The organism is Burkholderia sp. LS-044 (assembly GCF_004803625.1).
In the GTDB taxonomy this organism is placed as follows: Bacteria; Pseudomonadota; Gammaproteobacteria; order Burkholderiales; family Burkholderiaceae; genus Burkholderia; species Burkholderia cepacia.
The window spans coordinates 1-55,954 of the sequence record NZ_SSWO01000022.1; the positions used below are offsets into that span (position 1 = coordinate 1).

A 55,954-nucleotide genomic window follows, 5' to 3' on the forward strand; every position below is an offset into this window, starting at 1 on the left:
ATAGCGAGTCGGTCCCACCCCTTCCCATCCCGAACAGGACCGTGAAACGACTCTACGCCGATGATAGTGCGGATTCCCGTGTGAAAGTAGGTAATCGTCAGGCTCCCTAAGCCAGAAACCCCCGCCCAAAAGGCGGGGGTTTTTGCATTCCAGCGACGGAAATGCGCGAGTGATCGGGATCTGTGGCCAGGCCGCTGCTCGAGCTGGGGCCGGGGGTGCCGATTCTCCAGGATTGCCTCTGCGAGACTGACGCAAAAGGCGATCAGACCGACCGATCGGGTTGGCCTTGCACCGCTAGCTGGCGCCGGCCAAGACCTACCATCCAAACATCCCTCCACTTGCTGTTCACAGAGAGGAGATCGGATCGAGTCGCGACTCCGCCGCATTTCTGACCACTTCTCGCCGCAGATTCGTGCGTTGCTGGTTACGACCTGGAGTAGCATGGCGCTGCTGCGCGAACGCCGGTTATTGTGCGCGGTTCCTCGGCGTATTGAGCACTTCTCCGCCCACAATCGTCGTTGCCATTTCGTATCAGAGGGTCGCGCCTGGCGGTTCCCGACATGAGCCATCAGGGTGACCTGGGCAACGAGTGGCGCAAATCCGCCGTTTGGCGTCCTTTTGCCGAAAGCTCCAGGCGACTGCTGCCAATCGAGCGCACAAAGTCGGATTTTGCCAAAAATGACATCTCGTAGTGATCTTGGATTGTTTGTTTCTCAACTCGTCGCATCTTCTCTCAAATCGACCCGTTCAAAAAATTGACGCTTCCGGCGTGCCACACGGAAGTCGTTGACGCATAGCGCGAACCGGACATACGCAAATTCCTCAACCAGATGCCATCAGAAATTCGCGCCGGTTCTTTTGATGAGCACTGGCTGCCCGTCCCGAAACACGTAGACTTCTTCGATGAGCGAATAGGCGGCGCCGCCAAAGCAGTCCCGCCTTTCACCTATCGACGTGAAGGGCGTGCCCCCGCATCGACGTCAGTCGATCACGCCCTGCATGCGGTATCCGGATCGGTGCGGAGCTATTGCCCGGCGTAAACCGGCGCGTCGTATTCAGGCCTTGATCCCCGGTCGACGCGAGAAATGCCGGGCAGCTCGCAGCGGTCGTGGAAGTGTGGAGGTCGTGGGCCTGCTTTCCCGCGTCTTCGGATGAATGCGATGCGGAAAACGCGCCGGCGCCGAATCCTGCCCAGGTATCGGTGTTCAGCTGCACGAGGCGAACATCGTACGTGCATGGGGGGGCTCGTGTATTTGCCGCGATAGGTCGGCCAGATGCCGACGTTGGTCGGTTCGCACGGCGGCGAAGTGCAGTTGGCCGTGCACTGCAGAACGTCCGCAGAGATTGCAGGGACAAACCAGCGTGGCAGCTCCCGGCACGGCCGTATGTCGTCGCCAAGAAATGGCTGCAATGTGTCGATGCGGGCTGGGCTGCAGGATTCGCCTGTCGACGCGTCATCACCGGCGCCGGCGGCCATGGCGTGCATGGTGCATCGTTGATCAGCCATGCATGGGCGACCGCATCCTGACTCCACGAGGGTCCCCGGCCTACCCGACGTATACCGTACTTAGGCCCCCGGCATTGCGCGCGGGCTTCAACCTGTCGTATGCAACGAGCGGCGCGGCTGCTGCCGGGCATCCGGGGCATGGCTATCAGCTAGCGCCTTCTAACGGATCCAGGTGATCGTGCTCGGGCGACACGGGCGTCTGCCGGCCCGGCGGCATGTGCGATCAAAACCATGAAGGCCGGAAAAGAGCAAGCAGACGCATGAAGATACGAATCAGGGCGGGCAGGTGGCCCGGGACGCCATTGCTCCTGTCGCTGATGTTGGCAAAGTCTAGCGCCGCCATCACGATTTCTCGTTGGAAGCGTTGCTCAAGCTCATGATGCGATTGCTGGAAAGCGTTCGAAAGTCGTGTCACGTCAATCGCTGGCCGGTCGGGCCAGGCAACCCGAGAAACCAGCTATGGACTCCCAGGAGGTATCTAAAACAGATCATGGCATCCGCCCGGCACGAAATTTGCGGAAATTTTGCATCTACCCGCTTGGCAGAGTGCTCAAGAGATCGTATGATGGCGGTCTTTCGTTTTCGGCGCAGATGCAGATCGACGCTGAAAGCGGAGTCTGACGAAGATGTGGCACTGATCGGTAGCACCCATGCTTGCCTTAGCCGGGCAAGGGCGGGAGATCGGTGGTCAGGCAGGTATCGGGAAGGGAGTAAAAATAATCTTCCGGATGTGCTTGACAGGGGTGCGATGTACCCCCATAATCGTCAGTTCTCTACGGAGGGGTGCCCGAGTGGCTAAAGGGGGCAGACTGTAAATCTGTTGGCTTACGCCTACGTTGGTTCGAATCCAACCTCCTCCACCAAGATATCAGCGCAGTGAGCGGTAAGGAATCGTTTGTGGCCCGTGCGGGTGTAGCTCAATGGTAGAGCAGAAGCCTTCCAAGCTTACGACGAGGGTTCGATTCCCTTCACCCGCTCCAGACCGCGAAGTTGAAGCGTAAAGCGCCCATGTGGCTCAGTGGTAGAGCACTCCCTTGGTAAGGGAGAGGTCGGCAGTTCGATCCTGCCCATGGGCACCAGCAGTAAAAAGTCAGTGTCTTGTTGTTTGCGCGCGGCGCAACCTGTGAAATTCCTTTTGGGAGTTGAAAATGGCCAAGGAAAAGTTTGAGCGGACCAAGCCGCACGTGAACGTTGGTACGATTGGTCACGTTGACCACGGCAAGACGACGCTGACGGCAGCGATCACGACGGTTCTGACGAAGAAGTTCGGCGGCGAAGCGAAGGCGTACGACCAGATCGACGCGGCACCGGAAGAAAAGGCGCGCGGCATCACGATCAACACGGCACACGTCGAGTACGAAACGGCTAACCGCCACTACGCACACGTCGACTGCCCGGGCCACGCTGACTATGTGAAGAACATGATCACGGGCGCAGCGCAGATGGACGGCGCGATCCTGGTTTGCTCGGCAGCAGACGGCCCGATGCCGCAAACGCGTGAGCACATCCTGCTGGCGCGTCAGGTTGGCGTTCCGTACATCATCGTGTTCCTGAACAAGTGCGACATGGTGGACGACGCTGAACTGCTCGAGCTGGTCGAGATGGAAGTTCGCGAACTCCTGTCGAAGTACGACTTCCCGGGTGACGACACGCCGATCGTGAAGGGTTCGGCAAAGCTGGCGCTGGAAGGCGACACGGGCGAGCTGGGCGAAGTGGCGATCATGAGCCTGGCAGACGCGCTGGACACGTACATCCCGACGCCGGAGCGTGCAGTTGACGGCGCGTTCCTGATGCCGGTGGAAGACGTGTTCTCGATCTCGGGCCGTGGTACGGTGGTGACGGGTCGTGTCGAGCGCGGCATCGTGAAGGTCGGCGAAGAAATCGAAATCGTCGGTATCAAGCCGACGGTGAAGACGACCTGCACGGGCGTTGAAATGTTCCGCAAGCTGCTGGACCAAGGTCAGGCAGGCGACAACGTCGGTATCCTGCTGCGCGGCACGAAGCGTGAAGACGTGGAGCGTGGCCAGGTTCTGGCGAAGCCGGGTTCGATCACGCCGCACACGCACTTCACGGCTGAAGTGTACGTGCTGAGCAAGGACGAAGGCGGCCGTCACACGCCGTTCTTCAACAACTACCGTCCGCAGTTCTACTTCCGTACGACGGACGTGACGGGCTCGATCGAGCTGCCGAAGGACAAGGAAATGGTGATGCCGGGCGACAACGTGTCGATCACGGTGAAGCTGATTGCACCGATCGCGATGGAAGAAGGTCTGCGCTTCGCAATCCGCGAAGGTGGCCGTACGGTCGGCGCCGGCGTCGTTGCCAAGATCATCGAGTAAGCCAGTTATTCGTTGATCGACAGTTTTGGGGCTGGCAACAGCCAGCCCCAGTATGGTTTAGGGGTATAGCTCAACTGGCAGAGCGTCGGTCTCCAAAACCGAAGGTTGGGGGTTCGATTCCCTCTGCCCCTGCCAAAAAATAGCCACGTGTTCTACGTGGCATTTGTTTTAAGGTGTTATGGCGAATCCATCCGTCGAAACTGTAAATACCTCCGGCGATAAGCTGATGCTGGCCCTGGGCGTATTGTTGGTCTTGGCCGGATTCGTGGGCTTCTTCTGGCTGGCCAATCAGCAGTGGTATGTCCGCGGTGCCGCGTTGGCGGTAGGGATCATCGCCGGCGTGGCCGTCGGGCTGATGTCCGCCCCTGGCAAGAGCCTCATCGCCTTTGCCAAGGATTCGTACAAGGAAGTCCGGAAGGTCGTTTGGCCCACCCGCAAAGAAGCAACGCAAACCACACTCGTCGTGTTCGGTTTCGTGCTCGTGATGGCGATTTTCCTCTGGTTGAGTGACAAATCGATCGAATGGGTGATTTTCTCGGCGATTCTGGGTTGGAAATGATATGAGCGATACTCCGGCATCCCCGAGCGGAAAGCGTTGGTACGTCGTGCACGCCTACTCCGGTATGGAGAAGAGCGTGCAACGTGCGCTTCAGGAGCGCATCGAACGTGCTGGCATGCAGGACAAATTCGGTCAGATCCTGGTTCCGACCGAAGAAGTGGTCGAAGTCAAAGGCGGCCACAAGGCAGTAACCGAGCGTCGATTTTTCCCCGGCTACGTGCTGGTGGAGATGGAGATGACGGACGAAACGTGGCACCTCGTGAAGAACACTGCGAAGGTTACCGGTTTCGTCGGCGGTGCACGTAACCGCCCGACCCCGATTTCCCCGAAGGAAGTCGAGAAGATCATGTCGCAGATGCAGGAAGGCGTCGAGAAGCCGCGCCCGAAGACCCTGTTCGAAGTCGGCGAGATGGTGCGTGTCAAGGAAGGCCCATTCACGGACTTCAACGGCACCGTCGAAGAAGTCAACTACGAAAAATCGCGCGTGCGTGTGTCGGTCACCATCTTTGGCCGATCCACTCCGGTCGAACTCGAGTTCGGCCAGGTCGAAAAAGTTTGATCCCGATTCGGTGGGCAGCCTCGGCTGCCCACCTTCGCGCTTACGGCCCGCGTCATGGCCGTTGAGGAGCGTCAGTAGCCAGAGGCGAAAGCGCGTTATCACTCACCGAACGCCCTTCCGGCGTTCCAATGAGGTTCACAAATGGCAAAGAAGATTATCGGCTTTATCAAGCTGCAGATCCCTGCAGGTAAAGCCAACCCGTCGCCGCCGGTCGGTCCGGCACTGGGCCAGCGCGGCCTGAACATCATGGAGTTCTGCAAGGCGTTCAACGCGCAGACTCAAGGCATGGAGCCGGGTCTGCCGGTGCCGGTGGTCATCACGGCATTCGCTGACAAGAGCTTCACGTTCGTGATGAAGACGCCGCCGGCGACCGTCCTGATCAAGAAGGCGGCGAAGGTGGACAAGGGCTCGAGCAAGCCGCACACCGACAAGGTCGGTTCGATCACGCGCGCTCAAGCCGAAGAAATCGCGAAGACCAAGATGCCGGACCTTACGGCAGCTGATCTGGACGCAGCCGTTCGCACCATCGCTGGTAGCGCACGCTCGATGGGCATCACTGTGGAGGGCGTGTAAATGGCTAAGATCTCCAAGCGCCGTCAGGCATTTGCCGCCAAGGTTGATCGTCAGAAGCTGTACGCGATCGAAGACGCACTGAGCCTCGTGAAGGAATGCGCGAGCGCGAAGTTCGACGAGTCGATCGACGTCGCAGTCCAGCTCGGCATCGATGCGAAGAAGTCGGACCAGGTCGTTCGCGGTTCGGTCGTTCTGCCGGCAGGTACGGGCAAGTCGGTTCGCGTTGCAGTGTTCGCGCAAGGCGAGAAGGCTGAGCAAGCTCGTGCAGCAGGCGCGGAAATCGTCGGTATGGAAGACCTGGCTGAGCAGATCAAGGCTGGCCAGATGGACTTCGACATCGTGATCGCTTCGCCGGACACGATGCGTATCGTCGGTACGCTGGGTCAGATCCTCGGCCCGCGCGGCCTGATGCCGAACCCGAAGGTCGGTACGGTCACGCCGGACGTGGCAACCGCCGTCAAGAACGCGAAGGCTGGTCAGGTGCAATTCCGTGTCGACAAGGCCGGTATCATCCACGCGACCATCGGCCGTGCATCGTTCGAGCCGACCGCACTGCGTTCGAACCTGTCGGCGCTGATCGAAGCGCTGCAGAAGGCAAAGCCGGCAACGAGCAAGGGCGTCTACCTGCGCAAGATCGCACTGTCGAGCACGATGGGCGTCGGCGTGCGTGTCGACCAGGCTACGCTGGCAGCACAGTAAGCAAGATTTCGGGCCGCTTCGTTCGCGAAGCGGCCTACATGGGCTTTGGGCGGTTGTTCGTGCAGGCAGGGCGGGCAACCGGTTATCAAAGACCGTTGGTGGGGCGCAGCAGTCAGGTGATCCCTTAATTCAAGCCAACGCAGATGGCGAACCCGAAAAAGTTTTGCAGTGGTGAAGCCGCAGGCCGTGAAGCGATTCGCGGCATGAGGTGGAAATACTCCTAACGAGGTCGGACGCCGTTGTTGAACGAGGTACGTGAGGTTTCGTGCCGAACGTATCGTTTCTGGAGGCTAACCGTGCCGCTTAATAGAGAAGACAAGCAAGCCGTCGTCGCTGAGGTTTCCGCGCAAGTCGCGAAGGCCCAGACCGTTGTGCTGGCTGAGTATCGTGGAATTGCGGTTGGCGATCTGACCAAGCTGCGCGCGCAAGCGCGTGAGCAACAGGTTTACCTGCGCGTGTTGAAGAACACGCTGGCGCGCCGCGCCGTTGAAGGTACGCCGTTTGCTCCGCTGGCAGAGCAGATGACTGGCCCGTTGATCTACGGCATCTCGGAAGATGCAATTGCTGCTGCTAAGGTCGTCAACGACTTCAGCAAGAGCAATGACAAGTTGGTCATCAAGGCTGGTTCGTTCGATGGCAAGGTGATGGACAAGGCTGGCGTGCAAGCGCTGGCAAGCATCCCGAGCCGCGAAGAACTGCTCTCGAAGCTGCTGTTCGTTATGCAATCGCCTGTTTCGGGCTTCGCGCGTGCCCTGGCCGCGCTGGCAGAGAAGAAGCAAGCGGAAGCTGCGTAATCGAACGTGCATCAGCGTCATTGATCGCTGGCTGTATCCGAATTCAATTTAGGAGTATTTCAAATGGCAATCGCAAAAGAAGACATCCTGGCAGCAGTCGAAGGGATGACCGTTCTGGAACTGAACGAACTGGTCAAGGCATTCGAAGAGAAGTTTGGCGTGTCGGCAGCTGCAGTGGCAGTCGCTGGCCCGGCAGGCGGCGGCGCTGCTGCTGCTGCAGAAGAGAAGACCGAATTCACGGTCGTTCTGGCTGAAGCAGGCAGCAACAAGGTTGCAGTCATCAAGGCAGTTCGCGAACTGACGGGCCTGGGCCTGAAGGAAGCGAAGGACGTCGTTGACGGCGCACCGAAGGCTGTCAAGGAAGGCGTCGACAAGGCTGCTGCTGAAGAAGCCAAGAAGAAGCTGGAAGAAGCTGGCGCGAAGGTCGAAGTCAAGTAAGTTTCGGCGCGCTGTGCGAAGGCTGGCGGTATTTTCACCGCCGGCCTTTTTGTGCTTTGTGGGGACGTTATTCTGGCACTCATTCGGGAGCCCGAATAATCGGCCCCAGAAGCCAAAGAAAACCGCCTGATCGTTGTGATTGGTCACGAATGGCGGTTCTCTTTGTCTTCTGAAGCGACTGCAGAAGGCAAGTTTGGTCGGGTAGCGGGCAACACAGGCATCCGCTGCCGTCAGCCAGCGGTTGGTAGCGGCCAACCACCAAGCTTCTCGGCTCGTTCAAGCCGTCGGACGGCCATCGGGTCTCAGTCGGTGAACACTCGGGTTTGAAACGTCCAGGTATTCCGCCTCGATAGCACCCGCCGTGATTCGGAGATCGTATGCAATATTCCTTCACCGAGAAGAAGCGCATTCGCAAGAGTTTCGCGAAGCGCCCCATCGTTCACCAAGTTCCTTTCTTGCTGGCTACCCAGCTTGAATCATTCAGCACGTTTCTGCAAGCCGATGTGCCGGCCACGCAACGCAAGCCTGAAGGTTTGCAGGCCGCGTTCACATCGGTATTTCCCATTGTTTCGCACAACGGCTTCGCGCGCCTCGAGTTCGTGAGCTACGCGTTGTCCGCGCCGGCATTCAACATCAAGGAATGCCAGCAGCGCGGCCTGACGTACTGCTCCGCGCTGCGCGCGAAGGTCCGCCTTGTCATCCTCGACAAGGAATCGCCGAACAAGCCGGTCGTCAAGGAAGTGAAAGAGCAGGAAGTGTACATGGGCGAAATTCCGCTCATGACGCCGACGGGCTCGTTCGTCATCAACGGCACCGAGCGTGTCATCGTCTCGCAGCTGCACCGTTCGCCGGGCGTGTTCTTCGAACACGACAAGGGCAAGACGCACAGCTCGGGCAAGCTGCTGTTCTCGGCACGGATCATTCCGTACCGCGGCTCGTGGCTCGACTTCGAATTCGATCCGAAGGACATCCTGTACTTCCGCGTCGACCGTCGCCGCAAGATGCCGGTCACGATCCTGCTGAAGGCCATCGGCCTGACGCCGGAACAGATCCTCGCGAACTTCTTCGTGTTCGACAACTTCACGCTGATGGACGAAGGCGCACAACTCGAGTTCGTGCCCGAGCGCCTGCGTGGTGAAGTCGCGCGTTTCGACATCACGGATCGTGATGGCAAGGTCATCGTCCAGAAGGACAAGCGGATCAACGCGAAGCACATTCGCGATCTTGAAGCCGCGAAGACCAAGTTCATCTCGGTGCCGGAAGACTATCTGCTCGGCCGCGTGCTGGCGAAGAACGTCGTCGACGGCGACACCGGCGAAGTGATCGCGAGCGCGAACGACGAAGTCACGGAAAGCGTGCTCGAGAAGCTGCGCGAAGCGGGCATCAAAGACATCCAGACGCTCTACACGAACGACCTGGACCAGGGCCCGTACATTTCGTCGACGCTGCGTGTCGACGAAACGACCGACAAGACGGCCGCGCGCATCGCGATCTACCGCATGATGCGTCCGGGCGAGCCGCCGACCGAAGAAGCGGTCGAGGCCCTGTTCAATCGTCTGTTCTACAGCGAAGAAGCGTACGACCTGTCGAAGGTCGGCCGCATGAAGTTCAACCGCCGCGTCAGCCGTGACGAGATCACCGGCCCGATGACGCTGCAGGACGACGACATCCTCGCGACGATCAAGATCCTCGTCGAACTGCGCAACGGCAAGGGCGAAGTGGACGACATCGACCACCTCGGCAACCGTCGCGTGCGTTGCGTCGGCGAACTGGCGGAAAACCAGTTCCGCGCCGGTCTCGTGCGTGTCGAGCGCGCGGTCAAGGAACGCCTCGGCCAGGCCGAAAGCGAAAACCTGATGCCGCACGACCTGATCAACTCGAAGCCGATTTCGTCGGCGATCCGCGAGTTCTTCGGTTCGTCGCAGCTGTCGCAGTTCATGGACCAGACCAACCCGCTGTCGGAAATCACGCACAAGCGCCGTGTTTCCGCACTGGGCCCGGGCGGTCTGACGCGCGAACGCGCAGGCTTCGAAGTTCGTGACGTGCACCCGACCCACTATGGCCGCGTGTGCCCGATCGAAACGCCGGAAGGTCCGAACATCGGTCTGATCAACTCGCTCGCACTGTACGCGCACCTGAACGAGTACGGCTTCCTCGAGACGCCGTACCGCAAGGTCGTGGACAGCAAGGTGACCGACCAGATCGACTACCTGTCGGCGATCGAGGAAGGCCGCTACATGATCGCTCAGGCGAACGCCGCGATCGACGAGAACGGTACGCTGATCGACGAACTCGTGTCGTCGCGTGAAGCCGGCGAAACGATGATGGTCACGCCGGACCGTATCCAGTACATGGACGTCGCGCCGTCGCAGATCGTGTCGGTTGCAGCCTCGCTGATTCCGTTCCTCGAGCACGACGATGCGAACCGTGCACTGATGGGTTCGAACATGCAGCGTCAGGCCGTGCCGTGTCTGCGTCCGGAAAAGCCGGTCGTCGGGACGGGTATCGAGCGCACCTGCGCGGTCGACTCGGGTACGACGGTTCAGGCGTTCCGCGGCGGCGTCGTCGACTATGTCGACGCAGGCCGTATCGTGATTCGCGTGAACGACGACGAAGCGGTCGCAGGTGAAGTCGGTGTCGACATCTACAACCTGATCAAGTACACGCGTTCGAACCAGAACACGAACATCAACCAGCGTCCGATCGTGAAGATGGGCGACAAGGTCTCGCGCGGCGACGTGCTGGCCGACGGCGCCTCGACGGACCTGGGCGAGCTCGCGCTCGGCCAGAACATGCTGATCGCGTTCATGCCGTGGAACGGCTACAACTTCGAAGACTCGATCCTGATCTCGGAGAAGGTGGTTGCGGACGATCGCTACACGTCGATCCACATCGAAGAGCTGAACGTCGTTGCACGCGACACGAAGCTCGGGCCGGAAGAAATCACGCGCGACATCTCGAACCTGGCGGAAGTCCAGCTCGGCCGTCTCGACGAATCGGGCATCGTGTACATCGGTGCTGAAGTCGAAGCAGGCGACGTGCTGGTCGGCAAGGTCACGCCGAAGGGCGAGACCCAGCTGACGCCGGAAGAGAAGCTGCTGCGCGCGATCTTCGGCGAGAAGGCTTCGGACGTGAAGGACACGTCGCTGCGTGTGCCGTCGGGCATGAGCGGTACCGTGATCGACGTCCAGGTGTTCACGCGTGAAGGCATCCAGCGCGACAAGCGTGCGCAACAGATCATCGACGACGAACTGAAGCGCTACCGTCTCGACCTGAACGACCAGCTGCGCATCGTGGAAGGCGACGCGTTCCAGCGTCTCGCACGCATGCTGGTGGGCAAGGTCGCGAACGGCGGTCCGAAGAAGCTCGCGAAGGGCACGAAGATCGACCAGGCTTACCTGGAAGACCTCGACCACTACCACTGGTTCGACATCCGCCTCGCGGACGACGAAGCAGCGGCATCGCTCGAAGCGATCAAGAACTCGATCGAAGAGAAGCGTCACCAGTTCGACCTCGCGTTCGAAGAGAAGCGCAAGAAGCTCACGCAAGGCGACGAACTGCCGCCGGGCGTGCTGAAGATGGTCAAGGTGTACCTCGCGGTGAAGCGCCGTCTGCAGCCTGGCGACAAGATGGCAGGCCGTCACGGTAACAAGGGTGTCGTGTCGAAGATCGTCCCGATCGAAGACATGCCGTACATGGCCGACGGCCGTCCGGCAGACGTCGTGCTGAACCCGCTGGGCGTTCCGTCGCGGATGAACGTGGGTCAGGTTCTGGAAGTGCACCTCGGCTGGGCTGCGAAGGGCCTCGGCTGGCGTATCGGCGAAATGCTGCAGCGTCAGGCGAAGATCGAGGAACTGCGCGTGTTCCTGACGAAGATCTACAACGAGTCGGGCCGCCAGGAAGACCTGGAAAGCTTCACCGACGACGAGATCCTCGAACTCGCGAAGAACCTGCGCGAAGGCGTGCCGTTCGCGACGCCGGTGTTCGACGGTGCGACCGAGGAAGAAATGGGCAAGATGCTCGACCTCGCGTTCCCGGACGACATCGCTGAACAGCTCGGCATGAACCCGTCGAAGAACCAGGTCCGTCTGTACGACGGCCGCACGGGTGAAATGTTCGAACGTCGCGTGACGCTGGGCTACATGCACTACCTGAAGCTGCACCACTTGGTCGACGACAAGATGCACGCGCGTTCGACCGGCCCGTACTCGCTCGTCACGCAGCAGCCGCTGGGTGGTAAGGCGCAGTTCGGTGGCCAGCGTTTCGGTGAAATGGAAGTGTGGGCGCTCGAAGCGTACGGCGCGTCCTACGTGCTGCAGGAAATGCTGACGGTGAAGTCGGACGACGTGACCGGCCGGACGAAGGTGTACGAAAACCTCGTCAAGGGCGACCACGTGATCGATGCAGGCATGCCGGAATCCTTCAACGTGCTCGTGAAGGAAATCCGCTCGCTCGGTATCGATATCGATCTCGACCGCAATTAATCGGACTACGGAGAGAAAGCAATGAAAGCTCTGCTCGATCTATTCAAGCAAGTCCAACAGGAAGAAGTTTTCGACGCGATCAAGATCGGTCTGGCTTCGCCTGACAAGATCCGTTCGTGGTCGTTCGGCGAAGTGAAGAAGCCGGAGACCATCAACTACCGTACGTTCAAGCCGGAACGCGATGGTCTCTTCTGCGCGAAGATCTTCGGGCCGATCAAGGACTACGAGTGCCTGTGCGGCAAGTACAAGCGCCTGAAGCACCGCGGCGTGATCTGCGAGAAGTGCGGCGTCGAAGTGACGCTGGCGAAGGTGCGTCGCGAACGGATGGGCCACATCGAACTGGCCTCGCCGGTCGCGCACATCTGGTTCCTGAAGTCGCTGCCGTCGCGTCTGGGCATGGTGCTCGACATGACGCTGCGCGACATCGAACGCGTGCTGTACTTCGAAGCGTACGTGGTGATCGAACCGGGCATGACGCCGCTGAAGGCGCGGCAGATCATGACCGAAGAGGATTACTACAACAAGGTCGAGGAATACGGCGACGAATTCCGTGCCGAAATGGGCGCGGAAGGCGTGCGTGAACTGCTGCGCGCGATCAACATCGACGAGCAGGTCGAGACGCTGCGCACCGAGCTGAAGAACACCGGCTCGGAAGCGAAGATCAAGAAGTATGCGAAGCGCCTGAAGGTCCTCGAGGCATTCCAGCGCTCGGGCATCAAGCCCGAGTGGATGATCCTCGAAGTGCTGCCGGTGCTGCCGCCGGAACTGCGTCCGCTCGTGCCGCTGGACGGCGGCCGTTTCGCGACGTCGGACCTGAACGACCTGTACCGCCGCGTGATCAACCGTAACAACCGGTTGAAGCGCCTGCTCGAGCTGAAGGCACCTGAAATCATCGTCCGCAACGAAAAGCGGATGCTGCAGGAAGCCGTCGACTCGCTGCTCGACAACGGCCGTCGCGGCAAGGCGATGACGGGTGCGAACAAGCGTCCGCTGAAGTCGCTCGCCGACATGATCAAGGGTAAGGGCGGTCGTTTCCGTCAGAACCTGCTGGGCAAGCGCGTCGACTACTCGGGCCGTTCGGTCATCGTGGTCGGCCCGACGCTGAAGCTGCACCAGTGCGGTCTGCCGAAGCTGATGGCGCTCGAGCTGTTCAAGCCGTTCATCTTCAACAAGCTGGAAGTGATGGGCGTCGCGACGACCATCAAGGCTGCGAAGAAGGAAGTCGAGAACCAGACGCCGGTGGTGTGGGACATCCTCGAAGAGGTGATCCGCGAGCACCCGGTGATGCTGAACCGTGCGCCGACGCTGCACCGTCTCGGTATCCAGGCGTTCGAGCCGGTGCTGATCGAAGGCAAGGCAATTCAGCTGCACCCGCTCGTCTGCGCGGCGTTCAACGCCGACTTCGACGGTGACCAGATGGCCGTTCACGTGCCGCTGTCGCTCGAAGCGCAGATGGAAGCGCGTACGCTGATGCTGGCGTCGAACAACGTGCTGTTCCCGGCCAACGGCGATCCGTCGATCGTGCCGTCGCAGGATATCGTGCTGGGTCTGTACTACGCGACCCGCGAAGCGGTCAACGGCAAGGGCGAAGGCCTGTCGTTCACGGGCGTGTCGGAAGTGATCCGCGCGTACGAGAACAAGGAAGTCGAGCTCGCATCGCGCGTCAACGTGCGGATCACCGAAATGGTCCACAACGAGGACACGTCGGAAGGCGCGCCGCCGTTCGTGCCGAAGATCTCGCTGTACGCGACGACCGTCGGCCGCGCGATCCTGTCGGAGATCCTGCCGCACGGTCTGCCGTTCTCGGTGCTGAACAAGCCGCTGAAGAAGAAGGAAATCTCGCGCCTGATCAACACGGCGTTCCGCAAGTGCGGTCTGCGCGCGACGGTGGTGTTTGCCGACCAGCTGATGCAGTCGGGTTTCCGTCTCGCGACGCGCGCCGGCATTTCGATCTGCGTGGACGACATGCTCGTGCCGCCGCAGAAGGAAACGATCGTCGGCGACGCCGCGAAGAAGGTGAAGGAGTACGACCGCCAGTACATGTCGGGTCTCGTCACCGCGCAGGAACGCTACAACAACGTGGTCGACATCTGGTCGGCAACGTCGGAAGCGGTCGGCAAGGCGATGATGGAGCAGCTGTCGACGGAGCCGGTGACGGACCGCGACGGCAACGAGACGCGCCAGGAGTCGTTCAACTCGATCTACATGATGGCCGACTCGGGCGCCCGGGGTTCGGCGGTTCAGATTCGTCAGCTGGCCGGTATGCGTGGCCTGATGGCGAAGCCGGACGGCTCGATTATCGAGACGCCGATTACCGCGAACTTCCGCGAAGGTCTGAACGTGTTGCAGTACTTCATCTCGACCCACGGTGCACGTAAGGGTCTGGCTGATACGGCACTGAAGACCGCGAACTCGGGTTACCTGACGCGTCGTCTCGTCGACGTCACGCAGGATCTGGTCGTCGTGGAAGACGATTGCGGCACGTCGAACGGCGTGGCGATGAAGGCACTCGTCGAAGGCGGTGAAGTCGTCGAGGCGCTGCGCGACCGTATCCTCGGCCGCGTTGCGGTTGCGGACGTCGTGAACCCGGAAACGCAGGAAACGGTGTACGAATCGGGCACGCTGCTCGATGAAACGGCGGTCGAGGAAATCGAACGCCTCGGCATCGACGAAGTGCGCGTGCGCACGCCGCTGACCTGCGAAACGCGCTACGGTCTGTGTGCGTCGTGTTACGGCCGTGACCTCGGCCGCGGCTCGCTCGTGAACGTCGGCGAAGCAGTCGGTGTGATCGCGGCACAGTCGATCGGTGAACCGGGCACGCAGCTGACGATGCGTACGTTCCACATCGGTGGTGCGGCATCGCGTGCGGCAGTGGCTTCGTCGGTCGAAGCGAAGAGCAACGGTATCGTCCGCTTCACGGCGACGATGCGTTACGTCACGAACGCGAAGGGCGAGCAGATCGTCATTTCCCGTTCGGGCGAAGCGATGATCACCGACGATTTCGGTCGCGAGCGCGAGCGTCACAAAGTGCCGTACGGCGCGACGCTGCTGCAGCTCGACGGCGCGACGATCAAGGCAGGCACGCAGCTCGCCACGTGGGATCCGCTGACGCGTCCGATCATCACCGAGTACGGTGGTACGGTGAAGTTCGAGAACGTCGAGGAAGGCGTGACCGTCGCGAAGCAGATCGACGACGTGACCGGCCTGTCGACGCTGGTGGTGATCGACGTGAAGCGCCGTGGTTCGCAGGCTTCGAAGAGCGTGCGTCCGCAGGTCAAGCTGCTCGATGCGAACGGCGACGAAGTGAAGATTCCGGGCACGGAGCACGCGGTGCAGATCGGCTTCCAGGTCGGCGCACTGATCACCGTGAAGGATGGTCAGCAAGTGCAGGTCGGTGAAGTGCTCGCACGTATCCCGACGGAAGCGCAGAAGACGCGTGACATTACCGGCGGTCTGCCGCGGGTGGCGGAACTGTTCGAAGCGCGTTCGCCGAAGGATGCCGGCATTCTCGCGGAAGTCACCGGTACGACGTCGTTCGGTAAGGACACGAAGGGCAAGCAGCGTCTCGTCATCACGGATCTCGAGGGCAACCAGCACGAGTTCCTGATCGCGAAGGAAAAGCAGGTTCTGGTTCACGATGCCCAGGTCGTCAACAAGGGCGAAATGATCGTGGACGGTCCGGCCGATCCGCACGACATCCTGCGTCTGCAGGGTATCGAGGCGCTGTCGCGCTACATCGTCGACGAAGTGCAGGACGTGTATCGTCTGCAGGGCGTGAAGATCAACGACAAGCACATCGAGGTGATCGTTCGCCAGATGCTGCGTCGTGTGCAGATCACCGACAACGGCGATACGCGCTTCATCCCGGGCGAACAGGTCGAGCGTTCCGACATGCTGGACGAGAACGATCGCATGATCGCCGAGGACAAGCGTCCGGCTTCGTACGACAACGTGCTGCTCGGTATCACGAAGGCATCGCTGTCGACCGACTCGTTCATCTCCGCGGCATCGTTCCAGGAAACGACCCGCGTGCTGACCGAAGCGGCGATCATGGGCAAGCGCGACGATCTGCGCGGCCTGAAGGAAAACGTGATCGTCGGCCGCCTGATTCCGGCCGGTACGGGTCTCGCGTTCCACAAGGCACGCAAGGCGAAGGAATCGTCGGATCGCGAGCGTTTCGACCAGATCGCAGCGGAAGAGGCGTTCGATTTCGGCACGCCGAGCACGCCTGCTGCGGAAGAGCCGCAACAGCACCCGGCAGCCGAGTAAGCGCGGGCGGCGCGAGCCGCCTTGCCTCACCACGCTGTCACCGAGACCGCCCGGTTTTGCCGGGCGGTTTTTTTTCATCTGTCGTTCGCGTGCATGACGCGCCTGTGCCGTGCCGGCCTCGCTTGCTCGCGACGGACGTGCGGCCTGACTGCAAGCGCCACCGAAGCCGTTGCAATCACTTGCGGCGCGGTCGTGGCAGGCTCGTCATGCACGCGAACGAACCCTGGCCGATCGGCCAAAACCGCACGATTCGCCACGCGTCCCGCGAGCGGGTTGTTAAAATTGCGGTCATCGTCCAGCCGTCCCCGTCCTCTTTCATGTCCCGCGCCCTCGAAATCCTCGACGAAGTATTTGGTTATCCCGCTTTTCGCGGCCAGCAGGGCGAAATCGTCGAACACGTCGCCGGCGGCGGCGATTGTCTCGTGCTGATGCCGACCGGCGGCGGCAAGTCGCTGTGCTACCAGATTCCGGCGCTGCTGCGTCGCGAGGCCGGGCAGGGTGCCGGTATCGTCGTGTCGCCGCTGATCGCGCTGATGCAGGACCAGGTCGCCGCACTGAGCGAAGTGGGCGTGCGCGCGGCGTACCTGAACTCGACACTGTCGGGCGCCGAGGCCGCGGCGACCGAGCGGGCGCTGCGCGAAGGCGAAATCGACCTGCTGTATGTCGCGCCCGAGCGGCTGATGACAGGGCGCTTCCTCGACCTGCTCGAGCGCGCGAAGATCGGCCTGTTCGCGATCGACGAAGCGCACTGCGTGTCGCAATGGGGGCACGATTTCCGCCCGGAATACATCCAGCTGTCGGTGCTGCACGAGCGATTTCCGTCGGTGCCGCGCATCGCATTGACCGCGACGGCCGATGCGATCACGCGCGACGAGATCATCCACCGTCTCGCGCTCGACGACGCACGCGTGTTCGTGTCGAGCTTCGACCGCCCGAACATCCGCTACCGGATCGTCGAAAAGGACAACGCGCGATCGCAGCTGCTCGATTTCATCCGCGCCGAACACACGAATGCCGACGGCACGACGGATGCGGGTGTCGTTTATTGCCTGTCGCGCCGCAAGGTCGAGGAAACGGCCGAATGGCTGAAGGCGCAAGGCGTGCGCGCTCTGCCGTATCACGCGGGGATGGAGTTCGAGGTGCGGCAGAAGCACCAGGAAATGTTCCAGCGCGAGGAAGGCATCGTGATGTGCGCGACGATCGCGTTCGGCATGGGCATCGACAAGCCGGACGTGCGCTTCGTCGCGCACCTGGATCTGCCGAAGAGCGTCGAAGGCTACTACCAGGAAACGGGCCGCGCCGGCCGCGACGGGATGCCCGCGAATGCGTGGATGGCGTACGGGCTCGGCGACGTCGTCCAGCAGCGCAAGATGATCGACGAATCGGATGCCGACGACGCACACAAGCGCGTCCAGACGTCGAAGCTCGACGCGCTGCTCGGGCTGTGCGAGACGATCTCGTGCCGCCGCGTGCGGCTGCTGAACTACTTCGGCGAGGAGAGCAAGCCGTGCGGCAACTGCGATACGTGCCTCGAGCCGCCCGCTTCATGGGACGCGACGCGTGAGGCGCAGATGGCGCTGTCGTGCGTGTTCCGCGCGCAGCGCGCGAGCGGCTTCAATTTCGGCTCGAGCCACCTGATCGAGATCCTGCGCGGCGGGCGCACCGAGAAGGTGTTGCAGCGGGGCCACGACCAGCTGACGACGTTCGGGATCGGCGCGTCGCTGTCGGAGCCCGAGTGGCGCGCGATATTTCGGCAGCTCGTCGCGTACGGCTACCTCGCCGTCGATCACGGCGGCTTCGGCGCACTCGTGCTGACCGAGGCCGCGAAGCCGGTGTTGAAGAACGAGGAGAAGGTCACGCTGCGCCGCTACGTGAAGCCGCAGCGCACGCGCCAGTCGTCGAGCCGCAGCGGCACGCGCGTCGATCCGACGGCCGGCATGGGCACACGCGAGCGCGCAAGGTGGGATGCGCTGCGCGCGTGGCGCGCGGAAACGGCGAAGACGGACGGCGTGCCGGCCTACGTGATTTTCCACGACGCGACGCTCGCCGAGATCGCACGCAACGCGCCGGAGACGATCGACGACCTGCGCCATATCCCCGGCATGGGGGTGCGCAAGCTGGAGCGCTTCGGCGACGAGATCATCGACGTCGTCGAGTCTGCCTGATACAGGCGTTCCGACCCTTCCGGTAAACCACGCGTCCGGCCGGCGAATCACGCAAGCCGTTGACTTAGTTGGTATTTCCGGAATATGATGTTGGGTTCCGGTATTCGGTGGGCCGAGTTGCGTTCGAAAGCTCGCACCCGTTTCGCCGGTTCGGAAGTCAACTGTGCGCCGATTCTCGCTTTGCCCGAAATCGATGTGCAGATTTTGTTCAATTTCAGGAATAAACAATGCCAACCATCAACCAACTGGTTCGCAAAGGCCGTCAGTCGGAAACGACGAAGAGCAAGAGCCCGGCCCTGCAGGACTGCCCCCAGCGTCGCGGCGTGTGCACCCGTGTGTACACGACGACGCCGAAGAAGCCGAACTCGGCACTCCGTAAGGTCGCCAAGGTTCGTCTGACGAACGGCTTCGAAGTGATTTCGTACATCGGCGGTGAAGGCCACAACCTGCAGGAACACTCGGTTGTGCTGATCCGCGGCGGCCGTGTGAAGGACTTGCCGGGTGTGCGTTACCACATGGTTCGCGGCTCGCTGGATACCCAGGGCGTCAAGGACCGTAAGCAAGCGCGCTCGAAGTACGGCGCGAAGCGTGCAAAGGCTGCCAAGTAAGCAGTTTTTGATCAGGGATCGCCACAGGGCGGTCAAGGCGGGAGTGCCGGATTGCCGGTGCTGTCGAGTAAGTGGTCACCCGGCCAAGCTGGTTAGTCGTGAAGATGTGATCGGGTTTGTTGGTGGCCGCGGAGCTGGAACCAGCTCCAACTGAACAAGTAAAGGAAGAATCATGCCGCGTCGTCGCGAAGTCCCCAAGCGGGAAGTGTTGCCGGATCCGAAGTTCGGTAACGTTGATGTAGCCAAGTTCATGAACATGCTGATGCTGTCCGGCAAGAAGTCGGTCGCGGAGCGCATCGTTTATGGCGCATTCGAACAGATCCAGACCAAGGGTGGCAAGGACCCGCTGGAAGTGTTCACGGTTGCGCTCAACAACGTCAAGCCGGTGGTCGAAGTGAAGAGCCGTCGCGTTGGTGGTGCCAACTATCAAGTTCCGGTCGAAGTGCGCCCGTCGCGTCGTATGGCATTGGCGATGCGCTGGCTGCGTGAGGCTGCGAAGAAGCGCAGCGAGAAGTCGATGGCTCTGCGCCTGGCAGGTGAACTCTCCGAAGCGGCCGAAGGCCGTGGCGGCGCGATGAAGAAGCGCGATGAAGTTCACCGCATGGCAGAAGCCAACCGCGCGTTCTCGCATTTCCGTTTCTAAGCGCCTGGCTGGGCTGTTTGCGGAAATAAATTCCGGGCGGGTGCGCTTTTCAGGCGCCTCGCCCGTTTGTGTTGAAGCATGATGCAGCAGGGCTGCATCGTGTCATCCCAGTAGAGGATCAAAGTGGCTCGCAAGACTCCTATCGAGCGCTACCGCAATATCGGTATTAGCGCTCACATCGACGCCGGCAAAACGACGACGACCGAGCGCATTCTGTTTTACACCGGTGTGAACCACAAGATCGGTGAAGTCCACGACGGCGCAGCCACGATGGACTGGATGGAGCAGGAACAGGAGCGTGGCATCACGATCACGTCCGCTGCTACCACGGCCTTCTGGAAGGGCATGGGCGGCAACTATCCGGAACACCGCATCAACATCATCGACACCCCGGGCCACGTCGACTTCACGATCGAAGTGGAGCGTTCGATGCGCGTGCTCGACGGCGCGTGCATGGTGTACTGCGCAGTGGGCGGCGTGCAGCCGCAGTCGGAAACGGTGTGGCGCCAGGCTAACAAGTACAAGGTGCCGCGTCTCGCGTTCGTCAACAAGATGGACCGTACCGGCGCGAACTTCTTCAAGGTCTACGACCAGCTCCGTCTGCGCCTGAAGGCGAACCCGGTTCCGGTCGTGGTGCCGATCGGCGCGGAAGAAAACTTCAAGGGCGTCGTCGACCTGATCAAGATGAAGGCGATCATTTGGGACGAAGCGTCGCAAGGCACGAAGTTCGACTACGTCGACATCCCGGCCGAGCTCGCAGAGACCTGCAAGGAATGGCGCGAAAAGATGGTCGAAGTGGCTGCTGAGGCCAGCGAAGACCTGATGAACAAGTACCTGGAAGAAGGCGATCTGCCGGAAGCCGACATCGTCAAGGCGCTGCGTGATCGTACGATCGCGTGCGAAATCCAGCCGATGCTGTGCGGTACCGCGTTCAAGAACAAGGGCGTGCAGCGTATGCTCGACGCCGTGATCGACTTCCTGCCGTCGCCGGTCGACATCCCGCCGGTCAAGGGCGAGCTCGAAAACGGTGAAGAAGCGGAGCGCAAGGCGTCGGACGACGAGAAGTTCTCGTCGCTCGCGTTCAAGATCATGACCGACCCGTTCGTCGGCCAGCTGATCTTCTTCCGTGTGTACTCGGGCGTCGTCAACTCGGGCGACACGCTGCTGAACTCGACCAAGGGCAAGAAGGAACGCCTCGGCCGTATTCTGCAGATGCACGCGAACCAGCGTGAAGAAATCAAGGAAGTCCGTGCAGGCGACATCGCTGCTGCAGTCGGCCTGAAGGAAGCGACCACCGGCGACACGCTGTGCGATCCGGCAAACCCGATCGTGCTCGAGCGCATGGTGTTCCCGGAGCCGGTGATTTCGCAGGCTGTCGAGCCGAAGACCAAGGCTGACCAGGAAAAGATGGGCCTGGCGCTGAACCGTCTGGCACAGGAAGATCCGTCGTTCCGCGTGCAGACCGACGAAGAGTCGGGCCAGACCATCATTTCGGGCATGGGCGAGCTCCACCTCGAAATTCTGGTCGACCGGATGAAGCGTGAATTCGGCGTGGAAGCAACCGTCGGCAAGCCGCAGGTTGCATACCGCGAAACGATCCGTTCGACGGCGAAGGACGTCGACGGCAAGTTCGTCAAGCAGTCGGGTGGTCGCGGCCAGTACGGTCACGCGGTCATCACGCTCGAGCCGAACGAACAAGGCAAGGGCTACGAGTTCTTCGACGAGATCAAGGGTGGTGTGATTCCGCGTGAATACATCCCGGCGGTCGACAAGGGTATCCAGGACACGCTGAAGTCGGGCGTGCTGGCTGGCTTCCCGGTCGTCGACGTGAAGGTTCACCTGACGTTCGGTTCGTACCACGACGTTGACTCGAACGAAAACGCGTTCCGCATGGCCGGTTCGATGGCGTTCAAGGAAGCAATGCGCAAGGCGAACCCGGTCGTCCTCGAGCCGATGATGGCTGTCGAAGTCGAGACGCCGGAAGACTACATGGGCAACGTGATGGGCGACCTGTCGGGCCGTCGCGGTATCGTCCAGGGCATGGAAGACATGGTTGGCGGCGGCAAGATCGTGCGCGCCGAAGTGCCGCTGTCGGAAATGTTCGGCTATTCGACGTCGCTGCGCTCGCTGACGCAAGGTCGTGCAACGTACACGATGGAGTTCAAGCACTACGCTGAAGCTCCGCGCAACGTTGCTGATGCGATCATCAGCGCGAAGTCGAAGTAATTCGCTATCTCAATCGATAATTTTTGAAAGAAGAGAATCATGGCAAAAGGTAAATTCGAGCGGACCAAGCCGCACGTGAACGTTGGTACGATTGGTCACGTTGACCACGGCAAGACGACGCTGACGGCAGCGATCACGACGGTTCTGACGAAGAAGTTCGGCGGCGAAGCGAAGGCGTACGACCAGATCGACGCGGCACCGGAAGAAAAGGCGCGCGGCATCACGATCAACACGGCACACGTCGAGTACGAAACGGCTAACCGCCACTACGCACACGTCGACTGCCCGGGCCACGCTGACTATGTGAAGAACATGATCACGGGCGCAGCGCAGATGGACGGCGCGATCCTGGTTTGCTCGGCAGCAGACGGCCCGATGCCGCAAACGCGTGAGCACATCCTGCTGGCGCGTCAGGTTGGCGTTCCGTACATCATCGTGTTCCTGAACAAGTGCGACATGGTGGACGACGCTGAACTGCTCGAGCTGGTCGAGATGGAAGTTCGCGAACTCCTGTCGAAGTACGACTTCCCGGGTGACGACACGCCGATCGTGAAGGGTTCGGCAAAGCTGGCGCTGGAAGGCGACACGGGCGAGCTGGGCGAAGTGGCGATCATGAGCCTGGCAGACGCGCTGGACACGTACATCCCGACGCCGGAGCGTGCAGTTGACGGCGCGTTCCTGATGCCGGTGGAAGACGTGTTCTCGATCTCGGGCCGTGGTACGGTGGTGACGGGTCGTGTCGAGCGCGGCATCGTGAAGGTCGGCGAAGAAATCGAAATCGTCGGTATCAAGCCGACGGTGAAGACGACCTGCACGGGCGTTGAAATGTTCCGCAAGCTGCTGGACCAAGGTCAGGCAGGCGACAACGTCGGTATCCTGCTGCGCGGCACGAAGCGTGAAGACGTGGAGCGTGGCCAGGTTCTGGCGAAGCCGGGTTCGATCACGCCGCACACGCACTTCACGGCTGAAGTGTACGTGCTGAGCAAGGACGAAGGCGGCCGTCACACGCCGTTCTTCAACAACTACCGTCCGCAGTTCTACTTCCGTACGACGGACGTGACGGGCTCGATCGAGCTGCCGAAGGACAAGGAAATGGTGATGCCGGGCGACAACGTGTCGATCACGGTGAAGCTGATTGCACCGATCGCGATGGAAGAAGGTCTGCGCTTCGCAATCCGCGAAGGTGGCCGTACGGTCGGCGCCGGCGTCGTTGCCAAGATCCTCGACTAAGGTCGACGATCCGCGGATCCTTCCGGGATCCGCGTTCCCACGGTATGCAGTTGTACCGTCGAAACCGGGTGTTCAGCTTGCGCTGGCACCCGGTTTTTCTTTATGGCGTGCCGTCACGCACATTGACAAACCCGCACCACCTCTCCGATTTTTCGTGTAGAATCGCGGGCTTAGCAGTGGAAGTACCGTTCGGAACCTGTCGCTTCGCTCCCCGCAGGCAGCAGGTTTCGCGTTCTTTTGGTGTCCGGCGGTGCAACATCGCCTCGCTCTTTTCAAGGAATCGTCATGCAGCAACAGAAAATCCGCATTCGCCTGAAGGCTTTCGACTATCGTCTGATCGATCAATCGGCTGCCGAAATCGTCGATACCGCGAAGCGGACTGGCGCAATCGTCCGTGGCCCGGTGCCGCTGCCGACGCGCATTCAGCGTTTTGACATCCTGCGTTCGCCGCACGTCAACAAGACGTCGCGCGATCAGCTCGAAATCCGTACCCACCAGCGCCTGATGGACATCGTCGATCCGACCGACAAGACGGTTGACGCGCTGATGAAGCTCGATCTGCCGGCTGGCGTCGACGTGGAAATCAAGCTGCAGTAAGGCTTCCGGCGCCAACCGGCTTGTCGGGTGGCGCTAAGTCTTTGTATTGCTTGCGGAAATCGAGGGGTCGGGCTATACTGCTTGGCTTTTCGCGTATTCGCGTAAAAAAGTTGGGCCTTGCGTGCCCGGCATTTTGTAAATCAGCCCCGACCAATCGCAGTCGGGAATGGAGAAAATGATGAGCCTTGGACTCGTAGGTCGCAAGGTTGGCATGACCCGTATCTTCACGGCTGAAGGGGATTCGATTCCCGTCACCGTGCTGGACGTGTCGGACAACCGCGTGACGCAGATCAAGACTGTTGAAACCGACGGCTACACGGCCGTGCAGGTTGCATTCGGCTCCCGTCGTGCATCGCGCGTGACGAAGCCGCTGGCAGGTCATCTCGCCAAAGCCGGTGTCGAAGCCGGTGAAATCCTCAAGGAATTCCGCATTGACGCGGCCAAGGCAGCTGAGCTGTCGAATGGCGCCGTGGTCGGTGCTGATCTTTTCGAAGTGGGCCAGAAGGTCGACGTGCAAGGCGTGTCGATCGGTAAGGGCTACGCCGGTACGATCAAGCGTTACAACTTCTCCTCCGGCCGTGCGACGCACGGTAACTCGCGCTCGCACAACGTGCCGGGCTCGATCGGTATGGCGCAGGATCCGGGTCGTGTTTTCCCGGGTAAACGCATGACGGGTCACATGGGTGACGTGACGGTGACGGTGCAGAACCTCGAAATCGCTCGTATCGACGCAGAGCGCAAGCTGCTGCTCGTGAAGGGTGCGATTCCGGGCGCGAAGGGCGGCAAGGTCTTCGTGACGCCGGCCGTCAAGACCAAGGGGGCGAAATAATGGAACTCAAGCTCCTGAACGAAAATGGTCAGGAAGGTGCAGTGGTCAACGCGTCGGACGTCGTGTTCGGTCGTGACTACAACGAAGCGCTGATCCACCAGGTCGTCGTCGCTTACCAGGCGAATGCTCGCCAGGGTAACCGCGCACAGAAGGACCGTGAGCAAGTCAAGCACACGACCAAGAAGCCGTGGCGCCAGAAGGGTACGGGCCGTGCTCGTGCCGGTATGTCGTCGAGCCCGCTGTGGCGTGGCGGTGGTCGTATCTTCCCGAATTCGCCGGAAGAAAACTTCTCGCACAAGGTCAACAAGAAGATGCATCGCGCAGGTCTCTGCTCGATCTTCTCGCAGCTGGCCCGTGAAGGCCGCCTGTCGGTCGTCGAGGACATCATCCTCGAAGCGCCGAAGACCAAGCTGCTGGCTGACAAATTCAAGACCATGGGTCTCGACTCCGTGCTGATCATCACCGACACGGTTGACGAAAACCTGTACCTGGCATCGCGCAACCTGCCGCACGTGGCAATTGTCGAGCCGCGCTACGCTGACCCGCTGTCGCTGATCTACTTCAAGAAAGTGCTGGTCACGAAGGCTGCGGTCGCCCAGATCGAGGAGTTGCTGTCATGAGCGAGATTCGCAAGAACGATCATCGTTTGATGCAGGTCCTGCTCGCACCGGTGATCTCGGAAAAGGCGACGCTGGTTGCCGACAAGAACGAGCAAGTCGTGTTCGAAGTCGCACCGGATGCCACGAAGCAGGAAGTGAAGGCGGCTGTCGAGCTGCTGTTCAAGGTTGAAGTTGATTCCGTCAACGTGCTGGTTCAGAAGGGCAAGCAAAAGCGCTTTGGCCGTTCGATGGGCCGCCGCAAGGACGTGAAGAAGGCGTACGTTTGCCTGAAGCCCGGCCAGGAAATCAACTTTGAAGCGGAGGCCAAGTAATCATGGCAATCGTTAAAGTTAAGCCGACATCGCCGGGTCGCCGCGCGATGGTCAAGGTGGTCAACAAGAACCTGCACCAGGGCAAGCCGTTCGCGGCACTGCTCGACTCGCAGAGCTCGACCGCCGGCCGTAACAACAATGGCCGTATCACCACGCGTCACAAGGGTGGTGGTCACAAGCAACACTATCGTATCGTCGATTTCCGTCGCACGAAGGATGGCATCCCGGCAAAGGTCGAGCGTCTCGAGTACGACCCGAACCGTAGCGCGAACATCGCGCTGGTGCTCTACGCAGACGGCGAACGTCGCTACATCATCGCCCCGAAGGGCCTGACCGTCGGCCAACAGCTGATGTCGGGTTCGGAAGCGCCGATCCGCGCAGGCAACACGCTGCCGATCCGCAACATTCCGGTCGGTACGACGATCCACTGCATCGAGATGCTGCCGGGCAAGGGCGCGCAAATGGCGCGTTCGGCTGGTACGTCGGCCATGCTGCTCGCACGTGAAGGCGTCTACGCGCAGGTTCGTCTGCGTTCGGGCGAAATCCGCCGCGTGCACATCGAGTGCCGTGCAACGATCGGTGAAGTCGGCAACGAAGAGCATAGCCTGCGCCAGATCGGCAAGGCTGGCGCGAACCGCTGGCGCGGTATCCGCCCGACGGTGCGTGGCGTTGCGATGAACCCGGTTGATCACCCGCACGGTGGTGGTGAGGGCAAGACGGCTGCAGGTCGCGATCCGGTTAGCCCGTGGGGTACGCCGGCTAAGGGTTATCGCACCCGTAGCAACAAGCGCACGACGACGATGATCGTCCAGCGCCGTCACAAGCGTTAAGGAGTAGGCAATGGCACGTTCTGTAAAAAAAGGTCCGTTCTGCGACGCCCATTTGCTGAAGAAAGTTGAGGCGGCTGCAGCTTCGCGCGACAAAAAGCCGATCAAGACCTGGTCGCGTCGCTCGACGATTCTGCCGGATTTCATCGGCCTGACGATCGCTGTTCATAACGGCCGTCAACACGTTCCGGTGTACATCTCGGAAAACATGGTCGGCCACAAGCTTGGCGAGTTCGCACTGACCCGTACGTTCAAGGGTCACGCGGCCGACAAGAAGGCCAAGAAATAAGGGGCAATCAAGATGGAAGTGAAAGCAATTCATCGCGGTGCCCGCATCTCGGCGCAAAAAACGCGCCTTGTGGCTGACCAGATCCGCGGTTTGCCGGTCGACAAGGCGCTGAACGTTCTGACGTTCTCGCCGAAGAAAGCGGCTGGCATCGTGAAGAAGGTTGTGCTGTCGGCAATCGCGAATGCGGAGCACAACGAAGGCGCCGATATCGACGAGCTCAAGATCAAGAGCATCTACGTCGACAAGGCTGCATCGCTCAAGCGTTTCACCGCGCGCGCCAAGGGCCGCGGTAACCGCATCGAGAAGCAATCCTGTCACATCACTGTGACGGTCGGGAATTAAGGAGCCATACGATGGGACAGAAAATTCATCCGACTGGCTTCCGCCTGGCTGTCAGCCGCAATTGGGCTTCGCGTTGGTACGCGAACAACAACAATTTCGCGGCGATGCTTCAGGAAGACATCGGTGTTCGTGAATACCTGAAGAAGAAGCTGAAGAACGCTTCGGTCGGTCGGGTCGTCATCGAGCGTCCGGCGAAGAACGCGCGCATCACGATTTACAGCTCGCGTCCGGGCGTGGTCATCGGCAAGAAGGGCGAGGATATCGAGCAGCTGAAGACGGAACTGCAACGCCGCATGGGCGTTCCGGTTCACGTCAACATCGAAGAAATCCGCAAGCCGGAAACCGATGCTCAGTTGATCGCTGACTCGATCACGCAACAGCTCGAGCGCCGGATCATGTTCCGTCGCGCGATGAAGCGTGCGATGCAGAACGCGATGCGTCTGGGTGCCCAAGGCATCAAGATCATGAGCGCAGGCCGTCTGAACGGTATCGAAATCGCTCGTACGGAGTGGTATCGCGAAGGTCGCGTGCCGCTTCACACGCTGCGTGCTGATATCGACTACGCGACTTCGGAAGCGAAGACGACTTACGGGATCATCGGCGTCAAGGTGTGGGTCTACAAGGGCGATACGCTCGGCCGCAACGACGCACCGGTGGTGGAAGAAGTAGCCGAAGACAAGCGTCCGCGTCGCAATGCGCGTCCGGGCGACCGTCGTCCGCGCCGTGACGGCGAAGGCGGCGCTCCGGGTGCTCGTCGTGGCGCACCGCGCCGCGGCGCCGGCAAGCCCGAAGACGGCAAGACTGGAGAATAACGATGCTGCAACCGAAACGCAGAAAGTATCGTAAAGAGCAGAAGGGTCGTAACACCGGCAAGGCGACGCGCGGCAACGCAGTGTCGTTCGGTGAATTCGGCCTGAAGGCGATCGGTCGCGGTCGTTTGACCGCACGTCAGATTGAAGCGGCACGTCGTGCAATGACGCGTCACATCAAGCGTGGCGGCCGCATCTGGATCCGGATCTTCCCGGACAAGCCGATTTCGCAGAAGCCGGCCGAAGTGCGTATGGGTAACGGTAAGGGTAACCCGGAGTACTACGTCGCCGAGATTCAGCCGGGCAAGATGCTCTATGAAATGGACGGCGTAACCGAAGAACTGGCACGCGAAGCGTTCCGTCTGGCTGCAGCCAAGCTGCCGCTCAAGACGGCATTCATCGTGCGCCAGCTCGGCGCCTAAGGAGAAAACATGAAGGCTTCCGAACTTCTCCAGAAAGACCAGGCCGCGCTCAACAAGGAGCTGGCGGACCTGCTGAAGGCGCAATTCGGCCTGCGCATGCAACTCGCGACCCAGCAGCTCACGAACACGAGCCAGCTGAAGAAGGTTCGTCGCGACATCGCACGTGTGCGGACCGTCATGACTCAGAAGGCGAACCAGAAATGAACGATAGCGTGAAAACCTCGCTGAAGCGGACGCTGGTCGGTCGGGTCGTCAGCAACAAGATGGACAAGACCGTCACCGTGCTGATCGAGCACCGCGTCAAGCATCCGATCTACGGCAAGTATGTCGTGCGCTCGAAGAAGTACCACGCGCATGATGAAGCGAACACCTACAACGAAGGCGATCTCGTCGAAATCCAGGAAACTCGTCCTGTTTCGAAGACGAAGGCCTGGACGGTGTCGCGCCTCGTCGAAGCAGCTCGCGTCATCTAAGCGGGCAGCGCAGTAGGCAGTAACAGGCACTTCTCCACGAAGTGCTTGAAATCGCAAAGTTTTTGCTTGCGTGACCGGGATTATTTGTTATAATCCCGGTCTTCCCTCTTTATGGGAGCCCCGTCGCGGGCGAAGTTGGTGGGGGAAGCGGATTGGCGCCTGCCTGTCCGAAAGATTCACCGAATTGCGATGGCGGGTTTCGTTTGCCGTCGCTGCTGTTCCAACCCAAGCAGCCGATTGGCTGACGGGACCAAGACTGACCGAATGCATCATGGTGGTGCATCCGGATTAAGTTGGGAAAGACAAACCATGATCCAGACCGAATCTCGGCTCGAAGTAGCCGACAACACGGGTGCACGTGAAGTCCTGTGCATCAAGGTGCTCGGCGGCTCGAAGCGTCGTTATGCCGGCATTGGCGACATCATCAAGGTGAGCGTCAAAGAGGCAACGCCGCGCGGGCGCGTGAAGAAAGGCGAAATTTACAACGCCGTGGTGGTCCGCACCGCCAAGGGCGTGCGCCGTCAAGACGGCTCGCTGATCAAGTTCGACGGCAACGCCGCTGTGCTTTTGAATAACAAGCTCGAGCCGATCGGCACCCGTATCTTCGGGCCGGTGACGCGTGAGCTGCGTAGCGAACGATTCATGAAGATCGTTTCGCTGGCGCCGGAAGTGCTGTAAGGAGTCGCGATGAACAAGATTCGCAAAGGTGACGAAGTCATCGTCGTCACTGGCAAGGACAAGGGCAAGCGCGGCGTCGTGCTGGCTGTCGGTGCAGAGCATGTGACGGTTGAAGGTATCAACCTCGTCAAGAAGCATGTGAAGCCGAACCCGATGAAGGGTACGACGGGTGGCGTGGAAGCGAAGACGATGCCCCTGCATATTTCGAACGTCGCACTGGTCGACGCGAATGGCAAGGCGTCGCGTGTTGGCATCAAGGTCGAGGAAGGCAAGAAGGTTCGCTTCCTGAAGACGACCGGTGCCGTACTGAGCGCCTGACGCAGCGGAGTAAAAAATGGCTCGTTTTCAAGAGTTTTACAAAGAAAAGGTTGTGCCCGGCCTGATCGAGAAGTTCGGTTACAAGTCGGTCATGGAAGTGCCGCGCATCACCAAGATCACGCTGAACATGGGTCTTGGCGAAGCGATCGCTGACAAGAAGATCATCGAGAACGCCGTCGGCGACCTCACGAAGATCGCTGGTCAGAAGCCGGTCGTGACGAAGGCACGCAAGGCAATCGCAGGCTTCAAGATCCGCCAGGGTTACCCGATCGGCGCGATGGTGACGCTGCGTGGCCGTGCAATGTACGAATTCCTCGACCGTTTCGTGACGGTTGCCCTGCCCCGCGTGCGTGACTTCCGCGGCGTGTCGGGTCGTGCTTTCGATGGCCGTGGCAACTACAACATCGGTGTGAAAGAGCAGATCATTTTCCCCGAAATCGACTACGACAAGATCGACGCACTGCGTGGGCTGAACATCAGCATCACGACGACTGCGAAGACCGACGACGAAGCAAAGGCTCTGCTCGCCAGCTTCAAGTTCCCGTTCAGAAACTGAGGTTACCGTGGCTAAACTGGCACTGATCGAACGTGAAAAGAAGCGCGCCCGCCTGGTCGCGAAGTTCGCAGCAAAGCGCGATGCGCTGAAGGCGATCGTCGAAGACCAAAGCAAGTCGGAAGAAGAGCGCTACGAAGCACGCCTTGAGCTGCAGCAACTGCCCCGCAACGCAAACCCGACCCGCCAGCGTAACCGCTGCGCGATTACGGGCCGTCCGCGTGGCACGTTCCGTAAATTCGGCCTCGCGCGTAACAAGATTCGTGAAATCGCATTCCGTGGCGAGATTCCTGGCCTGACCAAGGCGAGCTGGTAATAGGAGAAACGTAAATGAGCATGAGTGATCCTATCGCCGATATGCTGACTCGCATCCGCAACGCGCAGATGGTCGAGAAGGTATCGGTTGCGATGCCCTCGTCGAAGGTCAAGGTTGCAATCGCGCAAGTCCTGAAGGACGAAGGTTACATCGACGATTTCGCCGTCAAGGCGGAAGGTGCGAAGTCCGAACTGAATATCGCGCTGAAGTACTACGCAGGTCGCCCGGTCATCGAACGCCTCGAGCGCGTGTCGAAGCCTGGTCTGCGCGTGTACCGCGGCCGTAACGACATTCCGCAGGTCATGAACGGCCTGGGCGTGGCAATCGTGTCGACGCCGAAGGGCGTGATGACCGACCGCAAGGCGCGCGCTACCGGCGTCGGCGGCGAAGTCATCTGCTACGTCGCTTAAAGCCGAGGAGAGAGAAACATGTCTCGAGTAGGTAAGAGCCCGATCGCGCTGCAAGGCGCGGAAGTCAAGCTGGCCGACGGTGCGATCACCGTCAAGGGCCCGCTGGGCACCATCACGCAAGCGATCAATCCGCTCGTGAACGTGGCGAACAACGACGGCACGCTGAACCTGTCGCCGGTGGACGAAAGCCGCGAAGCAAATGCACTGTCGGGCACGATGCGCGCGATCATCGCGAATGCCGTGCACGGCGTGACCAAGGGTTTCGAGCGCAAGCTGACGCTGGTTGGCGTCGGTTATCGTGCGCAAGCGCAAGGCGACAAGCTGAACCTGTCGCTGGGTTTCTCGCACCCGGTGGTGCACCAGATGCCGGAAGGCGTCAAGGCAGAAACCCCGACGCAAACCGAAATCGTGATCAAGGGGATCAACAAGCAACAAGTCGGTCAAGTAGCTGCGGAAGTTCGCGGTTACCGTCCGCCGGAGCCCTACAAGGGCAAGGGCGTGCGCTATTCCGACGAGGTTGTGATCCTCAAAGAAACGAAGAAGAAGTAAGGGTGCGCAATCATGGATAAGACTCAATCTCGCCTGCGCCGCGCTCGCCAGACGCGTATCAAGATCGCTGAGCTGCAGGTCGCGCGTCTCGCCGTGCATCGCACGAACACGCACATCTACGCTCAAGTGTTCTCGCCCTGCGGCACCAAGGTGCTCGCCAGCGCGTCGACGCTCGAAGCAGAAGTGCGCGCTGAACTGGCCGACAAGTCGGGCAAGGGCGGCAACGTTAATGCCGCGACGCTGATCGGCAAGCGTATTGCCGAGAAGGCAAAGGCTGCCGGCATCGAATCCGTCGCCTTCGACCGCTCGGGCTTCCGCTACCACGGCCGCGTCAAGGCGCTGGCTGAGGCAGCTCGCGAAGCTGGGCTCAAGTTCTAAGGAAGGAATTCGTCATGGCAAAGATGCAAGCGAAAGTTCAGGCTGACGAGCGCGACGACGGCCTTCGTGAAAAGATGATTTCGGTCAACCGCGTGACCAAGGTCGTGAAGGGTGGCCGTATTCTCGGCTTCGCCGCACTGACCGTGGTTGGCGACGGCGATGGCCGCATCGGTATGGGCAAGGGCAAGGCGAAGGAAGTGCCGGTCGCTGTCCAGAAGGCAATGGAACAAGCTCGCCGCAACATGTTCAAGGTGCCGCTCAAGAACGGCACGCTGCAACACGAAGTGCACGGCAAGCATGGCGCATCGGCTGTCCTCCTCGCTCCGGCGAAGGCAGGTACGGGCGTGATCGCCGGCGGCCCGATGCGCGCAGTGTTCGACGTGATGGGCGTTCAGAACGTCGTGGCAAAGAGCCACGGTTCGACGAACCCGTACAACCTCGTTCGCGCCACGCTGGACGGTCTGCGCAAGCAGTCCACCCCGGCAGACATCGCGGCGAAGCGCGGCAAGTCCGTCGAAGAAATTTTGGGCTAAGCCCGGGTGGTCACCATGTCTGAAAAAACTGTCAAGGTTCAGCTCGTTAAGAGCCTGATCGGGACCCGCGAATCGCACCGCGCGACCGTGCGTGGCCTGGGCCTGCGCCGACTCAACTCGGTCAGCGAGCTTCAGGACACGCCGGCGGTCCGCGGCATGATCAACAAGGTCTCGTACCTCGTTAAGGTCATCGCGTAAGCGGCCCTACGGATCAAGGAGTTGATATGGAATTGAATAACCTGAAGCCGGCAGCTGGCGCCAAGCACGCCAAGCGTCGCGTCGGCCGTGGCATCGGTTCGGGCCTCGGCAAGACGGCTGGCCGTGGTCACAAGGGTCAGAAATCGCGTTCGGGCGGCTTCCACAAAGTCGGTTTCGAAGGCGGTCAGATGCCGCTGCAACGTCGTCTGCCGAAGCGCGGCTTCACGTCGCTGACGAAGGAATTCGTCGGTGAAGTGCGCCTGGGCGACCTCGAGAAGCTGCCGGTCGATGAGATCGATCTGCTCGCACTGAAGCAAGCCGGCCTGGTCGGCGAGCTGACGAAGAGCGCAAAGATCATCGCGACGGGCGAGCTGAAGCGCAAGATCGTCGTGAAGGGTCTCGGTGCCACCAAGGGTGCGCGTGCTGCGATCGAAGCGGCTGGCGGTTCGTTCGCCGAGTGACACGCGTAGCGCGTCGTCATTTGCATTCATCGGAGAAGGTACTTGGCTAACAGCCCGAGTCTTGCAAAACCCGGTCGAAGCACGGCGAAATTCGGCGATCTGCGCCGGCGAGCGATGTTCCTGCTCCTGGCGCTGATCGTCTATCGCATCGGCGCGCACATTCCCGTGCCGGGCATCGATCCGGATCAACTGGCTAAGCTGTTCCAGAGCCAGGCGGGCGGCATCCTGGGCATGTTCAACATGTTCTCGGGTGGCGCGCTTTCCCGCTTCACGATCTTTGCGCTGGGGATCATGCCGTACATTTCGGCGTCGATCATCATGCAGTTGCTGGCGATCGTATCGCCGCAGCTCGAGGCGCTGAAGAAGGAAGGGCAGGCAGGGCAACGGAAGATCACGCAGTACACACGGTATTTCACCGTCGTGCTCGCGACCTTCCAGGCGTTCGGTATCGCGGCTGCGCTGGAAAACCAGCCGGGCCTCGTCACCGATCCCGGCATGCTGTTCCGTCTGACGACGGTCGTGACGCTGGTTACCGGCACGATGTTCCTGATGTGGCTCGGCGAGCAGATTACCGAGCGTGGTCTGGGCAACGGTATCTCGATCATCATCTTCGGCGGGATCGCAGCAGGGTTCCCGAATGCCGTCGGTGGGTTGTTCGAGCTGGTACGTACGGGTTCGATGAGCATCATTTCGGCGATCATCATCGTCGTCCTGATTGCCGCGGTGACTTACCTGGTCGTGTTCATCGAACGCGGGCAGCGCAAGATCCTCGTGAACTACGCGAAGCGCCAGGTCGGCAACAAGATCTACGGTGGGCAGTCGTCGCATCTGCCGCTGAAGCTGAACATGTCGGGTGTGATTCCGCCGATCTTCGCGTCGTCGATCATTCTGTTCCCGGCAACGATTCTCGGCTGGTTCAGTACCGGTCAGCCGACGGGAAGCTGGATTTCCAACACGTTGCATAACGTTGCGGAAGCGCTGAAGCCGGGCCAGCCGGTCTATGTGTTGCTGTACACGCTGGCGATCGTGTTTTTCTGCTTCTTCTACACCGCACTGGTGTTCAACAGCAGGGAAACCGCAGACAACCTGAAGAAGAGCGGCGCGTTTGTTCCGGGTATCCGTCCGGGCGATCAGACCGCACGATATATCGACCGCATCCTCACGCGTCTGACGCTGGCCGGTGCGATCTACATCGTCTTTGTGTGTCTGCTGCCGGAATTCCTGGTACTGCGCTGGAACGTGCCGTTTTATTTTGGTGGAACGTCGCTGCTGATCATTGTCGTCGTCACGATGGACTTTATGGCGCAGGTGCAGTCGTACGTTATGTCGCAACAGTATGAGTCACTGCTCAAGAAGGCTAACTTCAAGGGCGGCAACATCCCAATGCGTTAATAAGGACTATGGCCAAAGACGATGTAATCCAGATGCAAGGCGAGGTGATCGAAAACCTCCCGAATGCTACCTTCCGCGTGAAGCTGGAAAACGGCCATGTCGTGTTGGGGCATATCTCCGGAAAGATGCGGATGCACTACATCCGCATTCTCCCGGGCGACAAGGTGACGGTTGAATTGACGCCTTACGATCTGTCTCGTGCGCGGATCGTGTTCCGGGCGAAGTGATTTGAAAAAAGGGTATTATCATGAAAGTGATGGCATCGGTTAAGCGCATTTGCCGCAATTGCAAGATCATCAAGCGCAAAGGCGTCGTTCGCGTGATCTGCAGCTCGGATCCGCGCCACAAGCAGCGCCAAGGCTGACCGCGCGTTTGTTTGCGCTTTTTGTTTGAGGAAAAACAATGGCTCGTATCGCAGGGGTTAACATCCCGAATCACCAGCATACCGAGATCGGCCTGACGGCTATCTTCGGTATCGGCCGCACCCGTTCGCGCAGCATCTGCGTGGCAGCTGGCGTCGATTTTTCGAAGAAGGTCAAGGACTTGACCGACGCAGACTTGGAAAAGCTGCGTGAAGAAGTGGGCAAGTTTGTCGTCGAAGGCGATCTGCGCCGTGAAGTGACGATGAACATCAAGCGCCTGATGGACCTCGGTTGCTACCGTGGTGTTCGTCATCGCAAGGGCCTGCCGATGCGCGGTCAGCGTACGCGTACGAACGCACGTACTCGCAAGGGTCCGCGTCGTGCAGCGCAAGCGCTGAAGAAGTAAGCGGAACTGACAGTTACAGGAAAACGTAATGGCTAAGGCTTCGAACACCGCGGCGCAACGCGTTCGCAAGAAGGTTAAGAAGAACGTCGCTGAAGGCGTGGTTCACGTTCACGCGTCGTTCAACAACACGATCATCACGATCACCGATCGCCAAGGCAACGCACTGGCATGGGCGACGTCGGGCGGTCAGGGCTTCAAGGGCTCGCGCAAATCGACGCCGTTCGCTGCCCAGGTCGCAGCCGAGTCGGCTGGCCGCGTCGCGATGGAATACGGCGTGAAGAATCTGGAAGTGCGGATCAAGGGCCCGGGCCCGGGTCGTGAGTCGGCAGTGCGCGCACTGCACGGCCTCGGCATCAAGATCACCGCGATTTCGGATGTCACCCCGATTCCGCACAACGGCTGCCGTCCGCCGAAGCGTCGTCGTATCTAAAGGTGTGCTGGCACGTTCGTGCTGGCACATTGCCTGTCGCCGCGTAGCGTCGACGGGCGTTGCTTTTTTGATTGACTAAGCCCACCGTTCGCCCCAAAGGGAGCGAACTAGCGCGGATTTCGATCCGCGTGACTGATTGATAAAGGAATGCAAAGTGGCACGTTATATCGGCCCTAAGGCCAAGCTGTCCCGCCGTGAAGGCACCGACCTGTTCCTGAAGAGCGCACGCCGCTCGCTCGCCGACAAGTGCAAGCTCGACAGCAAGCCGGGCCAGCACGGCCGTACCTCGGGCGCACGTACGTCCGACTACGGTACGCAGCTGCGTGAAAAGCAGAAGGTCAAGCGCATCTACGGCGTGCTGGAGCGTCAGTTCCGTCGCTACTTCGCTGAAGCCGACCGCCGCAAGGGCAACACGGGTGAAAACCTGCTGCAACTGCTCGAGTCGCGCCTCGACAACGTCGTGTATCGCATGGGCTTCGGCTCGACCCGCGCTGAAGCGCGTCAGCTGGTGAGCCACAAGTCGATCACCGTGAACGGCGTCGTCGCAAACGTCCCGTCGCAGCAAGTGAAGGCGGGTGACATCGTCGCGATCCGCGAAAAGGCGAAGAAGCAAGCGCGTATCGTCGAAGCGCTGTCGCTGGCCGAGCAAGGCGGCATGCCGAGCTGGGTTGCAGTCGATGCGAAGAAGTTCGAAGGCACGTTCAAGCAAATGCCGGAACGCGCTGAAATCGCAGGCGACATCAACGAAAGCCTGATCGTCGAATTGTATTCGCGTTAATCCGATTGACGGCCGAGGTACCCCGATTGCGTTGCGCAAGGAGGGGCCTCGGCTGTTTATTTTCTGGTTGTTACCGGTCAGCCTTATCGGTGTAACGAGCCGAGGGTATTGAAAAGGAAAGCCCATGCAAACCAGTTTGCTGAAACCCAAGATCATCGCCGTGGAATCGCTGGGCGAGAACCACGCGAGGGTGGTCATGGAACCGTTCGAACGCGGTTACGGCCATACCTTGGGCAATGCGCTTCGCCGCGTGCTGCTGTCGTCGATGGTTGGCTACGCGCCGACCGAAGTGACGATCGCGGGCGTGGTGCACGAGTACTCGACGCTGGATGGCGTGCAGGAAGACGTCGTCAACCTGCTGCTGAACCTGAAGGGCGTGGTGTTCAAGCTGCATAACCGTGACGAAGTGACGGTTACGCTGCGCAAGGAAGGTGAAGGCGTTGTCACGGCCGGCGATATCGAGCTGGCTCACGACTGCGAAGTCATCAACCCGAATCACGTGATTGCGCACCTGTCGAAGGGTGGCAAGCTCGACGTTCAGATCAAGATCGAAAAGGGTCGCGGCTATGTGCCCGGCAACGTCCGTCGCTACGGCGAAGACACGGCCAAGATCATCGGCCGCATCGTCCTCGACGCATCGTTCTCGCCGGTTCGCCGCGTGAGCTATGCGGTCGAAAGCGCACGTGTCGAGCAGCGTACCGACCTCGACAAGCTCGTGATGAACATCGAAACGAGCGGTGTGATCACGCCGGAAGAAGCGATCCGTCAATCGGCCCGCATCCTGGTCGACCAGCTGTCCGTGTTCGCGGCGCTGGAAGGCACGGAAACGGCAGCCGAAGCGCCGTCGCGTGCACCGCAGATCGATCCGATCCTGCTGCGTCCGGTGGACGATCTCGAGCTGACGGTTCGTTCGGCGAACTGCCTGAAGGCCGAGAACATCTACTACATCGGCGATCTCATCCAGCGCACGGAAAACGAGCTGCTGAAGACGCCGAACCTCGGTCGCAAGTCGCTCAACGAGATCAAGGAAGTGCTCGCTTCGCGCGGTCTCACGCTGGGCATGAAGCTCGAAAACTGGCCGCCGGCTGGTCTCGACAAGTAAGCCCGCTTGTAGCACTGCTGTTGCTGTAGTTGGCAAAGATGCGGATTTTCCTTTAAAATCCGCATCTTGCTTTTTTCGTTACCGGCCCGTGCACCCATCGAGGTGCGATAGAAGAGCTGGATCAAAACTTTGAATCAAGGAAACTGAAATGCGCCATCGTCATGGTCTGCGGAAACTGAACCGCACGAGCAGCCACCGTCTGGCTATGCTCCGTAACATGTCCAACTCGCTGATCGAGCACGAAGTCATCAAGACGACGCTGCCGAAGGCGAAGGAACTCCGTAAAGTCGTCGAGCCGCTGATCACGCTCGGCAAGAAGCCGTCGCTGGCAAACCGTCGCCTGGCGTTCAACCGCCTGCGCGATCGTGACTCGGTGGCGAAGCTGTTCGACGTGCTCGGTCCGCGTTTCGCGAACCGTCCGGGCGGCTACCTGCGCGTGCTGAAGTTCGGCTTCCGCGTGGGCGACAACGCACCGATGGCACTGGTCGAGCTGCTCGATCGTCCGGAAGTCGACGAAACGGAAACCGTGCAAGAAGCTGAATAAGCTTCCGGTGCGCAGCAGTATCTGAAAGGGGCCGAGCAATTGCTTGGCCCTTTTTGTTTTTGAAGCGGCGGCTGCGATCGATTGTCGCAGGGTGGTGCCGGCAGTGTTGCGCGGGCTGCGCTACGATACGGGGCAGCCGGTGCGCCCCCGGGTGGGCAACGCGCGCCGGCAGGAGCCAGGAGTCGATAGACCAGCCAGGAGGGCGCGGATGATAGTGGTGCTGATGCTGACGACGGTGCCCGATGCCGCGACCGCCGAGGCGCTTTCCGCCGGTGCGCTCGATGCGCGGCTTGCCGCGTGTGTGTCGGAGCTCGGTGCGATCAGGTCGCGCTATCACTGGCAGGGCAAGGTCGAAACGGCCGACGAGATCCAGTTGCTGTTCAAGACGAGCCCCGTGCGGGCGCTCGAACTGGAGCGATTTATTCTCGCGCATCATCCATACGAGACACCTGAAATCGTCTCGTGGCAGGCGACGGCCTCGGCCGCTTACGGCCAGTGGGTGACCAGCGAAACTCAACGTCTATTTCATGTTTAACGGTATGGCGCTTTCCGTGCGCGTGCGCGCGCTGCGGTTCCTCGCAGTCCTGTTGTCGTTCATGCTCGTGCTGGGCGGCGGCCTGTCGGTCGCGCGTGCGGCCGACGATTTCCTCGATCCGTCGGTGGCGTTCAAGTTCAGCGCGAGCGAATCGCCGGGGCAGGTGGACGTCCGCTTCAAGGTCGCCAACGGCTATTACCTGTACCGCGAGCGGTTCGCGTTCGCGGTGAAGAGCGGGCAGGCGACGCTCGGCGAGCCGCAGTTCCCCGCCGGCCATGTGAAGTTCGACCAGACGTTCCAGAAGAACGTCGAGACCTACCGTGACGAAGTCGTCGTTCACGTGCCCGTCAAGCAGGCGTCGGGGCCGTTCGAGCTCGCGGTGACGTCGCAGGGCTGCGCCGACGAAGGGATCTGCTATCCGCCCGCCGAGCACGTAGTGAAGGTCGACGGCGCCGCACTGGGTGCGGCCTCGTCTTCCGGCGATGCGGCAGCCGAGGGCAGTTGGTTCGACAAGGTCACGAGCGCCGATTTCGCGCAGTCGCTGCTCGAGGGGCATGGCTTCTTCACGATCGTCGCGCTGTATTTCGTCGCGGGCGTCGTGCTGAGCCTCCTGCCGTGTTCGTACCCGATGATCCCGATCGTGTCGGCGATCATCATCGGCCAGGGCACGCGCGCGACGCATGCGCGCGGCTTCGCGCTGTCGCTGACGTACGTGGTCGGCATGGCGCTCGTCTATACGGTGCTGGGCATCGCCGCGGCGCTGGTCGGCCAGAGCCTCGGCGCGTGGCTGCAGAACCCGTGGGTGCTCGGCGCGTTCGGCGTGCTGCTCACCGCATTCGCGGTGTCGCTGATTTCGGGCAAGGATATCGCGCTGCCCGCGCGCTGGCAGAACGGTGCAGCCGAAGTGTCGAGTGCGCGACAGGGGGGCCACTTCGTTGCGGTTGCCGCGATGGGCGCGTTGTCGGCGCTGGTGGTCGGCGCATGCATGACGGCGCCGCTGTTCGCGGTGCTCGCTTTCATCGCACACACGGGCAATGCGCTGCTCGGCGGTGCCGCGCTGTTCGCGATGGGGCTGGGGCTCGGCGTGCCGTTGCTCGTGGTCGGCATCGGTGCCGGTACGGTGCTGCCGCGCGCAGGTGGATGGATGGACGGCGTGAAGGTGTTCTTCGGCATCGTGCTGCTCGCGGCCGCGCTGTGGATCGTGTGGCCGGTGCTTGCCGGCGGCCTGAAGATGGTGCTCGCTGCGTTGTGGCTGCTCATCGCGGCCGCGGCGCTTGGCTTGTTCACGCCGCATGCCGGCGCCGCGTCGATCTGGCGCCGCCTCGGCCGTGGCCTCGGCGCTGCGCTCGCGATCTGGGCGGCGACGCTGCTCGTCGGTCTTGCGGCGGGCTCCAACGACCCCGTGAAACCGCTGGCTGTCCTTGCTGCGCGCACGGTCGCGTCGGGCGATGTGTCGGCAGCCGGTGCGGCTGCCGGGCAGCAGGGGCCGGCGTTCGCTTCGGTGCGCTCCAGCGGCGAACTCGACGCGCTGCTGAAGACGTCGGGCCAGCCCGTGATGCTCGACTTCTACGCCGACTGGTGCGTGAGCTGCAAGGAGATGGAGCACCTGACGTTCACGGATTCACGCGTGCAGGCGCGGCTCGCGCAGCTTCACCTGGTACGTGCGGACGTCACCGCGAACAATCCGGACGATCAGGCGCTGCTCAAGCGCTTCAACCTGTTCGGGCCGCCCGGCATCATCTTCTTCGATCGCAACGGCAACGAAATCGGCCGTGTGGTCGGCTATCAGGCGGCCGAGACGTTTCTGCGCAGTCTCGATCGCGCGGCGGTACCGACGGTGTAGCGCACGCTTGTCGGTGGCTTGTACACCGATTGCAAATGAAAACGGCGGGACACCGAAGTGTCCCGCCGTTTTTCGTGGCGCTGCCGGCGCGTGGCTTAGCGCTGCGCTTTCAGGAGGCGCGCGGCGTCGAGTGCGAAGTACGTGAGCACGCCGTCGGCGCCCGCACGCTTGAACGCGAGCAGCGATTCGAGCACGACCTTGTCGTGGTCGAGCCAGCCGTTCATCGCGGCGGCCTTCAGCATCGCGTATTCGCCGCTCACCTGATACACGTAGGTCGGGAAGCGGAACTCGTCCTTCACCCGGCGCACGATGTCGAGGTACGGCATGCCGGGCTTGACCATCACCATGTCGGCGCCTTCGTCGATGTCGAGGCGCACTTCGCGCAACGCTTCGTCGCTGTTCGCCGGGTCCATCTGGTAGGTCATCTTGTTGCCCTTGCCCAGGTTGGACGCCGAGCCGACCGCGTCGCGGAACGGGCCATAGAACGCCGATGCGAACTTGGCCGAATAGGCCATGATGCGCGTATGGATATGGCCGTCGCTTTCCAGCATCTCGCGGATTGCGCCGATGCGGCCGTCCATCATGTCCGACGGCGCGACGATGTCGACGCCGGCTTCGGCCTGTGCGCGCGCCTGATCGATCAGGATCTCGATCGTGTCGTCGTTGATCACGTAGCCGTTCTCGTCGAGCACGCCGTCCTGGCCGTGGCTCGTGTACGGATCGAGTGCGACGTCGGTCAGCACGCCGAGTTCGGGAAAGCGCTTCTTCAGCTCGCGCACCGCGCGCGGGATCAGGCCTTCCGGGTTGGCTGCCTCGCGGCCGTCAGGCGTTTTCACCGACGGCTCGATGGCCGGGAACAGCGACAGCACAGGCACGCCGAGTTCGACGCATTGCTCGGCGACATGCATCAGCAGATCGACGGACACGCGTTCGACGCCGGGCATCGACGGCACCGGCTGCCGCTCGTTGGTGCCTTCGACGACGAATACCGGATAGATCAGGTCGTCGGTGGTCAGGCGGTTTTCGCGCATCAGGCGCCGGGAGAAGTCGTCGCGGCGCATCCGGCGCGGACGATGAAGCGGATGAAAGCTCATGGCGATTGGGTAGAAATCAGGGCAAGAAGGACCTTACGGAACCCTTCGGTCATTTTCGGGAGCGTTGGTATATGATAGCGATCGAGCGGCACGCGTCGCGTGCAGCTCCCCGCTTCTCCTCCCTGAGCGGGTGCCTGTCGTTTTTCGATTAGGCTGTTTGACCCGCCGTTCAACGGCGGGTTTTTTTATGAGCCGGCCGAATCCGCAGGCGCCGTCAGGTGCGCGCCGCCGATCCCGGCCGCGCGTTGCCCGATCATTGTGCTACAGGCTCGCTTTTTTCGTCGGCGGCGGACGGCCGCACCCAGCTCTCGATCAGTTCGTGCGCCTCGTCGAGGCCCGTGCGCTTCATCGCGGAAAACAGCTGAACCGTCAGCTTGCCCTGGACGCCCTGGTCACGATACGCATCGAGCCCCTTTTGCGTGGTCCGCAGCGCATTGATGCTTTCTTGCCGCGTCAATTTGTCGCACTTCGTCAGCAGCGTGTGGATCGGCTTGCCGGTCGGTACGAACCACTCGATCATGCGGCGATCGAGGTCGGTCAGCGGGCGGCGCGAATCCATCATCAGAATCAGGCCGCAAAGCTGCGAGCGGGTTGCCAGGTAGGACGACAGCAGCATTTCCCAGTGGGCCTTGGCGGCGCCGGGCACTTCCGCGTAGCCGTAGCCGGGCAGGTCGACGAGATTCGCGACGGGCTCGGCGGCCGGGCCGACGGAGAAGTAGTTGATATGCTGCGTGCGGCCGGGCGTCTTCGACGCGAAGGCCAGCCGCTTCTGGTTGCACAGCACGTTGATCGCCGTCGACTTGCCGGCATTCGAGCGGCCCGCGAACGCGATTTCCGGCTGGACCGTCGGCGGCAGGTCGCGCAGATGGTTGACGGTCGTGTAGAAGCGGGCTTGATGGAGCAGAAAGGCCATGGGAACCGGAAGGACGGGCGGCGCGAGCCGCTTGGTGGAGGCGGGGTAGCCCCGATAGGCGCGGGAGCTTTCAACGCGATATTGTACAATACGGCGGTTTTACCGAAGGCCACCGGGCGCCTGCCTCGCGCTTTTATGTGGCTTCTGCGGTAGACTGAACGCCGTCGTTTTTTGCAGAACCTCAAATTCCCACAAGACGAAACAGGGTGTGCGAATGAATCGACTGTGCAAGTCTCTGATGGTGCTTCAGGTTGCAGCAGGGTTCGTAGGTTTCGTAGCAGAGGCAAACGCGGCGGAGGCGGCAAAGCCGGATCTCGACCGCGGCAAGGCGATTGCCGGGCAGGTGTGCGCATCGTGTCACGGTGCCGATGGCAATAGCGCGTCGGGCAGTTTCCCGAAGCTTGCCGGCCAGCATCCCGAATATCTGGTCAAGCAGTTGAACGACTTCAAGACGCAGCCGGGCGCGAAGGGGCCGGTGCGGACCAACGCAGTGATGGTCGGATTCGCGAGCGCGCTGAGCGCGGACGACATGCGCAACGTCGCCGCGTACTACGGGTCGCAGACGACGAAGCTCGGCACCGCACGCGATGCGGCGACCGTGCCGATCGGCCAGAAGATCTATCGCGGCGGCATCGCGGAGAAGGGCGTACCCGCCTGCGCGAGCTGCCACGGGCCGACAGGGCAGGGTCTCCCGGTCCAGTACCCGCGTCTGTCTGGACAGTGGGCCGATTACACGGTCGCGCAGTTGACCGCGTTCCAGCAGGGTGCCGGCGCGCGCAACAACAACGAGGCGATGCATCAGATCGCGACGCGGCTGTCGGACAACGAGATCAAGGCCGTCGCGGATTACATCGCGGGCCTGCGTTGAGCGGCCAGCCGCGAAGGAAATGACCGGACGCCCGAAGGGCGGCCGGAGTCAGAACAAGAAAAGGGTGGGGCGCCGCGCAGTCGCGGCCGCCTTGCCCTTTTTTGTTGTCAGTCGGAGTTTGAATGAGCGTTACCACGTCGGGGTTGCAGTCGAAGTCGAGTCAGGGTGCGTCGAAGCGCGCGGTCGAGCTGCTGAGCTCGATGCGCTTCGCGATTGCGTTGCTGGTGGTGCTGTCGATCGCGAGCATCATTGGCACGGTCCTGACCCAGGACGATCCGTATCCGAATTACGTGAACCAGTTCGGGCCGTTCTGGGCGGACATCTTCCGCTCGCTCGGCCTGTACAACGTGTACAGCGCGTGGTGGTTCATGCTGATCCTGATCTTCCTCGTCGTGTCGATCTCGCTGTGCGTGATCCGCAACGCGCCGAAGATGCTCGCCGATGCAAAGAGCTGGAAGGACAAGGTTCGCGAAGGCAGCCTGCGGGCTTTCCACCACAAGGCCGAGTACACGGCTTCCGGCACGCGCGCGACCGTCACGGCAACGCTCGCCACGTTCGTCACCAAGGCCGGCTACAAGCACGTCGTGCGTGAAAACGACGGCGCGACGCTGATCTCCGCGAAGCGCGGCGCGATGACCAAGTGGGGCTATATCTCCGCGCACCTCGCGATCGTCGTGATCTGTATCGGCGGCCTGCTCGACAGCAACCTGCCGATCAAATTCCAGATGTGGATGTTCGGCAAGAGCCCGGTCAACACGAGCGCGACGATCAGCGAGATCTCGCCCGACCATCGCCTGTCCGCGTCGAACCCGACGTTCCGCGGCTACGCGTGGGTGCCCGAGGGCCAGTTCGTGTCGACCGCGATCCTGAACCAGCCGAGCGGCTCGCTGATCCAGGACCTGCCGTTCTCGATCCAGCTCAACAAGTTCATCGTCGACTACTACACGACGGGCATGCCGAAACTGTTCGCGAGCGACATCGTCGTGATCGATCGCGAGACCGGCCGGAAAATCCCGGCGCGCGTCGAGGTCAACAAGCCGTTCACGTACAAGGGCGTGTCGATCTACCAGTCGAGCTTCCAGGACGGCGGCTCGCAGATGCAGATGACGGCCTATCCGATGACGGGCGGCAACGCGAAGACCTTCCCCGTGCAGGGCACGATCGGCAGTTCGGCGCCGCTGCAGATGCCGGGCGCCGACGGCGACACGATCGAGTTCGCCGATTTCCGCGCGATCAACGTCGAGAACATGGCCGACGCGAACGGCAAGCCGGACGTGCGTGGTGTGGCGACGACGAGCTCGCTGAAGGAAGTGTTCGACGAACGGCTCGGCTCCGGCGCGAAGACGTCGAAGCCGACGCAGCTCCACAACATCGGCCCGTCCGTGCAGTACAAGATCCGCGGCAAGGACGGCCAGGCGCGCGAATTCAACAACTACATGCTGCCCGTCGACATGAACGGCGAGCGCGTGTTCCTCGCCGGCGTGCGCACGAGCCCGAACGACCCGTTCCGCTACATGCGGATTCCGGCCGACAGCCAGGATTCGATCGGCGAATGGATGCACCTGCGCGCCGCGCTCGAGGATCCTTCCGTGCGCGCCGAAGCCGCCGCGCGCTTCGCGCAGCGTTCGCTGCCGGGCACCGACGCATCGCTGCGCGGCCGCCTGCAGGACAGCGCGTTGAAGGTGCTGACCCTGTTTGCGGCGAGCGACGACAGCGTCGGCCGCGGCGCCGACGGCCAGCCGATCGGCGGCTTCCAGGCCGTGGCGACGTTCATCGACCGCTCGGTGCCGAAGGCCGAGCAGGAGAAGGCCGCGAGCCTGCTGCTGCGGATGCTCGAAGGCTCGATGTGGGAGGTCTGGCAGATCGCGCGCGAGCGTGCGGGGGAGCCGGCGGCGCAGCAGGGCACCGACACGATCCGTTTCGTACAGAACGCGATCAACGCGCTATCCGACAGCTTTTTGTATGGATCGCCGGTCTATTTGCAGCTTGACTCATTCAAGCAGGTGCAAGCTTCGGTATTTCAGTTGACGCGCGCACCCGGCAAGAATCTGGTGTATCTTGGCAGCCTGCTGCTGGTCGCCGGCATCTTCTCGATGTTCTACGTGCGCGAGCGGCGCCTCTGGTTCTGGCTGAAGGACGCCGGTTCGGGCGTCGATGTGGTGATGGCAATGTCCACGGCCCGCAAGACCTTCGATTTCGAGAAAGAATACGTGCAGACGCGCGACGCGGCCGGTGCCGCCTTGCACGCCGCACCTCGCGACGCCGCACCGGCCGGTGCGGCATCGACGGCCCGTTCGCCTGCCGGCGGCGGTTCCGATTCCGAGAATTCCACCCGGTAACATCATGGATCTCACGCAAGTTTCCTCTTCCCATCGGGCGTCGGCCCAGGCGCCGGTCACGGCGCCGCTGTTCGACGATCGTCCGTTCCTCGCGCGCCTGTCGTTGCTCGACTGGCTGTTCGCACTGGCGCTCGTGGTGGGCGCGGGCTATGCGCTCGTGCACTACAACGCGCACATGGATTACTACGACAAGGCGGTGATGATCGGCACCGTGCCGGCGCTCGTCGCGCTCGGCTGGCGCTGGAAGCCCGCGCGGCTGATGATGGCGTCGATCGCCGTGCTGGCGCTACTGTCGATCCAGATCTACCAGGGCGATCTCGCGCGCGCCGATTCGGCGTTCTTCCTCAAGTACTTCCTGTCGAGCCAGTCGGCAATCCTGTGGATGAGCGCGCTGTTCGTGCTCGCGACGATCTTCTACTGGATCGGCCTGCTCGCGCGCTCGGAATCGGGCTCCGCGATCGGCCAGAAGCTCACTTGGGTCGCCGTGCTGATGGGCTTCACCGGCCTGATGGTGCGCTGGTACGAGTCCTACCTGATCGGTGCGGATGTCGGGCACATTCCGGTGTCGAACCTCTATGAAGTGTTCGTGCTGTTCAGCCTGATCACCGCGCTGCTCTATCTCTATTACGAAGGCCACTACGGGACGCGTTCGCTCGGCGCGTTCGTGCTGCTGGTGATCAGCGCGGCGGTCGGCTTCCTGATGTGGTACTCGGTCGCACGCGATGCGCAGCAGATCCAGCCGCTCGTGCCGGCGCTGCAGAGCTGGTGGATGAAGATCCACGTGCCCGCGAACTTCATCGGCTACGGCAGCTTCGCGTTGTCGGCGATGGTGTCGGTCGCGTACCTGATGAAGGAGCGCGGCGTGCTCGCGGATCGCCTGCCGACGCTCGACGTGCTCGACGACGTGATGTACAAGTCGATCGCGGTCGGTTTCGCGTTCTTCACGATCGCGACGATCCTCGGCGCGCTGTGGGCGGCCGAGGCATGGGGCGGCTACTGGAGCTGGGACCCGAAGGAAACCTGGGCGCTGATCGTGTGGCTCAACTATGCGGCGTGGCTGCACATGCGCCTGATGAAGGGCCTGCGCGGTACGGTGGCCGCGTGGTGGGCGCTGACGGGCCTGCTCGTGACGACCTTCGCGTTCCTCGGCGTCAACATGTTCCTGTCCGGGCTGCACAGCTACGGCAAGCTGTAAGATTCCCGCTGCTCGTCCGACTATGAGACCGCCGGTGCACTGCGTGCCCGGCGGTTTTCTTTTGTAACGGACGGGCGGTCCGGCCGGCGAACGGCGCAAGATGAGTCGGGTCGAACGCCCATGAAGCTGCGCGCGGCGCAGGCAGGAGGAGCAGCACGATGTGGATCAAACGCCCTTTGCTGAACGTACTGACCGGTGGCGATATCGCGCCCGGCGAAATCACGCCGCGCGCGGTCTTCGAGAACCGGCGGCGCGTGTTGCAGGCGGCCGGCCTCGCGGCGGCGGGCGGGCTGCTCGGCGGCAGCGGCGCGGCATTTGCCGCCTATGCGTCGCCCGACGCGCGGGCAGCGAAGCTCGCGGCGAAAACGAACCCGAAGTTCGTCGCGGCCGACAAGGTGACGCCGTTCAAGGACATCACGTCCTACAACAACTTCTACGAATTCGGCACCGACAAGAGCGACCCCGCGCAGAATGCGGGCACGCTGCGGCCGCGCCCGTGGCGCGTGAGCGTCGAGGGCGAGGTGCTGCATCCGAAGGTGTTCGATCTCGACGAACTGATGAAGCTCGCGCCGCTCGAAGAGCGCGTGTACCGGTTGCGCTGCGTCGAGGGATGGTCGATGGTGATCCCGTGGATCGGCGTGCCGCTGTCCGAGCTGATCAAGCGGGTGCAGCCGACCGGCAATGCGAAATACGTGCAGTTCATCACGCTGGCCGACCCGTCGCAGATGCCCGGCCTGTCGACACCCGTGCTCGACTGGCCGTACTCGGAAGGGCTGCGGATGGACGAGGCGATGAATCCGCTGACGCTGTTGACGATGGGCGTCTACGGGCAGGTGCTGCCGAACCAGAACGGCGCGCCGGTGCGTATCGTCGTGCCGTGGAAGTACGGCTTCAAGAGCGCGAAGTCGCTCGTGAAGATTCGCTTCGTCGACAAGCAGCCGAAGACGAGCTGGAACACGTATGCGTCGAACGAGTACGGCTTTTATTCGAACGTGAACCCGAACGTCGATCATCCGCGCTGGAGCCAGGCGACCGAGCGGCGCATCGGCGAGGACGGCTTTTTCACGCCGAAGCGCAAGACGCTGATGTTCAACGGCTACGGCGACCTGGTCGCGTCGATGTATCAGGGCATGGACCTGAAGAAGAATTTCTGAGGGCGAAGGTGAGAAACGACATGCCTCCTTCGACGCTGACGCCCGCGCGTGCAGCGGGCGCCGGCCCGGCTGCACGTGCCGTGCGGGCCGGCGCGACTCGCCCCGCCGCGCCGCGCTGGCTCGCGCCGGCCAAGGTGCTGGTATTCGCGGCGGGCCTTTATCCGCTCACGCGTCTCGTGCTGTTCGGGCTGACCGACCGGCTCGGCGCGAATCCGATCGAGTTCATCACGCGCTCGACGGGCCTCTGGACGCTCGTGATGCTGTGCGTCACGCTCGCCGTCACGCCGCTTCGGCGCATGACGGGGTTCGCCGCGCTGCTGCGCTTTCGCCGGATGATCGGGCTGTTCGCGTTCTTCTACGCGACGCTGCACTTCACGACTTACCTGTGGTTCGACAAGTGGTTCGATGTCATCGCGATCCTGAAGGACGTCGGCAAGCGCCCGTTCATCACGGTCGGTTTCGCCGCGTTCGTGCTGCTGATTCCGCTCGCGGCAACGTCGCCGCGCGCGATGGTGCGCCGGCTCGGCCGCCACTGGGCGACGCTGCACAGCGCGATCTACGCGATCGCGCTGTTCGGTGTGCTGCACTTCTGGTGGATGAGGGCCGGCAAGCACAATCTCGCGCAGCCGAAGCTGTATGCGGCGATCGTCGTCGCGCTGCTCGGCTGGCGGCTGGTTGCATGGGGATGGCGGCGCGTGCGCGCGTGACGGCGCAGCCAAAAACAAAAGGCGATGACCGGGAAGTCATCGCCTCGTTTCGAGAGCCTGCGCGGGCGGCGCGTCGTTACTTCGCGACGGCCGGGCTCGATGCCGGTGCAGCCGTGGCGGATGCCCCGCTCGACAATTCGGGCGACAGCATGAGCGGCGTGCCGGACGAATCGGGCACACTGTCGGACGACGCGTTTTCATCGGTCGGCTTCACGTCCGACGGCGGTGTGTCCTGCTGCTGGAGTGGCTTGGGCAGCGGAGGCACGGTGGGCAGATAGAGCGCGCCGCTTTGACCGCAGCCGGCAAGAATCGCCAAAGCCGCTACAATCGCGCTCATCCGGAAAACGACTCGCATGATCGTCCCTGAACAATTGAACCGATAGAGTTTAGCATGTCCGATACCGAATACCTGACCCGTGCCGAGGCCGTGCTGGCGGCCGTCGAGCGTACCGTCGACGACGCCAACGACGGCGATCACGACATCGATCTGGAGCGCAACGGCAGCGTCCTGACGCTGACGTTCGAGAACGGCTCGAAGATCATCGTCAACCTGCAGCCGCCGATGAAGGAGGTGTGGATCGCCGCGAAGGCCGGCGGTTTCCATTACCGGTTCATCGACGGCGCATGGCGCGATACGCGCACGGGCACCGAGTTCTTCTCGGCGCTCACCGAATACGCGACGCAGCAGGCCGGCCTGCCGATCACGTTCAGCGCATGACGATCGGGGCCCCGCCCCGACGCGTGACCCAACGAAAAAGCGCCCCGCGGGGCGCTTTTTTCATGTCCGGGCCGAGAGTCAGTGCGCCTGGAACAGGTTCATGATGTCCTGCTTTTCCTGCTCGTCGACGTGCGGCACGGTCGCATCGACGTTCTGCGCGGCTGGCGCTTGCGGCACGCCGACCGTCGACACGAAGCCGTGACCCGGCGCGAACTCGGTGAAGTACAGCTCGCCGCCGAGCGATTCGACGCTGTCCGGCATCGTCGGCTTGAACTCGGGCACACCCTTCAGCGCGGCACCCATGTAGTCGATCCAGACGGGCAGCGACAGGCCGCCGCCCGTTTCGCGATCGCCGAGGCTGCGCGGATTGTCGTAGCCGATCCACGCGATCGCGGCGAGCGTGTGCTGGTAGCCGGCGAACCACGCGTCGTGCGAGTCGTTCGTCGTGCCGGTCTTGCCCGCGAGGTCGGTGCGCTTCAGCACGTTGGTCCGTGCGCCCGTGCCGCGTTGCGCGACGCTCTGCAGCAGGCTGTTCATCACGTACGCGTTACGCGCGTCGATGGCGCGCGGCGCATTCTGTTCGGCGACGAGCGGCTGCGCGCGCACGACGATCGCGCCGTTCGGATCGGTGACTTCGGCGATCAGGTACGGATTGACGCGGTAGCCGCCGTTCGCGAATACCGAATACGCGCCCGCCATCTGCAGCGGCGTGACCTGGCCCGCGCCGAGTGCCATCGGCAGGTACGCCGGATGGCGTTCGGCGTCGAAGCCGAAGCGCGTGATGTACTGCTGCGCGTACTTCGTGCCGATGTGGTTCAGGATCCGGATCGACACGAGGTTGCGCGAACGCTGCAGCGCGGTGCGCATCGACATCGGGCCTTCGAAGCCGCCGCCGTAGTTCTTCGGCTCCCACGGCTGGCCGCCCGTTTCGGCCGCGCTGAAATACAGCGGACCGTCGTTGATCACCGTTGCCGGCCCGAGGCCCTTGTCGAGCGACGCCGAATAGATGAACGGCTTGAACGACGAACCCGGCTGCCGCCACGCCTGCGTGACGTGGTTGAACTTGTTCTTGTTGTAGTCGAAGCCGCCGACGAGCGAGCGGATCGCGCCGTCCTGCGGGACGATCGACAGGAACGCCCCCTCGACCTGCGGCAACTGCGTGATCGACCATTTGCCGGCGTCGTTCTTCACGACGCGGACGATCGCACCCGGGCGGATGCGGCGATTCGGCTGCGCGTTGGCCGACAGCGCGCCCGACGCGAAGCGCAGGTTGTCGCCTTCGATCGTCGCATTGCTGCCGTCGATGAACGCGACCGTGATCTGGCGCGGGTTTGCGGCCGTGACGACCGCTGCAATCAGTTCGCCGTTGTCGGGGTGTTCGAGCAGCGCATCGTCGATCGCCTGTTCGCGGTCGTCGGCGCCGGCCGGCAGCTCGATGAAGCCTTCCGGCCCCCGATAGCCGTGCCGGCGTTCGTAATCCATGATGCCCTTGCGCAGCGCCGTATAGGCGACCTGCTGATCCGCGGAGTCGATCGTCGTGACGACGTTGAAGCCGCGCGTGTAGGTTTCCTCGTGGTACTGCGCGTACATCATTTGTCGGACCATTTCCGCGACGTACTCGGCGTGCACGCTGAAATCGCGGCCCGGACCCTTGACGACGAGCGGCTGTGCGACGGCTTCGTCGTACTGCTCGCGCGAGATGAAGTTCAGCTCGAGCATCCGTTGCAGGATGTATTCCTGGCGCACCTTCGCGCGCTTCGGGTTCACGACCGGGTTGTACGCAGACGGCGCCTTCGGCAGCCCCGCGAGCATCGCCGCTTCGGCGAGCGTGATGTCCTTCAGGTCCTTGCCGAAGTAGACCCGCGCGGCGCTCGCGAAGCCGTATGCGCGCTGGCCGAGATAGATCTGATTCATGTAGACCTCGAGAATCTGATCCTTCGTCAGCGCACGCTCGATCCGGTACGCGAGCAGCATCTCGTAGATCTTGCGCGTGTAGGTCTTCTCGCTCGACAGGAAGAAGTTGCGCGCGACCTGCATCGTGATCGTGCTCGCCCCCTGCGACGCATGGCCGTTCGTCAGCGCGACGAAGCCGGCGCGCACGATGCCGGTGAGGTCGACACCGCCGTGATCGTAGAACCGCGCGTCCTCGATCGCGAGGATCGCCTTCTTCAGCGAGTCGGGCACGTCCTTGAAATGGACGACGTCGCGGCGCTCTTCGCCGAATTCGCCGATCAGCACGTGATCGGACGTATAGATGCGCAGCGGCACCTTCGGGCGATAGTCGGTCAGCGCGTCGAGCGACGGCATGTTCGGCCACGCGACGACGAGCGCGTAGCCGAGCACGAGGCCGCCGGCCACGACGAGCGCCACGCACATCGTGGCGAATCCGAGCAGGACTTTTTGCCACCAGGGCCGCTTCTTCGGCTCCGGGGCGGGAGGCGGGGACGTAGGAGTCGTGGATTGCATAGGCATACCGGAAAACAGTCCCGCGATTATAGCTGCCCGGTAAGACCGGTCCTGACGCGGGGGCCGCCCGCCCTGAAGCCGCGGGCCGGCGTACTTCCAGCATAGCCCGCGCGCGGCCGTCGCGAGCGGATGCTGGCCGTTAGGCCGACTGTCGGCCCGACGCGCCGTTTTGCAGAATCAGTCCCGGAAGCGCGGCGTGGGCCGCGACGATCTCGGGAGGCTGGGATGGCGGGAAGATGGCGAGCGCGGTTTGCGCAGGGCGGGCACCGGTCGACGGGAATCGACGTCGGTGCGGACGAGGTGAGGGTGGTCGTGCTGAGCCGGCGCGGCCGGGGCGCCGAGGTGTGCGTCGAGGGGCTGGAGCGGGAGCCGGTCGGGTTGGCGGGCGGCCCGGAGGATGCGCGTTGGGCGGCGGTCGCGCGGGCGCTGGCCGCGGCCGTGTCGAGACTGTCGGCGGCCGACGTGCGGTGCGGCGCGCGCGGCGTGATGGCGTTGCCCGATGACGAGATGCGCACCGCGATGCTGGACCTGGCCGGGCGGGACGACATCGAGGACGCCGCGCGGCAGGCGGCCGAACGCATTTCGGGGCTCGCGCCGGACAGTCTCGCGTTCGACTGGCGGCAGGATGGCGGTGCGGGGGAGATCGAGGTTGCCGTGGCCTCGCTGGCGCTGATCGAACGGCGGGTCGACGTGGCCGCGCAGGCCGGTGTCGATCTGACGGTGGTCGACGGCGAATCGGCCGCCGCGCTGCGTGCGTTGCGCTATGCGGCGCAATGCGAACTCGACGCGCAGGCGGGCCTCTGCGCGGCGCTCTGGTTCCATGACTCGGGCGTGCAGGGCTGGCGAATCGACGGTCCGTCGGCCGTACCGGTGCTGACGCTGTCCGGCGCGGTGCCGGGGGCGTTTTCCGATGCATTGCGCCGGCGCGCGCTCGGGGCCGTGCGCTGTGTCCTCGTGGCCGGGGACGAGCGGTGTATCGCCCGCTTCGAAACGTCCGTCGCCGAGATCGGTGACGTGGTCGGCGCGGTTGCGGTGCCGTTCGACTGCACGGGTTGGGGCGCGCAATCGTGCCTGTCCACCGGCACGCCGGGCGGCCCGGCATTGGCTGTTGCATTCGGGCTGGCATTGCGCGGGGTGTGGGAATGACGGCCCTCCATGCGGAGCCGGGCGGCTTCAACCTGTTGCCGTACCGGGAGCGGCTGGCGCGGGCGTTGCGACGTCGTCGGGTCGCGCAGTGCGGTACGGCGGTTCTGCTCGGCGTACTCGGCGCCGGCCTGTGGACGGGTGTCGCCAGCGGAGCGCGGTGGCGTGTGGATGCGGAGCGCGCAATCGTGGAGGCGCGGCTGCGGCAATTGCAGCCGCAGATGGGCGCCGCGACACGCGCCGCCAATGCGGCGGCCGTCGTCGCGCAGCGTGACGCGCAGGCGGCCGCGCATGCCGCACCTTACCGGCACGTCGCGGGGCTGCTGGCGACCCTGGCGCAGGTGCACGACGGCACGGTTCGGCTCGATGCGTTGCGCACGACGTCGGCCGGTGCCGTGCTCGATGTCCGCGCCGTGAGCTACCGGGCGGCTGCGCGATGGCTTGCGGGGATGGCGCGCGAGCAGCGTGGCTGGCGGATCGATATCGATGCGTTGAAGCCAGCCCCGGATGCACCGGTCGCTGCCGGCGGGATGCCGTTCCGGTTCTCGGTCCAGTTGCGCTGGCACGACGCGATGCCGTCCCGGAAAGCATCGGGAGGTGGCGCATGACGGCGCTCGCGCATCGGCCCGCACCGTATCGCGGAGGATGGCGGAACGGCGTGCGGCGCGTGTCGCCGGCGACCGCGCATATCGCAGGCTGCGTGCTCGCGTTCGCGGCCGTGCTGACGGGCGGCATTCATCTGGCGAATGCCGCGGACTGGAGCGGGCTCGCGCACAGCCGCGCGTTGCTGGCGGCGGCGCAGAAGCAAGAGGCCGACGCGCGGCGTGTTCTCGCAGCCGCTTCACGGCAACACGACGCGCATCCGGCGGCGGCCGACGGCGATCGCTCGTCGCGTGCGCCGGAATGGGCCGCGTTGATGCTGGAGCTGGCCGATCACGCCGCGTCGAGCGGGCTGCGCGGCGTATCGATCGAACCGCTGCGCGCCGAGGGGGCAGTGCCGGAAGGGCAGCGCTCGGTGCGCATCGTCGCGGATGGCGGGTTTCGCGCGTTGCTGCAGATGGTCGGATGGCTGGCGCGTTTTCCGGTGCTGGCGGTGCCGACCACGCTGCGTGTCGAACGAGGAAAGGAGGCCGCGCGTGTGGAAATGGCGGTCGACGTGTTTCCAGGGTTACCGGCGATGACGTCCAAGGGCGGGGAGACGCCGGTTCTGGCCGACGCGCCCGGCGCCGATCCGTTCGGCGGGGCCGGCTCGTCTGAAACGGAGGGGGCGGCTGCCCGCCTGGCCGGCACGATTCGCGACAGGCGTGCCGGTCTCGCGTTGTTCGACGACGGTGGCGGCGCATTCGCTGCCCTGGTGCCCGGCGAAGCCCTCGGGGCCGCGCGGGTGGTGCGAGTCGATCCCGTCGCCGTGACGCTCGCGACGGCGGATGGCGCGTACCGAGTCGCTCTGGACGACGGGAGGCACCCATGATGAAGCACGGATGTCGGGCGCTCGCCGTCTGGGCCGGATTGACGGCGGCCGGTGCAAGCGCCTCGTTGCCGCCGCTGCCGGCCGTCTGGCCAGCGGCATCGATGGAGGTGCCGGTGCCGGGCCTGCCGTTGCCCCAAGGCCCGGTGGACGGGGCGGACGGCCCCGCATCTGCGGAGGCCGGCCCGCCGCCGTTCGACCAGGCGGCTCGCACGGCGCTTCAGGCGGAGGCCGCCGCCCCGGCCCCCGGGCTGGAGGGGCCGCCGATCCCGTTGGCGCCGCCGGCCCGGATGGGCGACGCCGCCGCGCGGCAACCGGGCGATGCGGACGACGCACGGCGGATTTCGCTGAATCTGCAGGGAGCGGGGCTTGCGGCCGCGTTCGACGCATTCGCGCGGTTCACCGGGCTCAATATCGTCGTCGGCGAGCAGGCGCGCGGCACCGTCACGTTACGTCTGAACAATGTCCGCTGGCGCGATGCCTTCGACACGCTGCTCGACACGCACGGGCTCGCGATGTCGCGGCGGGGTAACGTGATATGGATCACGCCGGCGGCCGAGCTGGCGGCTCGCGAACGCGCGCGCTTCGAAATGCACGCGCGGGCCGCGGATCTGGAGCCGCTTGCGAGCCGGACGTTCGCGCTGCGCTACCCGCGCGCGCAGGACGTGCAACGGCTGCTGGCCGGCGCGACCGGCCAGCGCCTGCTGTCGAAGCGCGGCGCCGCGGCGGCGGATCCGCGGACAAACCTGCTGTTCGTCACCGATCTCGCGCCGCGCCTCGACCAGATCGCAAGCCTGATCGATGCGATCGACCGGCCGTCGCGGCAGGTCCGGATCGAGGCCCGCATCGTCGAGGGCGAGCAAGGCTTTTCGCGCAATCTCGGCGCACGTGTCGCGCTGAGGGCGCAGGCGCGGCCGCCGTCGGGCGAGAGCGCCAGCGAAAGCGCCTCGTTCACGACCGGCGCGCGCAACGCGCTCGACCTTGCCGGGCGGCCGCTCGGCGGCTTCGAAGCGGCGACCGCCGGCTTCACGCTGTTTGCCGCGCCGCTCAGCCGTGTGCTCGACGTCGAACTGAGCGCGCTCGAGGCGCAGGGGCGGGGCCAGATCGTTTCGAGCCCGCGCGTGGTGACCGCCGATCGCGTCAAGGCGATCGTCGAACAGGGTTCGGAACTGCCGTACCAGGCGAAGGTGGGCAATGGCGTGAGCGGCGTGCAGTTCCGCCGGGCGACGCTCAAGCTCGAGGTCGAGCCGCAGATCACGCCGGACGGGCGCGTCGTGCTCGACCTGGACGTGACGAAGGACAGCGTCGGCGAGCCGACGGCGGCCGGCCCGGCGATTCATACGAAGCACGTACAGACGCGCGTCGAGGTCGAGAACGGCGGGACGGTCGCGATCGGCGGGATCTATGAGCAACTGAACCGGAACGATGTGACGCGCGTGCCGCTCTTGGGCAAAATACCGTTTCTGGGCGCGCTTTTCCGGCACCGCGCGC

General features: G+C 62.6%; 59 protein-coding genes, 4 tRNA genes and 1 rRNA gene (1 of these 64 cut by a window edge). 60 read left to right on the forward strand and 4 right to left on the reverse strand.

Annotated elements, in window-relative coordinates:
• The 50 genes from rrf to dsbD all read left to right on the forward strand — a co-directional run.
• Window positions 1–103, forward strand: a 5S ribosomal RNA gene (rrf, locus tag E9536_RS35935); the annotation flags it as partial.
• A 2,181-nt stretch (window positions 104–2,284) separates the two neighbouring features.
• A tRNA-Tyr gene (locus E9536_RS35940) sits at window positions 2,285–2,370 on the forward strand.
• Window positions 2,371–2,413: 43 nt separating this feature from the next.
• Window positions 2,414–2,487: transfer RNA gene (locus E9536_RS35945), tRNA-Gly, on the forward strand.
• Between the two features lie 24 nt (window positions 2,488–2,511).
• Window positions 2,512–2,586: transfer RNA gene (locus tag E9536_RS35950), tRNA-Thr, on the forward strand.
• A 69-nt stretch (window positions 2,587–2,655) separates the two neighbouring features.
• Complete coding sequence (gene tuf / locus E9536_RS35955; protein ID WP_006482910.1) at window positions 2,656–3,846, forward strand: elongation factor Tu; 1,191 nt, start codon at window positions 2,656–2,658, stop codon at window positions 3,844–3,846.
• 59 nt (window positions 3,847–3,905) lie between these two features.
• Window positions 3,906–3,981: transfer RNA gene (locus E9536_RS35960), tRNA-Trp, on the forward strand.
• A gap of 43 nt (window positions 3,982–4,024) precedes the next feature.
• Window positions 4,025–4,405, forward strand: coding sequence for a preprotein translocase subunit SecE (gene secE, locus E9536_RS35965; protein ID WP_006482892.1), 381 nt, complete (start codon window positions 4,025–4,027; stop codon window positions 4,403–4,405).
• A 1-nt stretch (window position 4,406) separates the two neighbouring features.
• Window positions 4,407–4,964: a transcription termination/antitermination protein NusG gene (nusG, locus tag E9536_RS35970; protein WP_006400672.1), complete on the forward strand. Its 558-nt coding sequence runs from the start codon at window positions 4,407–4,409 to the stop codon at window positions 4,962–4,964.
• Window positions 4,965–5,105: 141 nt separating this feature from the next.
• Complete coding sequence (rplK, locus tag E9536_RS35975) at window positions 5,106–5,537, forward strand: 50S ribosomal protein L11 (protein ID WP_006477201.1); 432 nt, start codon at window positions 5,106–5,108, stop codon at window positions 5,535–5,537.
• On the forward strand, window positions 5,538–6,236 hold the full coding sequence (gene rplA / locus E9536_RS35980; RefSeq protein WP_006482906.1) for a 50S ribosomal protein L1: 699 nt from the start codon (window positions 5,538–5,540) through the stop codon (window positions 6,234–6,236). It begins immediately after the preceding gene.
• A 296-nt stretch (window positions 6,237–6,532) separates the two neighbouring features.
• Window positions 6,533–7,030: a 50S ribosomal protein L10 gene (rplJ, locus tag E9536_RS35985; protein WP_027788582.1), complete on the forward strand. Its 498-nt coding sequence runs from the start codon at window positions 6,533–6,535 to the stop codon at window positions 7,028–7,030.
• A gap of 63 nt (window positions 7,031–7,093) precedes the next feature.
• Window positions 7,094–7,468 carry a 50S ribosomal protein L7/L12 gene (rplL, locus tag E9536_RS35990; protein ID WP_021161757.1) on the forward strand — a complete coding sequence of 125 codons (375 nt, stop codon included), beginning with the start codon at window positions 7,094–7,096 and terminating at the stop codon, window positions 7,466–7,468.
• A 377-nt stretch (window positions 7,469–7,845) separates the two neighbouring features.
• Complete coding sequence (rpoB, locus tag E9536_RS35995; RefSeq protein ID WP_027788581.1) at window positions 7,846–11,952, forward strand: DNA-directed RNA polymerase subunit beta; 4,107 nt, start codon at window positions 7,846–7,848, stop codon at window positions 11,950–11,952.
• A 21-nt stretch (window positions 11,953–11,973) separates the two neighbouring features.
• Complete coding sequence (gene rpoC, locus E9536_RS36000; protein ID WP_021161759.1) at window positions 11,974–16,221, forward strand: DNA-directed RNA polymerase subunit beta'; 4,248 nt, start codon at window positions 11,974–11,976, stop codon at window positions 16,219–16,221.
• 317 nt (window positions 16,222–16,538) lie between these two features.
• Complete coding sequence (gene recQ, locus E9536_RS36005) at window positions 16,539–18,386, forward strand: DNA helicase RecQ (protein ID WP_089424299.1); 1,848 nt, start codon at window positions 16,539–16,541, stop codon at window positions 18,384–18,386.
• A 227-nt stretch (window positions 18,387–18,613) separates the two neighbouring features.
• Complete coding sequence (rpsL, locus tag E9536_RS36015; protein WP_006400662.1) at window positions 18,614–18,994, forward strand: 30S ribosomal protein S12; 381 nt, start codon at window positions 18,614–18,616, stop codon at window positions 18,992–18,994.
• Between the two features lie 172 nt (window positions 18,995–19,166).
• Complete coding sequence (gene rpsG / locus E9536_RS36020) at window positions 19,167–19,637, forward strand: 30S ribosomal protein S7 (protein WP_006477195.1); 471 nt, start codon at window positions 19,167–19,169, stop codon at window positions 19,635–19,637.
• A 123-nt stretch (window positions 19,638–19,760) separates the two neighbouring features.
• Entirely contained in the window at window positions 19,761–21,863 is a 2,103-nt protein-coding gene (gene fusA / locus E9536_RS36025; protein ID WP_021161762.1) for an elongation factor G, read from the forward strand.
• A gap of 39 nt (window positions 21,864–21,902) precedes the next feature.
• Window positions 21,903–23,093: an elongation factor Tu gene (gene tuf / locus E9536_RS36030; RefSeq protein WP_057056448.1), complete on the forward strand. Its 1,191-nt coding sequence runs from the start codon at window positions 21,903–21,905 to the stop codon at window positions 23,091–23,093.
• 285 nt (window positions 23,094–23,378) lie between these two features.
• The gene (rpsJ, locus tag E9536_RS36035) at window positions 23,379–23,690 is read left to right on the forward strand and encodes a 30S ribosomal protein S10 (protein ID WP_004199280.1); all 312 of its coding nucleotides are present in this window, start codon (window positions 23,379–23,381) and stop codon (window positions 23,688–23,690) included.
• 178 nt (window positions 23,691–23,868) lie between these two features.
• Entirely contained in the window at window positions 23,869–24,519 is a 651-nt protein-coding gene (gene rplC, locus E9536_RS36040; protein WP_006482922.1) for a 50S ribosomal protein L3, read from the forward strand.
• A complete protein-coding gene (gene rplD, locus E9536_RS36045; protein ID WP_006477192.1) occupies window positions 24,519–25,139 on the forward strand; it encodes a 50S ribosomal protein L4 in 621 nt (206 codons plus the stop codon). The genes rplC and rplD overlap by 1 nt, the downstream gene beginning before the upstream one ends.
• A complete protein-coding gene (gene rplW / locus E9536_RS36050; protein WP_004199275.1) occupies window positions 25,136–25,450 on the forward strand; it encodes a 50S ribosomal protein L23 in 315 nt (104 codons plus the stop codon). Before rplD ends, rplW begins: the two co-directional genes overlap by 4 nt.
• Before the next feature lie 2 nt (window positions 25,451–25,452).
• On the forward strand, window positions 25,453–26,280 hold the full coding sequence (gene rplB, locus E9536_RS36055; protein ID WP_006482900.1) for a 50S ribosomal protein L2: 828 nt from the start codon (window positions 25,453–25,455) through the stop codon (window positions 26,278–26,280).
• 10 nt (window positions 26,281–26,290) lie between these two features.
• Complete coding sequence (gene rpsS / locus E9536_RS36060; RefSeq protein WP_004199273.1) at window positions 26,291–26,566, forward strand: 30S ribosomal protein S19; 276 nt, start codon at window positions 26,291–26,293, stop codon at window positions 26,564–26,566.
• Between the two features lie 12 nt (window positions 26,567–26,578).
• Complete coding sequence (gene rplV / locus E9536_RS36065) at window positions 26,579–26,908, forward strand: 50S ribosomal protein L22 (RefSeq protein ID WP_004199272.1); 330 nt, start codon at window positions 26,579–26,581, stop codon at window positions 26,906–26,908.
• Between the two features lie 11 nt (window positions 26,909–26,919).
• Entirely contained in the window at window positions 26,920–27,720 is an 801-nt protein-coding gene (gene rpsC / locus E9536_RS36070; RefSeq protein WP_006482899.1) for a 30S ribosomal protein S3, read from the forward strand.
• 2 nt (window positions 27,721–27,722) lie between these two features.
• Complete coding sequence (rplP, locus tag E9536_RS36075; RefSeq protein WP_006482873.1) at window positions 27,723–28,139, forward strand: 50S ribosomal protein L16; 417 nt, start codon at window positions 27,723–27,725, stop codon at window positions 28,137–28,139.
• Between the two features lie 9 nt (window positions 28,140–28,148).
• Window positions 28,149–28,343, forward strand: coding sequence for a 50S ribosomal protein L29 (rpmC, locus tag E9536_RS36080; RefSeq protein ID WP_006400652.1), 195 nt, complete (start codon window positions 28,149–28,151; stop codon window positions 28,341–28,343).
• Window positions 28,340–28,612: a 30S ribosomal protein S17 gene (rpsQ, locus tag E9536_RS36085; RefSeq protein ID WP_006477189.1), complete on the forward strand. Its 273-nt coding sequence runs from the start codon at window positions 28,340–28,342 to the stop codon at window positions 28,610–28,612. Before rpmC ends, rpsQ begins: the two co-directional genes overlap by 4 nt.
• Before the next feature lie 309 nt (window positions 28,613–28,921).
• Window positions 28,922–29,290 (forward strand): 50S ribosomal protein L14, encoded by a 369-nt coding sequence (rplN, locus tag E9536_RS36090; RefSeq protein WP_006482918.1) that lies wholly within the window; start codon window positions 28,922–28,924, stop codon window positions 29,288–29,290.
• A gap of 9 nt (window positions 29,291–29,299) precedes the next feature.
• Complete coding sequence (gene rplX, locus E9536_RS36095) at window positions 29,300–29,608, forward strand: 50S ribosomal protein L24 (RefSeq protein ID WP_006477187.1); 309 nt, start codon at window positions 29,300–29,302, stop codon at window positions 29,606–29,608.
• A gap of 16 nt (window positions 29,609–29,624) precedes the next feature.
• Window positions 29,625–30,164, forward strand: coding sequence for a 50S ribosomal protein L5 (gene rplE, locus E9536_RS36100; RefSeq protein WP_006482882.1), 540 nt, complete (start codon window positions 29,625–29,627; stop codon window positions 30,162–30,164).
• Between the two features lie 7 nt (window positions 30,165–30,171).
• A complete protein-coding gene (rpsN, locus tag E9536_RS36105; RefSeq protein ID WP_011350676.1) occupies window positions 30,172–30,477 on the forward strand; it encodes a 30S ribosomal protein S14 in 306 nt (101 codons plus the stop codon).
• Between the two features lie 14 nt (window positions 30,478–30,491).
• Window positions 30,492–30,887 (forward strand): 30S ribosomal protein S8, encoded by a 396-nt coding sequence (rpsH, locus tag E9536_RS36110; RefSeq protein ID WP_006477185.1) that lies wholly within the window; start codon window positions 30,492–30,494, stop codon window positions 30,885–30,887.
• 18 nt (window positions 30,888–30,905) lie between these two features.
• Window positions 30,906–31,436, forward strand: a complete 531-nt coding sequence (rplF, locus tag E9536_RS36115; protein WP_006758786.1) for a 50S ribosomal protein L6 — start codon at window positions 30,906–30,908, stop codon at window positions 31,434–31,436.
• Window positions 31,437–31,448: 12 nt separating this feature from the next.
• Window positions 31,449–31,814, forward strand: a complete 366-nt coding sequence (gene rplR, locus E9536_RS36120) for a 50S ribosomal protein L18 (RefSeq protein ID WP_006477183.1) — start codon at window positions 31,449–31,451, stop codon at window positions 31,812–31,814.
• A gap of 14 nt (window positions 31,815–31,828) precedes the next feature.
• On the forward strand, window positions 31,829–32,347 hold the full coding sequence (gene rpsE, locus E9536_RS36125; RefSeq protein WP_006482895.1) for a 30S ribosomal protein S5: 519 nt from the start codon (window positions 31,829–31,831) through the stop codon (window positions 32,345–32,347).
• Window positions 32,348–32,362: 15 nt separating this feature from the next.
• A complete protein-coding gene (rpmD, locus tag E9536_RS36130) occupies window positions 32,363–32,545 on the forward strand; it encodes a 50S ribosomal protein L30 (RefSeq protein WP_006400644.1) in 183 nt (60 codons plus the stop codon).
• Window positions 32,546–32,571: 26 nt separating this feature from the next.
• The gene (gene rplO / locus E9536_RS36135) at window positions 32,572–33,006 is read left to right on the forward strand and encodes a 50S ribosomal protein L15 (protein WP_006482880.1); all 435 of its coding nucleotides are present in this window, start codon (window positions 32,572–32,574) and stop codon (window positions 33,004–33,006) included.
• 42 nt (window positions 33,007–33,048) lie between these two features.
• Window positions 33,049–34,398, forward strand: coding sequence for a preprotein translocase subunit SecY (gene secY / locus E9536_RS36140; RefSeq protein ID WP_006482915.1), 1,350 nt, complete (start codon window positions 33,049–33,051; stop codon window positions 34,396–34,398).
• An 8-nt stretch (window positions 34,399–34,406) separates the two neighbouring features.
• Entirely contained in the window at window positions 34,407–34,625 is a 219-nt protein-coding gene (infA, locus tag E9536_RS36145) for a translation initiation factor IF-1 (RefSeq protein ID WP_004521905.1), read from the forward strand.
• Between the two features lie 20 nt (window positions 34,626–34,645).
• Window positions 34,646–34,762 (forward strand): 50S ribosomal protein L36, encoded by a 117-nt coding sequence (gene rpmJ, locus E9536_RS36150; RefSeq protein ID WP_004199844.1) that lies wholly within the window; start codon window positions 34,646–34,648, stop codon window positions 34,760–34,762.
• Between the two features lie 38 nt (window positions 34,763–34,800).
• Window positions 34,801–35,166 carry a 30S ribosomal protein S13 gene (rpsM, locus tag E9536_RS36155; protein ID WP_006400641.1) on the forward strand — a complete coding sequence of 122 codons (366 nt, stop codon included), beginning with the start codon at window positions 34,801–34,803 and terminating at the stop codon, window positions 35,164–35,166.
• 28 nt (window positions 35,167–35,194) lie between these two features.
• On the forward strand, window positions 35,195–35,596 hold the full coding sequence (gene rpsK / locus E9536_RS36160) for a 30S ribosomal protein S11 (protein ID WP_004197937.1): 402 nt from the start codon (window positions 35,195–35,197) through the stop codon (window positions 35,594–35,596).
• A 154-nt stretch (window positions 35,597–35,750) separates the two neighbouring features.
• On the forward strand, window positions 35,751–36,374 hold the full coding sequence (rpsD, locus tag E9536_RS36165; RefSeq protein WP_021161733.1) for a 30S ribosomal protein S4: 624 nt from the start codon (window positions 35,751–35,753) through the stop codon (window positions 36,372–36,374).
• 124 nt (window positions 36,375–36,498) lie between these two features.
• Entirely contained in the window at window positions 36,499–37,476 is a 978-nt protein-coding gene (rpoA, locus tag E9536_RS36170; RefSeq protein ID WP_006477176.1) for a DNA-directed RNA polymerase subunit alpha, read from the forward strand.
• Between the two features lie 148 nt (window positions 37,477–37,624).
• Complete coding sequence (rplQ, locus tag E9536_RS36175) at window positions 37,625–38,020, forward strand: 50S ribosomal protein L17 (RefSeq protein WP_027788579.1); 396 nt, start codon at window positions 37,625–37,627, stop codon at window positions 38,018–38,020.
• 208 nt (window positions 38,021–38,228) lie between these two features.
• Window positions 38,229–38,555 carry a divalent-cation tolerance protein CutA gene (gene cutA / locus E9536_RS36180; protein ID WP_021161734.1) on the forward strand — a complete coding sequence of 109 codons (327 nt, stop codon included), beginning with the start codon at window positions 38,229–38,231 and terminating at the stop codon, window positions 38,553–38,555.
• The gene (gene dsbD, locus E9536_RS36185) at window positions 38,548–40,398 is read left to right on the forward strand and encodes a protein-disulfide reductase DsbD (RefSeq protein WP_136472458.1); all 1,851 of its coding nucleotides are present in this window, start codon (window positions 38,548–38,550) and stop codon (window positions 40,396–40,398) included. Before cutA ends, dsbD begins: the two co-directional genes overlap by 8 nt.
• 95 nt (window positions 40,399–40,493) lie before the next feature.
• Here the strand turns inward: dsbD and hemB are convergent, their stop codons facing one another.
• Together hemB and yihA are read right to left on the reverse strand one after the other, a co-directional pair.
• Window positions 40,494–41,492, reverse strand: coding sequence for a porphobilinogen synthase (gene hemB / locus E9536_RS36190; RefSeq protein ID WP_021161736.1), 999 nt, complete (start codon window positions 41,490–41,492; stop codon window positions 40,494–40,496).
• A 253-nt stretch (window positions 41,493–41,745) separates the two neighbouring features.
• Window positions 41,746–42,405, reverse strand: a complete 660-nt coding sequence (yihA, locus tag E9536_RS36195; protein ID WP_021161737.1) for a ribosome biogenesis GTP-binding protein YihA/YsxC — start codon at window positions 42,403–42,405, stop codon at window positions 41,746–41,748.
• Window positions 42,406–42,619: 214 nt separating this feature from the next.
• Here yihA and E9536_RS36200 point away from each other — a divergent pair, with 214 nt between their 5' ends.
• The 5 genes from E9536_RS36200 (at window position 42,620) to msrQ (ending at window position 48,668) form a co-directional block, all read left to right on the forward strand.
• The gene (locus tag E9536_RS36200; protein ID WP_027788576.1) at window positions 42,620–43,273 is read left to right on the forward strand and encodes a c-type cytochrome; all 654 of its coding nucleotides are present in this window, start codon (window positions 42,620–42,622) and stop codon (window positions 43,271–43,273) included.
• 122 nt (window positions 43,274–43,395) lie between these two features.
• Complete coding sequence (locus E9536_RS36205) at window positions 43,396–45,612, forward strand: cytochrome c biogenesis protein ResB (RefSeq protein WP_060060524.1); 2,217 nt, start codon at window positions 43,396–43,398, stop codon at window positions 45,610–45,612.
• 4 nt (window positions 45,613–45,616) lie between these two features.
• Window positions 45,617–46,807, forward strand: coding sequence for a c-type cytochrome biogenesis protein CcsB (ccsB, locus tag E9536_RS36210; protein ID WP_060082823.1), 1,191 nt, complete (start codon window positions 45,617–45,619; stop codon window positions 46,805–46,807).
• A gap of 158 nt (window positions 46,808–46,965) precedes the next feature.
• Complete coding sequence (gene msrP, locus E9536_RS36215) at window positions 46,966–47,961, forward strand: protein-methionine-sulfoxide reductase catalytic subunit MsrP (protein WP_060359892.1); 996 nt, start codon at window positions 46,966–46,968, stop codon at window positions 47,959–47,961.
• Window positions 47,962–47,981: 20 nt separating this feature from the next.
• On the forward strand, window positions 47,982–48,668 hold the full coding sequence (gene msrQ, locus E9536_RS36220; protein ID WP_060319260.1) for a protein-methionine-sulfoxide reductase heme-binding subunit MsrQ: 687 nt from the start codon (window positions 47,982–47,984) through the stop codon (window positions 48,666–48,668).
• A gap of 76 nt (window positions 48,669–48,744) precedes the next feature.
• Here msrQ and E9536_RS36225 read toward each other — a convergent pair whose 3' ends face one another.
• Window positions 48,745–49,023 (reverse strand): lipoprotein, encoded by a 279-nt coding sequence (locus E9536_RS36225; RefSeq protein ID WP_021161743.1) that lies wholly within the window; start codon window positions 49,021–49,023, stop codon window positions 48,745–48,747.
• A 36-nt stretch (window positions 49,024–49,059) separates the two neighbouring features.
• On the opposite strand from E9536_RS36225, the gene cyaY reads away from it, so the two are divergent.
• Window positions 49,060–49,386, forward strand: coding sequence for an iron donor protein CyaY (cyaY, locus tag E9536_RS36230; protein WP_021161744.1), 327 nt, complete (start codon window positions 49,060–49,062; stop codon window positions 49,384–49,386).
• Window positions 49,387–49,464: 78 nt separating this feature from the next.
• Here the strand turns inward: cyaY and E9536_RS36235 are convergent, their stop codons facing one another.
• Window positions 49,465–51,858, reverse strand: a complete 2,394-nt coding sequence (locus E9536_RS36235) for a penicillin-binding protein 1A (protein ID WP_211097518.1) — start codon at window positions 51,856–51,858, stop codon at window positions 49,465–49,467.
• A gap of 219 nt (window positions 51,859–52,077) precedes the next feature.
• Here E9536_RS36235 and E9536_RS36240 point away from each other — a divergent pair, with 219 nt between their 5' ends.
• The 4 genes in view from E9536_RS36240 to pilQ are tightly spaced (each overlapping or abutting the next) and all read left to right on the forward strand, a layout consistent with a single transcriptional unit that may run on beyond the window.
• Window positions 52,078–52,998 carry a competence protein ComA gene (locus tag E9536_RS36240; protein ID WP_136472462.1) on the forward strand — a complete coding sequence of 307 codons (921 nt, stop codon included), beginning with the start codon at window positions 52,078–52,080 and terminating at the stop codon, window positions 52,996–52,998.
• Window positions 52,995–53,603 (forward strand): fimbrial protein, encoded by a 609-nt coding sequence (locus E9536_RS36245; protein WP_136472464.1) that lies wholly within the window; start codon window positions 52,995–52,997, stop codon window positions 53,601–53,603. The genes E9536_RS36240 and E9536_RS36245 overlap by 4 nt, the downstream gene beginning before the upstream one ends.
• Window positions 53,600–54,466, forward strand: a complete 867-nt coding sequence (locus E9536_RS36250; RefSeq protein ID WP_136472466.1) for a pilus assembly protein — start codon at window positions 53,600–53,602, stop codon at window positions 54,464–54,466. Before E9536_RS36245 ends, E9536_RS36250 begins: the two co-directional genes overlap by 4 nt.
• Window positions 54,463–55,954, forward strand: partial view of a type IV pilus secretin PilQ gene (gene pilQ / locus E9536_RS36255; RefSeq protein ID WP_136472468.1) — the 5' portion only. The gene runs 152 nt beyond the window's last position; only the first 1,492 of its 1,644 coding nucleotides appear in the window; its start codon is at window positions 54,463–54,465; the stop codon falls past the right edge of the window. The genes E9536_RS36250 and pilQ overlap by 4 nt, the downstream gene beginning before the upstream one ends.

Coding starts and splice junctions, on each gene's coding strand:
- tuf (WP_006482910.1), top strand. CDS start 2,656: ATGGCCAAGGAAAAGTTTGAGCGGACCAAGCCGCACGTGAACGTTGGT.
- secE (WP_006482892.1), top strand. CDS start 4,025: ATGGCGAATCCATCCGTCGAAACTGTAAATACCTCCGGCGATAAGCTG.
- nusG (WP_006400672.1), top strand. CDS start 4,407: ATGAGCGATACTCCGGCATCCCCGAGCGGAAAGCGTTGGTACGTCGTG.
- rplK (WP_006477201.1), top strand. CDS start 5,106: ATGGCAAAGAAGATTATCGGCTTTATCAAGCTGCAGATCCCTGCAGGT.
- rplA (WP_006482906.1), top strand. CDS start 5,538: ATGGCTAAGATCTCCAAGCGCCGTCAGGCATTTGCCGCCAAGGTTGAT.
- rplL (WP_021161757.1), top strand. CDS start 7,094: ATGGCAATCGCAAAAGAAGACATCCTGGCAGCAGTCGAAGGGATGACC.
- rpoB (WP_027788581.1), top strand. CDS start 7,846: ATGCAATATTCCTTCACCGAGAAGAAGCGCATTCGCAAGAGTTTCGCG.
- rpoC (WP_021161759.1), top strand. CDS start 11,974: ATGAAAGCTCTGCTCGATCTATTCAAGCAAGTCCAACAGGAAGAAGTT.
- recQ (WP_089424299.1), top strand. CDS start 16,539: ATGTCCCGCGCCCTCGAAATCCTCGACGAAGTATTTGGTTATCCCGCT.
- rpsL (WP_006400662.1), top strand. CDS start 18,614: ATGCCAACCATCAACCAACTGGTTCGCAAAGGCCGTCAGTCGGAAACG.
- rpsG (WP_006477195.1), top strand. CDS start 19,167: ATGCCGCGTCGTCGCGAAGTCCCCAAGCGGGAAGTGTTGCCGGATCCG.
- tuf (WP_057056448.1), top strand. CDS start 21,903: ATGGCAAAAGGTAAATTCGAGCGGACCAAGCCGCACGTGAACGTTGGT.
- rpsJ (WP_004199280.1), top strand. CDS start 23,379: ATGCAGCAACAGAAAATCCGCATTCGCCTGAAGGCTTTCGACTATCGT.
- rplC (WP_006482922.1), top strand. CDS start 23,869: ATGAGCCTTGGACTCGTAGGTCGCAAGGTTGGCATGACCCGTATCTTC.
- rplD (WP_006477192.1), top strand. CDS start 24,519: ATGGAACTCAAGCTCCTGAACGAAAATGGTCAGGAAGGTGCAGTGGTC.
- rplW (WP_004199275.1), top strand. CDS start 25,136: ATGAGCGAGATTCGCAAGAACGATCATCGTTTGATGCAGGTCCTGCTC.
- rplB (WP_006482900.1), top strand. CDS start 25,453: ATGGCAATCGTTAAAGTTAAGCCGACATCGCCGGGTCGCCGCGCGATG.
- rpsS (WP_004199273.1), top strand. CDS start 26,291: ATGGCACGTTCTGTAAAAAAAGGTCCGTTCTGCGACGCCCATTTGCTG.
- rplV (WP_004199272.1), top strand. CDS start 26,579: ATGGAAGTGAAAGCAATTCATCGCGGTGCCCGCATCTCGGCGCAAAAA.
- rpsC (WP_006482899.1), top strand. CDS start 26,920: ATGGGACAGAAAATTCATCCGACTGGCTTCCGCCTGGCTGTCAGCCGC.
- rplP (WP_006482873.1), top strand. CDS start 27,723: ATGCTGCAACCGAAACGCAGAAAGTATCGTAAAGAGCAGAAGGGTCGT.
- rpmC (WP_006400652.1), top strand. CDS start 28,149: ATGAAGGCTTCCGAACTTCTCCAGAAAGACCAGGCCGCGCTCAACAAG.
- rpsQ (WP_006477189.1), top strand. CDS start 28,340: ATGAACGATAGCGTGAAAACCTCGCTGAAGCGGACGCTGGTCGGTCGG.
- rplN (WP_006482918.1), top strand. CDS start 28,922: ATGATCCAGACCGAATCTCGGCTCGAAGTAGCCGACAACACGGGTGCA.
- rplX (WP_006477187.1), top strand. CDS start 29,300: ATGAACAAGATTCGCAAAGGTGACGAAGTCATCGTCGTCACTGGCAAG.
- rplE (WP_006482882.1), top strand. CDS start 29,625: ATGGCTCGTTTTCAAGAGTTTTACAAAGAAAAGGTTGTGCCCGGCCTG.
- rpsH (WP_006477185.1), top strand. CDS start 30,492: ATGAGCATGAGTGATCCTATCGCCGATATGCTGACTCGCATCCGCAAC.
- rplF (WP_006758786.1), top strand. CDS start 30,906: ATGTCTCGAGTAGGTAAGAGCCCGATCGCGCTGCAAGGCGCGGAAGTC.
- rplR (WP_006477183.1), top strand. CDS start 31,449: ATGGATAAGACTCAATCTCGCCTGCGCCGCGCTCGCCAGACGCGTATC.
- rpsE (WP_006482895.1), top strand. CDS start 31,829: ATGGCAAAGATGCAAGCGAAAGTTCAGGCTGACGAGCGCGACGACGGC.
- rpmD (WP_006400644.1), top strand. CDS start 32,363: ATGTCTGAAAAAACTGTCAAGGTTCAGCTCGTTAAGAGCCTGATCGGG.
- rplO (WP_006482880.1), top strand. CDS start 32,572: ATGGAATTGAATAACCTGAAGCCGGCAGCTGGCGCCAAGCACGCCAAG.
- infA (WP_004521905.1), top strand. CDS start 34,407: ATGGCCAAAGACGATGTAATCCAGATGCAAGGCGAGGTGATCGAAAAC.
- rpmJ (WP_004199844.1), top strand. CDS start 34,646: ATGAAAGTGATGGCATCGGTTAAGCGCATTTGCCGCAATTGCAAGATC.
- rpsM (WP_006400641.1), top strand. CDS start 34,801: ATGGCTCGTATCGCAGGGGTTAACATCCCGAATCACCAGCATACCGAG.
- rpsK (WP_004197937.1), top strand. CDS start 35,195: ATGGCTAAGGCTTCGAACACCGCGGCGCAACGCGTTCGCAAGAAGGTT.
- rpoA (WP_006477176.1), top strand. CDS start 36,499: ATGCAAACCAGTTTGCTGAAACCCAAGATCATCGCCGTGGAATCGCTG.
- rplQ (WP_027788579.1), top strand. CDS start 37,625: ATGCGCCATCGTCATGGTCTGCGGAAACTGAACCGCACGAGCAGCCAC.
- cutA (WP_021161734.1), top strand. CDS start 38,229: ATGATAGTGGTGCTGATGCTGACGACGGTGCCCGATGCCGCGACCGCC.
- dsbD (WP_136472458.1), top strand. CDS start 38,548: ATGTTTAACGGTATGGCGCTTTCCGTGCGCGTGCGCGCGCTGCGGTTC.
- hemB (WP_021161736.1), bottom strand. CDS start 41,492: ATGAGCTTTCATCCGCTTCATCGTCCGCGCCGGATGCGCCGCGACGAC.
- yihA (WP_021161737.1), bottom strand. CDS start 42,405: ATGGCCTTTCTGCTCCATCAAGCCCGCTTCTACACGACCGTCAACCAT.
- E9536_RS36200 (WP_027788576.1), top strand. CDS start 42,620: ATGAATCGACTGTGCAAGTCTCTGATGGTGCTTCAGGTTGCAGCAGGG.
- E9536_RS36205 (WP_060060524.1), top strand. CDS start 43,396: ATGAGCGTTACCACGTCGGGGTTGCAGTCGAAGTCGAGTCAGGGTGCG.
- ccsB (WP_060082823.1), top strand. CDS start 45,617: ATGGATCTCACGCAAGTTTCCTCTTCCCATCGGGCGTCGGCCCAGGCG.
- msrP (WP_060359892.1), top strand. CDS start 46,966: ATGTGGATCAAACGCCCTTTGCTGAACGTACTGACCGGTGGCGATATC.
- msrQ (WP_060319260.1), top strand. CDS start 47,982: ATGCCTCCTTCGACGCTGACGCCCGCGCGTGCAGCGGGCGCCGGCCCG.
- E9536_RS36225 (WP_021161743.1), bottom strand. CDS start 49,023: ATGCGAGTCGTTTTCCGGATGAGCGCGATTGTAGCGGCTTTGGCGATT.
- cyaY (WP_021161744.1), top strand. CDS start 49,060: ATGTCCGATACCGAATACCTGACCCGTGCCGAGGCCGTGCTGGCGGCC.
- E9536_RS36235 (WP_211097518.1), bottom strand. CDS start 51,858: ATGCCTATGCAATCCACGACTCCTACGTCCCCGCCTCCCGCCCCGGAG.
- E9536_RS36240 (WP_136472462.1), top strand. CDS start 52,078: ATGGCGGGAAGATGGCGAGCGCGGTTTGCGCAGGGCGGGCACCGGTCG.
- E9536_RS36245 (WP_136472464.1), top strand. CDS start 52,995: ATGACGGCCCTCCATGCGGAGCCGGGCGGCTTCAACCTGTTGCCGTAC.
- E9536_RS36250 (WP_136472466.1), top strand. CDS start 53,600: ATGACGGCGCTCGCGCATCGGCCCGCACCGTATCGCGGAGGATGGCGG.